We start from the raw sequence: 57,671 nt of genomic DNA on the forward strand, positions 1-57,671 counted from the left end.
GAAAGTCCTCGGCGCCCGATTGCCCCTGTAGGCCCTGCACCATGGATCCGGCATAGGCGGCGACAATATCAGGGGCTTCTGAATAGCTTTCATACGTGCGGCCCCAACGGTCATCGCGCGCCACGGCCAGTGTCGGCGCAAAGGTCCATTCCTGCCCGGTCGCACGCACTTCACGCGCAGTGACTTCGGCGATGCGACCGATAAGGTCAGGATCATTGGCGGCGCCAAGGCCGATATTATGGGGAAAGATAACCGCGCTTTGCAGATTATTATGGCCATGTACCGCATCGGTGCCCCAGATCAGCGGGATGCCGACACGGCCATCGCCTTTGTCAGTGGAGGCTTCCCAAAAGGCATCGGCAAGCGCCAGCCATTCTCTTGCATCGGCGACCTTGCCGCCACCGGGAGCGGAATTACCGCCGTTGAGGACAGAACCCAGATGGTATTTGCGCACATCCTCTGGTGTCACTGCAGAGATATCCGCCTGAATAATCTGGCCGACCTTCTCTTCCATCGTCATTTGCGCCAGAATTTCGCTAGCGCGATCTGTCACCGGATCGCTCATCATGCTGCAAGAGGTGAGCATAAGGATAGAAAGCGCGGCCAGAATATTGCGGACCATGATTATTCGCCTTTCTGTGCTGCGGGCGCTGTCGGCTGATAGACGCGGACATAATCAATCTCCATGCGCGCCGGCACCGCGTCGTCAGCAATGCCTTTCTGCCCGCCCCAGCTGCCGCCAATGGCGATGTTGAGCAGCAAATGCTGCGGCCGATCAAAGGGCCAGCGGCTGCGTTTGCTGCTTTCCTTTTTGAACAGGAATTTCGGTTTGTCATCGACACCGAACATCATGAAATCGCTGGTCCAGAGCAGCTGATATTTGTGCATGGCATCGCAGGCGCTTTCCAGCTCATGCTTGGAGGTCATCTGTGTGCCACGCGAGAAGTTGAAGGCAGTGGTATGGACGGAATGATGGATGACGCCGGGCTCAAACCCGACATGTTCCATAATATCGATCTCGCCGCCCTCGGGCCATTCAATGTCGGGATCGGAAGGCAGCATCCAGATGGCAGGCCATGTGCCAACACCGCAGGGCAGCTTGGCCCTGATTTCGAAAAAGCCATAGGTCCAGTCGCCCAGTCCTTGGGTGATGAGCCGTGCCGAGCTGAATTCCTGACCACCCCAATCAGGGAACAGCGCGGGGTCCAGCGCTTCTTTGCGCGCCTCGATGATTAGATTGCCCGATTCAATCCGGGCATTTTCGGCCCGGTTGGCCGAGTAATACTGCTTTTCGTTGTTGAACCAGCCCTGCTTGTTGCGGAACGTGTCATATTTCCACTTGGCCGGATCGGGCAGTCCGGGGGTGCTGAATTCGTCTGACCAGACCAGTGCATAGCCATTGGGAATATTGGTGGCGACGCTTTCGCCCGCCTGGTCTTGAGCGGGGGCCTGAGAGGCCGTTTCCGGCTGTGGCGATACAGCACTGTCTTGCGCCTGCGCGGAGGCCGTTAACACCAATGCCGTCAGAAATGATAAACTGGTAATGCGCACCAAATGCTCTCCCAAGGCCTAATATGCGTAGTGGACATGACTCCAATTGGCGGTTTGTCACGAGGCCCGGGCTCGTGGAAGAACCCGGGCCCCGCTCAGGGTCATTCCAGGGTCAGAAACAGGGCCTGACCCTAGAACTTCGCCCGGAACCGCGCGCCATAGGTGCGCGGGCGGGTGAAGAAGCGTGTGTTGTCAAACTGGGTGATGATGATCGCCGCTTCATGAATGGCGTTGGTAACATTATTGGCAAAGCCTTCGAGGCGATATTTGCCGGCATCATCAATCGACCAGCCAATGCCGAGGTCCATGGTCCAATAGCCGTCGATCCGGTCGAGCAAGCGGCCACTGGTCACTTCGGTGCCATTGCCGTCAGCATCGAATTCGATCGAGTTGAAGATGGTGTGATATTGCGAAGAGCGATAGCCCAGCGAAATCACATAATCGAGCTCACCCTGGGGCAGTTCAAACGCCTGTGACAGACGAGCATTGAACTGCCAGCGCGGTGTCCTTGGCAGGCGGCGGCCCTCAATCTCCCGGAACACGGCATTTTCCGGGTCGACATCCGCCTGGAAGCGGAAGTCCTGAATCGGCTCGGCATTTCCGATCTCGGCCTCCAGCCACAACAGGTTGAAGTCGAGCTTGATATTCTCCGGCAGGTCAAAGCCGCCGTCAAGCTGTGCGCCGTAGATGCGTGAATCTGCCGCATTGAAGCTGAAAGAGACAACCAGCGCCTGATTGGTGCCGCCCGGCAAATCGACTTCGACGCCGCCCAACTCTGCCGCCTGTGCGACCGAAAGCAGCGAGGTGAATACCTGATCGCTATAGTCGTTATAGAAGAGCGAAGCGTTGAGACGCACGCCGACATTACCGAGCGAAAACTCGTTCTTGGTGCCGAGCTCGTAAAGAATGACATTTTCGGTGCCATAGGTCGGTGCGACACCCAGATCACCCAGATTGTCGTTGAAACCGCCCGATTTATGGCCGCTGGCAATCAGCGCATAAACCAGATTATCCGGCGTGATGTCCCATTCACCGCGGATACGCCAATCGACAAATTCATCGTCAAAATTGCCGTCCTGGCGGAAAATCTGGCCACCAAATGGCACGGCAAAGGTGAAGTTGTCGGTATCGGCAAAGCCGTTACAGGTGAGGTTGTCGCCGGTGATGGTGTCGAGGCAGGGCGCATCGGTTGCGCCGGGGCCATTGGCGAAAATCTCGTCAACATTGTCGCGATCGCCAAATTGCTTGATGCCGTCAAAATAGAAATCGATGATTTCCTGGTTATTGATCGTGCCATCGCCATCAGTATCGGGATTGAAGATGGTCCGTTCGCGCGCAGCAAACTCAAATCCTTCAGTGCCGACGCGCACGCCCATACAGCAATTGAAATTGTCATCGCCAATGGCAAAGCCATAGCGCGCGGCAACACCCTGGCGTTGCTTGCTGTCATTGGTGTAGCGCAGACCGCCGGTTATCCGGAAGCGACCGTCAATCTCGTATGTCGCATCGCCATAAAAGGCAAAGGAATCGGTATCGACTGTAGTGTTGAACTCAAGCCCCGAGAAGAAAGGCGAACGGTCCCCGGTGGAGGCTAGGAACGAGAATTGATCCTCGCGGATATACAGGCCGCCGACGCTCCAGATAAAGTCGCCTTCGGTGTCGAAAATGCGCAGTTCATGGAAATGTGAGCGGGAATCGGTGATCGTGCGGAAACGCGAAAAGTCGTCCAGATTCTCGGCCAGTACGATGTTCGGATCAACCAGCGGCTGGCTGCCATCCGGATTGGCCGGTGCCAGCGCATCCTCGCGGAAGCTGAGCGAATCCAGAACCCCTGGGAAGAATGGGGTCAGCGGCGTGGTTGCTTCATAGTCATAATCAACATCGCGATAGCTGCCGGTATACTCGATTTTGAAGTCATCGGCATCATAGGTGATTTTGGTGCGGATGCCCCAATGGTCGGAGTCGAGCACCGGCGTAATGCCGCGCGCGATTACATCGCGGGGATTGTCGATCTCGTCGAGGCTGGAAAGGTTGCCATTCTCAATCTCACCCAGAGGCAGGGCAAAGTTGGAGCCGGTAAAGCCTGTGCCGTTCTCGCTGATATAGTCCCCAGCGATCAGAATCGACAGCCTGTCGGTTGGCTCCCAATATAGCTGGGCGCGGCCGGCATAATTGTCTTCAGCCTCGGCGACATCAATGCCGCGTACCGGGCCGACATTGTCATAATAGGAGTCATGCTCAAGATACATGCCGGAGAAGCGCACCGCCATATTGTCGGTGACCGGGATGTTGACCACGCCGCGCAGTGAGCGATGCTCATAATTGCCGGCTTCGAATTCCAGCGAGCCGTCAAAACTGCCCAGGCCAGGGCGGAAGGTGATCGCATTGATCGAGCCTGCAGTGGCGTTGCGGCCGCGCAATGTTCCCTGCGGTCCGGTGTTCACCTCGACCCGCTGAATATCGAAAAAGGCAGAACCAATGCCGCGCGGTCGGGGCAGGTTCACACCATCAAGATGGAATGCCGCTGCCGGGTCACCAAGCTCGGTGTTATTGCTGCTGCCAATGCCACGGATAAAGACTTCGACATTGCCTTGATTGTTGGCAATGGAAAGGCCGGGAACCTGCTCTTGCAGGTCGGTGACATTCTGCACCCCGATCTTGCGTAAGTCCTCGCCGCTGAAAACCGAAATGGTGCCGGCGAAATCCTGCAGCGATTGTTCGCGGCGTTCAGCAGTAACGACGACAATATCATCATCGTCCAATGGTGGCTCTGCCTGATCGCTGGCTTCTGCAGGAGTCGGTTGTGTGGTGTCCTGTGCCATCGCCAAAGCTGGCAGGCAAAGGGCTGTAGACGCGGCCAACATGGCGCGCGCAAAAAGTCGCGTATTCATCTGTTCCTCCCCTAGGCGTCCCACCGCCTTCGAGACTTTTGTGCTCGGAAAGAAGCTGTGCATTGTCCCATGCGTTCAGCGTCTCCGAGAGGCCAAAATCCGCCTGCATGTCCGGAAGTTGCAACCGGTTTGCAGTAAGCGGGCGTTTTTCTGCAGCGAGCGGTCACATAATGCCGGATCGATCGAGCCAGGCCATGGTTTTGCTGCGGAATCGACGGCTGACGGGGATCGCTCTGCCAGAAGAAAGGCACAGTTCTGACCCGCCCTGATCGCTCTTTTCCAGCCGCAGAACATAGGCCGCATTGGCGATATAGGAGCGGTGTACCTGGCAGAAGCCCGACGGAAGTTCCTGAGCAAAACTTTTGAGCGAGCCGCGCAACATCCGTTTCTGCCCGCCGACATAGAGCGCGATATATTCGCTTTCTGCGCGGGCATATTCGATATCGGTGAGCGCAATATAATCGGTCCCTTTACCTGAAGGGACCGCCACGCGTCCGTCTTGTCTGTCGGCATCGCTATCGCGTGATCGGGTGACGCGCTCTATGGCGCGGATCACTCTTTCGGCCGAGATCGGTTTGAGCAGATAGTCTGCTGCCTCGACATCAAAGGCCTGCACCGCAAAGCGGCTATAGGCGGTGGTGAAAATCACCTTTGGCCGCTCTGCGAAAGGCATTTCCTCAAGCGCTGAGACCACCGAAAAGCCGTCTCCGGCGGGCATGTTAATATCGAGAAACACAATATCCGGGCGCTCGGCCGCGATAGCTGCAACCGTTTCTTCGCCAGTCGCGGTCTGTGAGACGAGCTTGAGGCCGGGAACGTCAGCGGTAATCTCGTCAAAGATCGTTGCAAGAAGATCGCGGCTCAGCGCTTCATCATCGGCAATGGCAATGCGGATCGTCATGCCAGTCCGTTCTCAACCGGCAACCGCATCGTCACCATGGCACCGCGCGCAGCGGGATTGTTTTCAATGGTGAAGACATAATTGTCGCCATAGGCCGTGGCTAGGCGCGCGGCGATATTGCGCATGCCGATGCCGCCGCGGCGCTTGTCGCTATGCGCATCACCGCTCAGACCCGGGCCGGTGTCGGTAATGACCACGACGAGCTCACCGTCTTGTCGCTTCGCGGTGATGGTGATCTGGCATTGTGCATGCTGGCCCTCAACGCCATGGCGCACTGCATTTTCGATAACTGGTTGCAAAATCAACGCCGGGACTGGGACAGAGTGGCAATCGGGCTTAATGTCGATCACGGTCTCGAGCCGATCCTTGAACCGCATCTTCTCGACCGAGAGATAGCGGTTGATGGTCATGATCTCCTCTTCCAGCGGCACGAACAGCCTGTCCTCATCATCCAGTGTCAGCCGGAGAAAATCGCTGAACCGCTCAATCATCTCGCGCGCCTCGCTATTGCGCTTGGTGGCGACCAGCGCGTTGACCGAGTTCATGGTGTTGAAGATGAAATGCGGGTTGATCTGGTAGCGAAGCATTTGCAACTGCGCATCGCGCGACTGGCCCTCGGCGGTGACCCGGCGCAGATGCTCCTTTTGCGCCCGCGCCTGTTCTTCGGCCATCGCACTATAGGCCTGAACGATATAGTGCAGCGTCGTCCACAGCGCGAAAATCAGGATGGAAGCGAAATACCAGCCGCCAAATTCCTCCCATATCTTGGCATCGGGGAAAAATATCTGGAATGTCGTCATGCGCAGCACATTCCACAGGAAAGCAAGCGCCGCTACACAGAGCAGTTGCAAGGCAAAGCTCAGCGCAACCGGCAAACGCTGGACATGGCGCAGCGACCATTCGAGCGGCAGCACCAGCAACGCTCCGGATACTGCCTCAAGCAGGATCTGCACCACATGCAGCCATTCCGGCTCACCATACCATAGGGTCAGCGAGAGGAATGAGACGACGCAATAGAGCGCCCAGGCGAGCAATTGCAGCGCCCACCAGGGCAGCAAAACGCCGCGCGGTTGCGGCGCAATGGGGGACTGGGAACCGGTATTCATCACCGCCCTATAGCCAAAAACAGACCAAGGCCCAAAACCGGGGCGGCAGTTATTTCTCGATAATATAGAGTTACTTATAGATACATCAGGATATCCGTGCCGACAAAGCCGAGGGTCATGGCCACCACCAGCAACGCCCCGACGAGCTTGGGCGGAGCGGGTAGTGGAAGGTCAAAAGAGCGGCAGCCATAGCCGATGGCGAAACCGAGCAAGATACCTGTGAACGAAGCGGCCATCAGCGTTTTTCATCCAGGCTGGCCAATGGGTCATCTGTCTTGCTGATCCGGCGATCAGCGGCCAGATAGCCCAATGTCATGGCAAGAACGAGCATCGCGCCGATCAGCGCCGGTGGCGCCGGGAGCGGCACTCCGGTCAGCCGGGCAAGCGCGCCAATGGTGAGGGCCAAGAGCAGGGAAAGAGCTATCTTCATAACAGAAGGCCGTTCTGTGGTCGGAATGGTCCTCCCATCCTGTTTCTGAACTCAGGTACTGGCGGCATAAACACTTCCCAGGTCCGTCCCACGCACGCGCCGCATAAACCGGTAGACGGGCGCTGCCACCCTCAGGGCAAATGGACCCTTGGCGATTTCCCTGGCAAAGGCCGGACGCTGCAGCAGGCGTTGATAATAGGCAGCAAGGCGCGGATGATCGGCAATCGGATAGCCTGCCAGAACCAGCCGGTGAATATTGATAAACCAGGCAATGTCGACCAGCATCGGGTGATCGCCGAGCAGCCATTGCCGGTCTGCAAGATGCTGTTCCAGATCAACAAAGACCGCGCGGAATGCAGTCGCCGCATCTCGTGCTTCGCTGTCGCTGATGCCGTTCTCAGCAAAGGCACGCCACCACGCTACTTGTGCTTTGCGATGGTCATTGTCCGGCCCGTTGGCGAGATAGGCCTGCAGCTCCGGTTCGGTCTTGGCCATCATCTTTTTCGGCGCGAGAAACCCCATGGTGATTGCGCGCAATTGCGGATGTAGCGCTGCTTCGGTGTCGAGCAAGGCCTGTGCCTCGGCCTGTTCAGCTGCATTGGTGGGCAGCCAGCTCTGTTCGCTGGGATAGCGCTCTTCGAGATAGGCGAGGATGTCATTGCTCTCGATATGCACATCGCCATTATCGACCAGCACCGGGACAACACCGCGCGGATTAATGCCCAGAAACCAGGGCGTTGTATGCTCCAGCTTTTTCAGGTCCACCTCGCGCGATTGGTAAGGCAGGCCTTTCTCAGCAAGCAAAATGCGGATCTTTTGCGAGCAGCTACTCTGCGCATTGTTGAGCAGATGCAGGCCTTTCCAGCCCAGAACTTCTCGCGTGGTGATGGCGTCTGTGTCGAGTTTCATCGGAGTCTCTCCTTGTTCTACTGACAATTATTGCATCATGTTATATTTTTTCAAGATAAAAATTGACACACGTTATAAAAATAGCATAGTTGATTCCCATGACACGCAGAGAAGAAGCCAAAGCGTTCAATCGTGCCCGCATTCGCAGTGCGGCTGAGGACATTATCCGCAAACAGGGCATAGAGGCGCTGACCATGCGCCATCTCGCCGAGGAAGCAGGGGTCAGCCTGCGCACGCCCTATAATCTATTCGGCTCCAAGACAGATGTTCTGGTTGCGCTGCTCGAGGACGCGGAGTTCGATCCGATGCAGCTGGCCAGTGAAGCAGGCGACGCGCTGGCAACCGCGATGCTGCTCACCGCATTGGACAAGATTGAGGCGTTTTTTGAGCGTGATGAAGCCTTTTACCGCGACATTTACGGCGCAATCATGGCCTCGGATCATCAGGATGCGCGCACTGCCGGGGTCGAGCGGGTTATCGCCTCGGGCCGGATGATGGCAGCGCACGCGCTCGCCAATGGTGAGCTGACACCTGATACCGACGCCAGCGAACTCGGCCGCTATCTCGCGCTCGATCTGCTCGCCATGCTCGGAATGTGGGGCGGCGGCTTTTTCTCCAATCGCGCTTGTATGGCGCTGGTGCGCAGAAGCTGGTGCGGCGTTTTGCTCAACCACTGCACCGAGACGGCCAGACCGCCGCTGCAACAAGCCTATCACCAAACACTATCACGAGGAGAGTGATACCATGGCGCTCCAAAATCTGGGATATTCCGATCAGGAACTGGCCGAAGGGCCCTATGCCGAATTCTACAACCCCGAAATCGGGGCGATGCAGGAACAGGTCAAAGAAGCGTTACTGGCTAGAAATCAGGCGCATGAACTGTTCCCGCCGGTTGAAGAGGCAGCCAGCATGGTTGAACCCGGATATTGGCCGGTGGAAACCGGCTATACTCGCGCGCCGGACAGCGCGATCCGCGTCTTCTGCCTCACCAAAATGCCCCGCGTCACCCCGGCGATGTGGGACTGGTGGTTTGGTTGGCATGGCTGCGAGGCGCGGCGCTATAAGCTGTGGCACCCCAAGGCGCATATTGAGGCGAAATGGGCCGATGGCCGCGATGACGAGGCCTATATTGGCCGGACATCGCTGATTACCGAATATCTTGGCCCCAATATCGCCAAGGCAGGGATCAGCTTTTTGCCGCCTTCGGCCATGTGTTTTGACGAGAGACGGCTGGCGGCACAGGGTGAGGTCGTGGTCTGCGCCCGTGTTGGTATGCCGGGTTCACCGCTCAAGGCGGGCTGGCTGTTGCACCAGTTGCGCCCGGTTGAAGGCGGATCGGAGATGCGATCGCGCATGTGGATGGGCGGTGCCAATTCCGCCATTGGTGAAGACCCCGGTGCCTTGGCGCGCGGCGCGATACGGATGCTGCGCCCGGTAGCCAGCACACTGCTTCCCGATCCGGCGGAATTGCTGGTGCATAATGCCCAGGAAATGGCGCATCTCGCCGGGTTCCTGCCCGAACTCCATGCCCGTTTTGGCCCCGAAGCAAAAAGGCAAGCAGCATGAAAAGACCAAAGGGAAAAGGCCGCATCTGGAAGCGCGGCGAGCCGGGTTTTGACGCCGCCGTTCTCGGCACCAGTTTCAATGCCCGCGACAAAGGACATAGGCCGCAAATGCTGGTCGAGGCGAATAACGCTGCCGACGTGCAAATGGCGCTGGCCACCGCGCGCGAGAATGATTGGAAGGTCAGCATCGTCTCAGGCGGGCATAGCTGGGCGCAAAACCATTTGCGCGAAGGCGGAATGCTGCTCAGCATGGCGCGGATCAACCAGATTGAAATTGACGCCGAAGCACGTACTGCCAGGGTCGGCCCGGGATGTTGGGGTCTCGACCTTGACCGCGCTCTCAAGAAACACAAGCTGTTCTTTCCCATCGCCCATGCCCCCGATGTGGCGCTGGGCGGGTTCCTGCTGCAGGGCGGTTTTGGCTGGGGCAGTCGTGAGCTCGGTCTAGCCACGCAAAGTGTTATCGGGATGGATCTGGTGCTTGCTGACGGCCGGCAAATCCATGCCAGTGAAAGCGAAAATGCGGATATCTTCTGGGCCGCGCGCGGTTCTGGCCCCGGCTTCTTCGCCGTGGTCCTATGCTATCATCTGAAACTCCATCCCCGGCATAAGCATACTGCGCTCAAGATGCAGATATTCAAACGCAAGCACCTTGATGCGCTTTATCGCTGGGCTGACGAGATCGGCCCTGAGGTACCGCGCTCGGTCGAGTTTCAGATGGTGATCACGCCCAAGGCGGGCGGCATATTCGGACCCGGCATCGAGGTTGTCGCGCCCGTTCTTGCGAACAGCCGCAAAGAGGCAAAGGAGGCTTTGCGCTTTCTTGACGAGAGCCCGATCCGGCACCTTGCCAGCTTCACCACACCGCTTATCCCGATCAGCACCAGTCTCATGTCGATTGGCGCCAATATCACGCACTTCCCGCCCGATGTGCGCTGGTGCGCGGACAATATCTGGACGGAAGCGCCTATTGATGACCTGCTGCCCGGTTTGAACAACATCGCCGACACCATGCCACCCGCGCCGAGCCATAGTCTGTGGCTCAACTGGCAACCACCCAAAGAGCGCCCGGACATGGCGTTTGGGCTCGAGTCCAAGCATTATCTTGCGGTGTACGGCGAATGGAAGAATGCCGAGGACGATCACAAATATGAAGGCTGGGCGACCGAATGCATGGAGCAGATGCAGCAACATGCGCTTGGCATCCAATTGGCAGACGAAAATCTGGGCAACCGCCCCGCGCGCTTTACTCAAGATTCAAAGCTACAACGCCTTGATGCACTGCGTTCCAAATATGATCCTGATGGCCTGTTCCATCACTGGATGGGGCGGCATGACAAGGCTTCAGAAAATAGTAGCACGCCTGCCCCAGATACCAGCCTGAGCCATGCGTAAACTCCTGCTTGTCGCTCTGGCTTTGGGCGTCATTGCGCTTGGTTATCATGGCTTTGGTGAAATCCAGGAGAGTCGCGAAATCGGTCCGGCAAGGGACGCCGTGTTGGCCATGCAAACCGACACCAACGCGCCTGCATCGCAGACCGGACAAGTGACGCTGCCAGAAAGCCCGCCCAATATCGTCATCATTGTCGCCGATGATCTGGGATGGCGCGATGTCGGTTATAATTTCAGCGAGATACGCACCCCCAATATCGACCGCCTTGCTGCTGCAGGGCTGACGCTGAATCGCTTCTATGTGCATCCCTCTTGCAGCCCCACCAGGGCCGCATTGATGACCGGCAAATCGCCGATGCGGCTGGGCATTTTGAACCCGCTGTCAAAGAACAATCCCACCGGCCTGCCGATAGAAGAGCCGACCTTGGCGGACTATCTCAAAGCGGTTGGCTATCAAACGGCATTAACCGGCAAATGGCATTTGGGGCCGCGCAACCTTGCCTATCATCCCAATAATCGCGGCTTTGACCATTTTTACGGGCATCTCACCGGCGGTGTCGGCTATTATGACAAGGTGCATGGCGGCGGCTATGACTGGCAGCGCAATGGCAAGACGGTGCGCAATGGCCGTTATTCGACCCATTTGGTCGCTGATGAGGCGGTCCGTTTCATCAACGCCAGAGATTCAGAGGGTCCGTTTTTTCTCTATGCCGCGTTTGGCGCACCGCATCTGCCAAATGAGGCGCCAGAAGCCAGCATAGAATCCTATAAGAGCATCGCCGACACAAACCGGCGTATCCATGCGGCGATGGTGAGCGAGCTCGACAGTGCGATCGGGCGGATTCACGATGCGCTGATTGCCCAAGGCATAGAGCAGGAGACGCTGATCTGGTTTATGAGCGATAACGGCGGTCTCTACCCCTATAATCCGGCGCGATACCTGCCTGACCCGCTTTTCAGCTGGGCAGCAGCCAGCATGCTTGGTGTCGAAATGACGCCCGAATTTGCCAGCTTCTTGCGCACCAATCTGAACGATGGTGGTGCCGACAATCGCCCCTTTGCCAGTGGCAAGCAAAGCGTTCAGGAAGGCGGTGTGCGGGTGCCGTCGTTCATCTATTGGCCCGGCCAGATCGAAGCCGACGCGTATAATTTCATGGCTACGGTGCAGGATATTGTGCCGACCCTGCTGGAAATAACTGGCGGTTCCGCGATTGGCACCGCCTTTGATGGCCGCAGCCTGTGGCCCTCCTTGCAAAGCAATACCGCGCCAGCGCCCAAGGAATACATCGTTGCCACCCGGGTTTCGAGCGAAGCCGATGCGGTTTATCTTTATCCCTATAAGCTGATCGAGCAAGGCGGCGACCAGCGGCTTTATGATCTGGAAAACGATCCGCTCGAAACGACCGATATTGCGGCGCGAGAGCCGGATATTGTCGCTGACCTTTCCGACTATCTCGCCACATTTCCGCGCGGCAAGAATGTCGCTGTCCCTTTGCAGCAGGTTGTCAACGATCCTGATTTTTTCGGTGGTGAAGAAGACCGCAAACCCTGGGCCGAGCAGGCTTACGCGAGTGAATAGGCCCTAAGCCTCAACGAAAGGAGTTATCTTCGATGCGCTACTCATTGAAATCCGACTGGCTGTTCTATCTTTTCCTGCTGAGCTACGCCTATCTGATCATCAATATGACCGCGCGGCTGTGGTTTGGCGATGGCGTCAATATCTTTGCAAGCTATAGCGATGCGGCGCTTCCGGCCCAAGTGATTATCGACGCCAACAAGGTCTATTGGTCAAAAACCTGCTTTCTTTTCAGTATCTTGCTACTGATGGGGCTAAATGTTGATTTTCGCGCGGCGGCCGGGCTTGGAGGGGTCTTCTGGTCCAGCTCATTGATGATCATGTTTGGATTTAGTCAGACTTTGATTGGCGCATTTGCCATGGGATTGCTTCTGGTTGCGCTGCAATTATGGCGCGGACAGTTTTTCTCTGACCGGGCGCTTGATTCCTCTGCGGTCTCGCAAGAGTTACGCTAGGGACAGAGTGCATCAAATAGGTGGGTGAGGTGCCAAAATGAAACGCAAATTGCAGCTATCTGGTTTGATCGTCTTGTTAATCACCATCGGCATCTTCGCAGCATGGGCGACAGCGCCTGACCCCAAATATAACATCGCCAGCTTTGAAGACACACCGCTGCAACCGGCCATCGCACCGCTCGACAAGGCGATAACCCTGGCGCAATTCCATGACGAAGCCGATGTGACGCACACCATGCTGGTTACCGGGTTTGCCGGGGATACCGTCATCGGCATTGATCTTGTTGCCATGGGCGCGAAACCTGAAGATGATCCATTTGCCGCTCTCGCATCCCTGCCCCGCTTGCCACAAAGCGCTGCGGATATTGCCGATTTGCCGACAACAACAATGGTCATGTCGCGCCTGCTCCCCAGCGGCAGCAGCGGTGAGCGCCATATCGGCACCGGGACCAACTTCCCCGAACATGCCGAGGAAGCCAATAGCGGCTCGGTGTTCCAATTCCCGAAATTCGGCGCAGCGACCCCTGCGCGAACCGAAGTGCAGGCCAGGCCCGGCATATTGCTCGATTATGAAGTCGAACTGTGCATGCGCTTTGACCGCGACATTGCGTCGCTGGCCGATTTTGACGCGGCGGTGAAGAGCGTGTTTCTTTGCGGCGATTTCACCAACCGCAATGCGCTTGTCGAGCTTGCCGATCCAGACAATCTCGATTCCGGCTCCGGCTTCAGCGACGCGAAAAGCGGGCCGGATTTCTTTCCGACCGGGCCATTTTTGGTCATCCCCAAAGACTGGCGGAGCTTTGTCGCCGAACTGCGGATGACAACAATGGTCAATGACGAAGCTCGGCAGGACGCACGCGGCGGTGAGATGACCCTCGACTTCCGCCAGCTCGTCACCAAGGCGCTGGGCGACATGGCCGAGCCGCGCTTTCTCTATAAGGCGGATCGGGTCTATCTCGCCAATGACCGCAAGATCGCCAAGGACATGACCCTGATGTCGGGCACTGCAGAGGGCACGATCTTCACCCCGCCCAGCCGCGCCGACATAATCGAGGGCGTGCTGCGCTATGCCGCCAATGGCGGGCCGTTGTCAGAGCAAGGCCTGATAGACACCGCCAAGGCGCAGTTTATTGAAAATGAGCTGCAGTCCGGTCACTTTTTGCAAGCCGGAGACAGGGTGGAACATGGCTCAACCTATCTCGGTAGTATCGAGGTTACGGTTGCTGAGTAAGCCTTGCGAATCCGAGTCGCCTGCACTTATTTCGGTGACAGCACCATCAGCATCTGGCGGCCTTCAAGGCGCGGATAGGCTTCCACCTTGGCGTCTTCCTTGGTGTCTTCCTGCACCCGCTGCAGCAATTGCATGCCGAGCTGCTGATGCGACATTTCACGCCCGCGAAAGCGCAGCGTGACCTTGACCTTGTCGCCCTTTTCGATGAACTGATGCACCTTCTTCATCTTGACCATATAGTCATGGTCATCGATGTTGGGCCGCATCTTGATCTCTTTAATATCCTGTGTTTTCTGAGTCTTGCGCGCAGCATTGGCCTTTTTCTGCGCCTCATATTTGAACTTGCCGACATCCAGAAACTTGGCCACTGGCGGTTCGGCATTGGGGGAGACCTCGACCAGATCAAGACCAACCGCACGAGCACGATCAATCGCTTCCTCGGTATTCATGACGCCCAGATTTTCGCCCTTGTCATCGATGACACGTACATTGGGCGACTGAATAAAATCATTGAAACGGGGACCGTTTTTCGGGGGCGCGGACGGTCCGCGACGGGAATATGGCGGGCGTATGGGTCTATCTCCTTGTGAGTCTTTCTTGATTGCGCCTGTGTAGGGATTTCAGCGGCGCAAATAAAGGGGTGGTAACGAAAAGGCGCGGCATTGCGGCGTTTATGCCACTATCGCCGCGCCATTCTCTGTGTTCATCATTGCGCCAAGGGTGGTGCGTTATTCGCCCTTATGCTCTTCGGCATGCGCGCTATGGTCATGGTCATCGCCATGTTTGTGATCTTCATGGTCATGGTCGCCATGATCATGATCGGCGTGATCATGATCCGCATGGTCTCCATGGTCATGCCCGGCATGGTCGGAGGCTTTGATCTCTTCCAGCCCACGTTCCTTTAGCCAGTTGCGCATCCAGGCGATTTCTTCCTCCTGCGCCTTGATGATGTTGCGCGCCAATTCCTTGGCTTCCTCATCATCGCCATGTTCGAGCACGATATTCGCCATATCCACCGCGCCCTGATGATGCGGGATCATGCCCTGGATAAAGGCGGTGTCGGCGTCTTCGTCAATCACGCCCATACCGGCATGCATTCGTTCATTGGCCTCGGCATAAGCCTTTTGCGGAGCGTTGAGATTGGTGGTTTCAGGCGCACTCGCTTCAGCCGGCTCCTCTTCCAGAAACGGGCTTTTCTCTTCGGCACATCCACCTAAGGCGAGGCCCAAAGCTGAGGTCAGTGCCAATATGGCGATTATGCTAGCGTTTTTCATCGCTATTCGATGCTCCCTTTTTTAATGTATATTGAATAGGTCTAACCTGGCTCGGTCTAGCTGTCGCTGAGTTCCAAACGTTTCTCTATACGGTCTAACCGCGACTGGATGCTGCTGATAGCGCCATCTTGTGACAATTCGGTCTGCATAAAACCAGCCATATGCGCTTTCAGCCCACGCATATCCGCTTTGATATCAGTCACATCATCGCCAAGAGAGACCAGCTTGGTCTGCATTGCCTTGAGCGTCTCATATATAAGCTCATTGGTGACATTATCTGCCATGGTTCGCACAATCCTTTGCATTTGAGCTAGCTTCTCGAAGTACAAATATAGCAGCGGAAGCTGAAAAGGCCACTTTCCAGCTTATCGCAAATCCGGTGGTGTTACTTCCTCGAGCAGCATCGCAATCGCCTCGTCGAGCGAGACAAATTGCTGTTGCTTCTCGCCCAGCTTGCGCCAGGCGACGGTACCCTTCTCGGCTTCCTGCTTGCCGACAACCAACAGATTGGGCACTTTTTTGAGGCTATGCTCGCGCACCTTATAGTTGATCTTTTCGTTGCGCAGATCCGCCTCGGCGCGCAGGCCAGCGGCCTTGAGCTTAGTCAGCACCTCTTGCGCATAGTCATCGGCGTCCGAGACGATGGTAGCCACCACCGCCTGTCTCGGCGCGAGCCAGAGTGGCAGCTTGCCTGCATAATGCTCGATCAATATGCCGATAAACCGTTCCAGCGAACCGAACAGCGCGCGATGCAGCATCACCGGGCGATGGCGCTCGCCATCCTCGCCGATATAGCCGATATCGAACGCTTCGGGCAGGTTCATATCGACCTGCAGTGTGCCGCATTGCCAATCGCGGCCAATCGCATCGCGCAGCACAAACTCCAGCTTGGGCCCGTAAAACGCGCCTTCGCCTTCATTGATCGAGTATTCCAAGCCCATGGCATCAAGCGTATCGATCAGCGAGCCTTCCAGCACGTCCCAGACTTCGTCAGAGCCCATGCGGTTTTCCGGCCGTGTCGACAGCTTTATCCGCACATCGTCAAAGCCGAACTCGCGATAGATATCGAGCACCAGCTCTACCACAGCGCGGTTCTCATCATTGAGCTGATCGGGTGTGCAGAAGATATGCGCATCATCCTGGGTGAAATGGCGCACACGCATCAGGCCGTGCAGCGCACCGGACGGCTCGTAGCGATGCACCTTACCGAATTCGGCCATGCGCAGCGGCAGATCGCGATAGCTTTTCAGGCCATGCGCGAACAGCGATACGCCACCGGGGCAGTTCATCGGCTTCAGCGCAAAGACACGGCTGTCCTCGGTCTGCGTCGTGAACATATGCTCGTGATAGTTGAACCAGTGGCCCGATGTTTCCCAGAGGCTGCGGTCCATCACATCGGGGGTATTGACCTCGACATAACCGGCGCGCTCCTGACGGCGGCGCATATAGGTGAGCAGGTTCTGGAACATCTGCCAGCCATGCGGATGCCAGAAGACCGCGCCCGGACCGAATTCCTCGAAATGGAACAGGTCGAGCTCGCGGCCCAGCTTGCGATGGTCGCGCTTGGCCGCTTCTTCCAGCCGGTGCAGATGGGCATTCAACTGCTTTTTGTTGAGCCAGCCCGTGCCATAGATGCGCGTCAGCTGTGCGTTCTTCTGGTCGCCGCGCCAATAGGCTCCGGCGACGCGCATCAGCTTGAATGCCTGCGGGTCGAGCTTGCCCGTCGAGGCGAGATGCGGCCCGCGGCACATATCCAGCCACGCGCCCTCGCTGCCCGGTTCGCCCGACCAATAGACTGTCAGCTCTTCGTCTTCGGGCAGTTCCTTGGCCCACTCGGCCTTGAACGTCTCGCCTTCCTTTTCCCATTTGTCGATAAGCTGCTGACGACTCCATACCTCGCGCACCAAGGGCTTATCGGCTTTGATGATCTCGCGCATCTTTTCCTCAATCGCGGGCAGATCATCCAGACTGAAGGGCTCTCGCGAGGCCGGGGCCATCACGTCATAGTAAAAGCCATCCTCTGTCGCCGGGCCGAAAGTAATCTGCGTGCCGGGCCATAGGGCCTGTACCGCCTCGGCGAGCACATGGGCATAGTCATGCCGCACTAGCTCAAGCGCGTCTTCTTCATCGCGATTGGTGATGAGCGCGAGGTCGGTATCATTATCCAGCGGGCGCATAATATCGCGCACCTCGCCATCAATCCGCGCCGCCATCGCCGCTTTGGCGAGGCCGGGGCCGATATCCGCGGCGATCTCAGCCGGAGTGGTACCCGATGCGACTTCACGTGCAGAACCATCGGGCAGTGTGATCTTGATCATCTTTGTCATCGCGTCTCATCCATCATTTAGCCGCGCATTGGCATAAATAACGCGGCGATTAAAGCTGGCGTCGCGAAGTTTTTGACGATTTTTCGATGAAGCCGACGCCCCGCCTCATCCAAACCGGAGGCGGGTGTGTCTCGATTATGGCTAGTTAACGCCAGCCACAGACCATCCGCCCCCGAACGTCGGGGTGGTAGTAGTGGTCGTGGTGGTCAGTGCGTTGGCCATCAGGTCGATATAATGATTCGATGTTGCGAAGTCACTAACAAACGCGTGCCTATAGTCTATTTTTTAGACTTATCTTGCATCGTGCGGTTTTAGCTGGCAGCAATGGTGCATGGCTGACTCTCATGAAAACGCAGGCAAGGCCTGCATCATAATCGGCGCGGGTGATGATACCGGCAGCGCCATTGCCCGGGCCTTTGCCACCAAGGGATATACCATATGCGTGTCGCGGCGTCCGCGTCATGCCGAGGCGCTGGATACACTGGTGAGTAGTATCGAGGCCGAAGGTGGCAAGGCAGTGGCCTGCCCAGTGGATGCCCGTGATGAAGAGGCGATGGAAGCCTTGTTTGCGCAGATAGAGCGCGATGTCGGGCCGATTGAGGTCGCGGTGTTCAATATCGGAGCCAATGTGAACTTCCCGGTGCGCGAGACGACGGGCCGGGTCTATCGCAAAGTCTGGGAAATGGCAGCCTTTGCCGGTTTCCTCACAGGGCGCGAGGCGGCGAAGCATATGGTGCCGCGCGGCACGGGCACGATCCTGTTCACCGGTGCCACCGCCAGCGTGCGCGGCGGCAAGGGCTATAGCGCCTTTGCCGGGGCCAAATTTGCACTGCGGGCGCTGGCGCAGGCAATGGCACGCGAATTGGGGCCGGAAGGCATCCATGTCGCGCATATCATAGTCGATGGCGCGATTGACTCGAACTTCATTCGGCAGAATGTCCCCGATGTTGATGCGAAGCGCGCGGAGGATGCGATCCTCTCGCCCGATGCCATTGCCGCCAATTATGTCATGCTGCACGAACAACCGCGCAGCGCCTGGACGCATGAGCTTGATTTACGACCCTGGAAGGAAAACTGGTGATGCCCAAGACTGTTGAATTTCTCTTCGATTTTGCCAGCCCCAATGGCTATCTGGTGCACCGCGCTTTGCCGGCGATCACCGCGGATACTGGCATAGAGTTCGAATATTCTCTGGCGCTGCTCGGGGGCATTTTTAAGCTGACCGGGAATCAGGCGCCGATGGTGGCCTTTGGCAATATCCCCAAAAAGCTCGCCTATGAGCAGCTGGAAATTCAGCGGTTCGTCAAGAAATACGCCATCGATCAGTTCCAGTTTAACCCGAACTTCCCTATCAACACCGTGCTGCTGATGCGCGGGGCGCTGCTCGCGGAGAAAGAGGGGCGCCTGACCGAGTATATCGAGACCGGCCTGCAGCATATGTGGGAGCGCGGCACCCATATGGGTGACAAAGAAGCCTTTGCCGCTGCTATGACCGAAGAGGGTTTTGACGGCGACGCGCTGGTCGCTGCCTATGACGATGCCGCGATCAAGCAGGACCTGATGGAGCGCACGCAAAAAGCCGTAGATCGCGGCGCCTTTGGCATCCCGACCTTCTTTGTCGGCGATGAGATGTTTTTTGGCAAAGAACGGCTAGGCCAGGTCGTAGAGGCAGCACTGGCGGAGTGAGCTTACGAGCGGGGCAGGTAGTGCTGATGCAGAGACCTGCACCGCTCAATTAGAGGATTACGCCAGCGCGATATGGCGCTTCATATGATGATCGATATTGCCGAACTCGGAATCGAAGATCGTCAGCCGTTTGAAATAGGCGCCAATCGCCAGCTCATCGGTCATGCCCATGCCGCCATGGATCTGGATCGCCTCCTGGCCGATATGATGCGCCGCCTGTCCAACGCGGACCTTGGCGGCGGAGACCGCCAGCTTGCGCTCGCGCTCCTCGGCATCGAGCTTCAGCGTCGCGAGATAGGTCATCGACACGGACTGCTCATATTCGGTGTACATATCGACCATGCGGTGTTGCAGCACCTGAAAGCTGGCTATCGGAACGCCGAATTGCTTGCGCTGCTTGGCATAGTCGAGCGTCATCGCATGCGCGACTTTCATCACGCCGCAAGCCTCGGCACATTGCGCCGCAATCGCTTCATCGGTGACCCGTTCGATCAGCGGCAGCGCGCCGCCTTCCTCACCGATCAGTGCATCCGCCGGGACCGAGACATTCTCGAAATAGACCTCTGAGGCATGGCGGCCATCGACTGTGGGATAATCGCGCGTCACCACGCCCTTGGCGGATTTGTCGACGACGAATACCGAGACCCCATCCGTCTCGCGCTGCCCACCTGAGGTGCGCGCGGTGACGATCAGATGGCTTGCCCAGGGCGCGCCGATAACCACCGCCTTATGGCCATTGAGCACATAGCCGTCACCGTCCTTCTTCGCGGTGGTGGTGAGATCAGCATAGTCATAGCGGCCGCGCGGCTCGGCATAGGCGAAGGCGTAGGTGCGGCTGCCATCGACAATGCCGCCAATATGCTCTTCCTTCTGCGCCGCGCTGCCAGCGTGCTTGAGGAAGCCGCCGGCACAGACAACCGTCGGCACAAAAGGTTCGACCACCAGCCCTTTGCCAAACTCTTCCATCACCACCATGGCATCAACCGCGCCGCCGCCAAAGCCGCCATCTTCTTCGGCAAAGGGCATGCCGAGAATGCCGAGCTCCGCCAGTTGCGCCCATATTTCGGGGCGCCATCCGGCCTCGCTGTCGACCACGCCGCGGCGCGTGTCCCAGTCATATTGCTCGCGTACCATGCGCGTCAGGCCGTCGCGCACCATCGTCTGTTCTTCGGTAAAGTTGAAGTCCACTTGGCGTTCCTCTCTCGTGTCCTTGGGTTTCTTAAAGGCCCAGGATCATCTTGCTTATGATGTTGCGCTGAATCTCGTTCGATCCGCCATAGATCGATGTTTTGCGCATGTTGAAATAGGTCGATGCGGCATGTTGCGCATAGTCCGGGCCGACCGGATACTGGTTCGATCCGGCATCGGCGATGCTGCCATATAGCGGCGTGCCATAGCTGCCGACTGCCTCCAGCGTAAGCTCGGTCAGCCGCTGCTGGATCTCGGTGCCCTTGATCTTGAGGATCGAGCTTTCCGGCCCCGGCCCCTTGCCCGCCTGTTCCCCGGCCAGCGTGCGCAATTCGGTGATTTCCAGCGCCGCCAGATCAATCTCCAGCTGGCTGACCTTGCGGGCAAAATCAAAGTCGCTCATCAGCGGCTCGCCATCGAGCAGCTCTGCCCCGGCAATTTCACGCAGCTTTTCCACCCCGCGCTTGGAGCGCGCCACGCCCGCAATCCCGCTGCGCTCATGCGCCAGTAGGAATTTTGCATAGGTCCAGCCCATATTTTCCTGGCCGACCAGATTTTCCACCGGCACACGCACATCGGTGAGCCAGGTCTCATTGACCTCATAACCGCCATCGATCAGCTTGATCGGACGCACTTCCACGCCCGGCGTGTTCATATCGACCAGGATGAAGCTGATGCCTTCCTGCGGCTTGGCAGCATCGGGATCGGTGCGGCACAGGAAAAAGCCCCAATCGGCATATTGCGCCAGCGTCGTCCAGGTCTTCTGGCCGTTAATCACATAATGGTCGCCATCGCGGACCGCGGTGGTCTTGAGCGAGGCAAGATCGGAGCCTGCACCCGGCTCGGAATAGCCCTGACACCACCACACATCGCCCGAACGGATACCCGGCAGATGCTGTGCTTTCTGCTCGTCATTGCCAAAGCTGTAGATCACCGGACCGACCATGGAGACGCCAAAGGGCAGCGGCATCAGCGCATTGACGCGGGCATTTTCCTCCGACCAGATATAGCGCTGTGTCGGCGTCCAGCCGGTGCCGCCATATTCTGTCGGCCATGCCGGAACCGACCAGCCCTTTTCGCCCAGCACCTTATGCCAAGCGAGAAAATCCTCACGCGGCAGATCCTCGCGCATCCCGGCATCGGCGAGATGCTTGGGATAGCTGGCTTCAATAAAGGCGCGCACTTCCTGACGAAAGGCAATCTCTTCGGGCGTGAACTCAAGATTCATGGCATCGCTCTCTTATGATGATTGTTTTGCGGCAGTATCTAACAGTTGTGAGGCGCTGCGCAAAGCTGAAAAACCGCGCATTTGGCGGGGAAGGGGGTGTTGTGCGGTGGGGCGAGGCGGCGGGCTAAGCATTCCCTAGCGTCGGTTTCGGGATGTGGAGAAATGCAAAACAATGGCGCGCGTACCAGCCCCTCATCCTTTAGGGGAGGGGCAGCGAGACTTAGCGCCGAAGCTTCAGCGAAGGCGGTTAGTCGCAGCGGGGTGGGGCTATCCGCTTGTGTCCAGGTAAAAGCTATGTTTCGGACGGCCCCCGGTCATTTGTCCGAAAAGGTTCGATTGCGGGCAGGCTGTGAGAGAGTATGCACCAGTTGGAGGCACTCCTGAGGATCAGGCCATAATCTGTGCCATAGGCTCCTAAGGGTAACACTACTCGCTAATCGTTGGATAATAGCAGTGGTGCAAATGTGAGGTTATTGCAGGTGCCATCCATTGTACCGTATTCATCAGACGGTGAGTGTCGGCACCACCACCCACTTTGGCTATGACGGTCTGGACCTGACTGGAGAATATGCCCAGTCGAACAGTCTGTTACGCCGGCTCGGCATTGAGATGGTGGCCCGTATCATCTCATAGCTTCGCTTACGCCTTGCGTTCCATGGTTATGGTATAAAAACACAGGCACCGGCAACAGCTTCACCATGGCGTTTATCCAACCCGGGCAATCGACGCCTTATCTCACAAATAGCATTGTCGAGATCACGGATGCAGAGATAGTAAAGGTCGAGCGCGTTGCCTATCAAAGTTTAGCGGATGGCCGTACATTTAATTATGATTACTCCCAGTTTCTCCCTCCTGTATCACCTGGTAGCAATCGTACTCCGCTACCCGTGCAGACAGGGGCAAGCTATACGGATAATAACGGACATCGCGTGACTTTCGAATATGGCGTGTTCCCAGATCCATATAGTTTCTACCAGGGACCAGGAGTGGTTCTGGGCGGCACAACACCGCCTTCGCCGGTGAACTGGGGGGATGTGAACTATCAGGTAACGCCGGGCCCAGTGTTGATCCGAGATCAGCTAAATCGTGAATGGAAACTGGACTATTGCGACCCGCTGGTCGAAGCCAACCTTCCTTCCGGTCTGGTTCATCGATGCTCGGTAATGCCCAATCCGGTATCATCAGAAGACCCTGAAGGACGCGTCTCTGAATATCGCTACAGCGGTACGACCAGAAATATCATTGAGACGCGGACAAAAGCCAAGCCCGGCTCAGGTGAGGCCGATATTGTTACCAGTTCTGGATACAGCAACTGCCTTAATCCCAAATTTTGCGCCAAGCCAATTCGCACGACCGAAGCGAAACGGCAATGTGACGGATTATGAGTATGCGTCATCGCATGGTGGTGTGACACGGGTTCGTGGTCCTGCGGTTGGTGGTGTGCGTCCTGAGACGCGGTATAGCTATGGGCAATATTATGCCTGGACGCGTGCTGGCTCGGGCAGCAGCTTTGTGCGGGCGGCAACGCCTGTCTGGCTGTTATCGAGCGAGCGGACCTGTATCAGCAGCGCGATGACCTCTTCTGGCTGTGCTGGCGGTGCAGCCGATCAGGTGGTGACCAATTACCAATATGAAGCAGGCAATGCCTCGCGAGGCAGCAATTTGCTGTTGCTGGGAACGGCGGTGACAGCGCGCAATGCCTCTGGCCAGACCGAGACGCTGCGCACCTGTTATGCCTATGACGATCAGGGCAGGCGTATCAGCGAGACCTCGCCGCGCGCCAATCTGTCGAGCTGTCCATCATGAGGGGGCGTATGATGTGCAGGTCAGGGATTCAGGGGGCTGTGATGAGCAAGGGTCTGATGCACCGGAATAGCCTGTTACAACTTCTGGCCGCGCTTCTGCTCCTGGTACTGCCATCTGTGGCATCGGCACAGTCCTATACCAGCCATGTGCGCTATGATGATCTGGGCCGCGAGGTGGGGACGATCTCGCCTGATCCGGATAGCGGTGGCACCCTGCCGCGCCTGGCAACGCGCACGACCTATGATGGGCGTGGCAATGTGATCCGGGTGGAGACAGGCACCATTACCAGCGTCCCTGCCGCAAATGTGCTGCCTGCCGCATGGTCTGGCTTTACCATGCATAATCAGGTCGATACGCAATATGACATCATGAACCGCAAGACCCGCGAGACAATGCGTGGCTCTAACAATGCAGTCTATGGTGTTACCGATTACAGCTATGACAATGTCGGCCGACTGGAATGCACCGCGGTCAGAATGCGTTTTACCAGCCTGCCGAGCAATGCCTGTACGCCAAGCGCCGGTGGCGTGGATGGCCCGGACCGGATTACCCGCCATATCTATGATGCCGCCGGCCAGTTGCTGCAGCTGCGCAAAGCTGTTGGTACGCCGCTGGAACAGGCCTATGCCACCTACGACTATACCGGCAATGGTTTGCAGCGCACGATTATTGACGCCAATGGTAACAGAGCCCGTTTGGAATATGATGGTTTTGATCGACTAAAGCGTTGGCGCTTTCCCGGCAAGGCAAAGCCGTTAAACTATAATGATGCAACGCCCACTACCGCCTTTAACAGCGCCGGTGCAGTGTCGCCCGGCGACTATGAACAATATGGTTATGACGTCCATGGCAATCGTACCAGCATGCGCAAACGCGATGGTCGGGTGATCACCTATCAATATGACACGCTAAACCGGATGATCGCAAAGATCATCCCCAATGGTTCTGGTCTGGCCGCCACCCATACCCGCAATGTCTATTATGGCTATGACCTAAGAGGCCTGCAGACCTATGCGCGGTTCGACAGCCATGGCGGCGGTGATGGCATCCAGACCAGCTATGATGGCTTTGGCCGGGTTGCCAGTTCAAACAACACCATGGGCGGGTGGAACAAGACGCTCTCCTACCAATATGACAGCAACAGCAACCGCACCCGAATTACCCATCCTGACGGTACCTACTTTAACACCAGCTATGATCAGCTGGACCGGCAATTTGATGTCCGCGAAAACGGCAGTGCGCGGATAAGTGCATATCGCTATCATGTCAGAGGCCAGTTCGCATACAATTATCGGCACAGCGGTCTCTATGACTATTACAATTATGATGCCGCTGGTCGTGCTAGTAGGCTGCGTTTCTTTAAGCCAGGCGGCACCGACTATGTCGACTTCACTTTCGGCTTTAATCCCGCAGGCCAGATCAAGAGCCGCACGACCAGCAATGACAACTATGCCAATACAGCGCATTATGATGTCGACCGCAATTATGCTGTGAACGGTCTCAACCAATACACCTCAGCCGGCACTGCCAGCTTCACCCATGATGCGAATGGCAATCTTACTGCTGATGGCTCTGTAAGTTTTACCTATGATGTCGAGAACCGCCTGGTGCAGGCCATGGGCGCAAAACAGGCGACGCTGACCTATGACCCGATGGGGCGGTTATGGCAGGTCGATGGTACGGCGGCAGGCGGCACCATCACCCGCTTCCTCTATGACGGCGATGCGCTGGTGTCGGAATATGACAGCCTGGGCAATGTAATCGAACGCTATGTCCATGGCGTGGGCGCTGATGTCCCGACCCAATGGTATGAAGGCAGTGCGGTCAATAGCAGCACCCGGCGCCATCTGTTCGCCAACTGGCAAGGCTCGATCGCGCTGATCAGTGATGCCACAGGCAATACCGTCAACATCAACGCCTATGATGCTTATGGCATTGCCAATGAGACCAATATCGGCCGGTTCCAATATACCGGCCAGATCGCCATCCCCGAGCTTGGGCTCTATCATTACAAGGCAAGGGTCTACTCCCCCACGCTCGGCAGGTTCCTGCAAACCGATCCCATCGGATATGAGGATCAGGTGAACCTCTATGCTTATGTCGGCAATGATCCGGTTAATATGGTCGATCCTATGGGTATGTATGAATGTAACAATCGCAAAGACTGCTCCACAGCAAGACGCGGGGTCGAAGAGATTACACAGGCTAGAGACAATATGCGCACTCAGGCACGACGGGCGGGAAGGAATCTGAAGCGAAAAATGGCTTTTGATAAGGCTGCGGATCAAATGGATACTGTGTTGGAAACATTGGGTACAGAAAATGACGGCAATCGTCTGACAATAAGAACAGGTTCTTTGCCAAAGAATAATTTTGGAAATTTCAACCCCAATGATAACAGTATTACAATAGATACAACACAGGCCATATCAAGTAACAAGAGCTCGGGTATAGGACACACGCTTGCCCATGAGGCTAGTCATGCTAGAGATCATAGGCTAGGTTCGGGTCAAAATTGGTGGCGTCGAGAGGCTAGAGCTCTTGCTATTGGTATCCATGTAGACATTGGCAATCAAACCCGAAGTCATCTTTATCGGCCTGGGTTACGCGGCAAGGGTATTAGAAATAACATAAGAGAGAACCTGAGAAAAAGATGTCAAGGAAGAATGGGAGGTATGACAAATTGTTCAGCGCTTTCTCGAAGATATGTTCCCTAGTATTCGTCCTACCACTTTGTTTTTTCGCCGTATCTTGTGCCATCGGCGATGAGCAGGAAAATTTGCTTCTTGAATCATGTTGGTACCCAGAAGATGGCAAAGCACAATATCTAACCGCCATTGTCCTTATACACGAGATAGATAGTGCTTATTATGGCAGGGCATATTCATTATTCTGCGCAAACGACATAGATAATCCAGCATACTTTCAAGGCCAATTAAACTTGCCTTTAGAGAAAGATAAGATGCGCTATAAAAGTCAAACTATATCTCCTGGAACATTGTCTCATGGGATTGAGCTTAACTCTCTAAAGTATATTGTTATTGTTGAAGGGCATGGCGATGTCTTAAATTCTGAATACTATGGTATAGAAGCTCACACACTGGATTTTCAAGATGTTGAGAATGTTGAGTTTGTACAACATAATTATGAAGAATTATGGAATATGAAAGAGAAGGATTTCAGAGACATATTGAATAGTATTTGGAGAGAATAAAATGGTTGCGGTGACAGCTTACTAAATCCCTAAATGGGGCCGTGCTTTACAATCCCGCAGGCCAGATCAAGAGCCGCACGACCAGCAATGATAACTATGCGAACACAGCGTATTATGATGTCGACCGCAATTATGCGATGAATGGTCTCAACCAATACACCGCCGCCAGCCTATCGAGTATCACCCATGATGCCAATGGCAATCTGACCGCTGATGGCAGTGTGACCTTTATCTAGATGCAAGAGAACCGCTTGGTCAAAGCCATGTGCGCGAAGCAGGGGCAGCTTTAATCTTCACAAACACCCTTGCTGTGGCCGATAAATATCTACCGTTTGATAGATTGCCTGTTCATTAGCCAGCACCCGCACTATCCATCGTTGAGGCATCTGCTCAACCGCCAATTACGGTGACAGTTTACTGAATCCCTAATTAGGCACCTTCAGATTACAGGTTAGGCACCTTCAGATTACAGGCAATTAAAGTGGCCAGATCAAGAGCCGCACGCTGGACAATGACAGCTATGCCAACACCGCGCATTATGATGTCAACCGCAGCTATCAGGCAAACGGTCTTAATCAATACACCTCAGCCGGCGCTGCCAGCATCACCCATGATGCGAATGGCAATCTTACTGCTGATGGCTCTGTAAGTTTTACCTATGATGTCGAGAACCGCCTGGTGCAGGCCATGGGCGCAAAACAGGCGACGCTGACCTATGACCCGATGGGGCGGTTATGGCAGGTCGATGGTACGGCGGCAGGCGGCACCATCACCCGCTTCCTCTATGACGGCGATGCGCTGGTGTCGGAATATGACAGCCTGGGCAATGTAATCGAACGCTATGTCCATGGCGTGGGCGCTGATGTCCCGACCCAATGGTATGAAGGCAGTGCGGTCAATAGCAGCACCCGGCGCCATCTGTTCGCCAACTGGCAAGGCTCGATCGCGCTGATCAGTGATGCCACAGGCAATACCGTCAACATCAACGCCTATGATGCTTATGGCATTGCCAATGAGACCAATATCGGCCGGTTCCAATATACCGGCCAGATCGCCATCCCCGAGCTTGGGCTCTATCATTACAAGGCAAGGGTCTACTCCCCCACGCTCGGCAGGTTCCTGCAAACCGATCCTATCGGATATGAGGATCAGGTTAATCTGTACGCTTATGTCGGCAATGACCCGGTTAATCTGGTGGATCCTACTGGGATGTGGGGTTGGCTGGTGAAATTTGTCAAAGACGGCGTTAAGAAGATCGCCAAAGTGTCAAAGGAAGATGCAGTTAAAGCGCGAAGAAGTGGTCAGAATGTTCAGGCCAGATCGAGGCAAGAGGCTCGCCAAATAGAACGTCAAGTCAGTGATGATCCTAGCAAGCTGAAACGACACAAAGGCCATGATTTAAGGGACAGCGATGGCAATCCAACTGGTCAGCAAGGTCGGCCGCACTACCAAACTGAGGGGCAGCGGGGTCACACATTTTGGTCGGCAACTGGAGCGCTGGCATTCCTCGAGCAGGCTCTTGATGTGATTGACCAGCTAACGAATCCCTTTTACGTAACTGAAATGGGCGATGGCACTTGCCCTGCAAGCGGTTGTGGCCAGCCAATGTCGCCATCGGAGGCCTCACCAGGGCCCGCAACAGATATTGGTGCTGAGCAAAGAAGCAACAGCGATCGTCCGATAAGCGGCGCTGCGGTTGTGGTGTGCCGAGCACGGGCGAGTCGAATCGATACAGGATGCTAGCCTCCGGCCTTGGGGGCTGTTCGAAAGCGGAATAGGATCGAATGAAATGAGCGTGTATGAGATTATGTTTGAGGGGATTTTCGCTCAAGATTGGTTGCGACCGAATGGAAGGTTTGCTGGAATCGAAGGATTTTATGCGCTTCGCCAGATCGCAGCTAAATCCGTGGGCGAAGCTGTAGAAAAAGGGGCGGAAGCTATTCGCATGGAATTAGCTTCTGAGGACAATGCCCTGGCTGCGAATTTGGAGCGACTAATTCCAAGCGAATCAAGAATGCTCGATAACTTTGACAGACCGCCTGCATCTGGATTTACCTTTTTCTGATTTTCAGAATTACAAGAATTGGATGATTTACTGAATTCCGAAATATTTCGCGCTACGTACAATCCGTCCAGCCCATCGAGCTTCATCCATGATGCGAATGGCAATCTGACCTCTGATGGCAGTGTGACCTTTATCTAGATGCAAGAGAACCGCCTGGTACGGGCCATGGGCGCGAAACAGGCAACGCTGACCTATGATCCGATGGGGCGGTTATGGCAGGTTGATGGCACGGCGGCAGGCGGCAGCATTACCCGCTTCTTATATGATGGCGATGCGCTGGTGGCGGAATATGATGCTCTGGGTAATCTTACCGATCGCTATGTCCATGGTGTCGATGCCGATGTCCCCACCCAATGGTATGAAGGCAGCACGGTCAATAGCAGCACCCGGCATCATCTGTTCGCCAACTGGCAAGGCTCAATCGCGCCTTTGCGGGCATATGCCCTTCCCAGTGTCTAAAGAATAGAAGGGAGCGCCACGGATAGAATCCATCCGCGCGGCGCTGATGTAATCCGCTAGCTCCTCGGCCTTCAGCAGGCAATAGACTGAGGTCTCCGATAGGAAGTACCGGTTCTTAAGAGTAAGCTCAGCGAGGCACTCCTTCAGATCACGAGACTTACAGCGCAGACCCTCAACCTCGTACGTAATCGCAAAACGGGTAGTGTCATAAGCAAGCCCAAGCTTACTGGCTTCCATGAACTCCTTGGGCCAGGTGTAATGCCGGTTCTGTATCATCCCTTCTCGGCATGAACCTTGACTTACTGTTCTTTGAGTATTTGATTCTTAAGTCTTAACTGCAATCTGTGTCTTGGGTGCGGACCGGCGATGATTCATAATGATCATTGTCGGATGTACAGCCAGCAGCTGCAAAGAGTATCATTTTTTGGCAATGCAGGCCTTGCTGCAAGGCCAGATACCATGGCCACCGGCGATGAAGTCCGCCTCCTCATCGGTGATCTGGTATTTGCGTCCGATCCTGAAAAGGATGGAACCCATATCCATGTTCCTTTCATCAAGGAAGTATTCTACGCTCCAGCGCCAATTTGGGTTTGTTCGCGCAGAGTCTTCCGTTTTCTTCTTGGTCATCGCATCATTCCTTTTCAAAAACAGGCTGGACCCTGGGCGACATCCTGACAAACTCACGCTTGCGTCTTCCCTGATAGTCCAGCAGCTGGAATTCCTTCCCCATATCCTGATCATGAAACGCCAAAAGCTCACAGTGGCGATATGGATTGATATAGATATTTGCGCTGCGGATCTCATCCATCCCATTGGCCACCAGTGTCTGTACGATACAGTCCACGGCGTCCAGAAACTCATGCGCGCTATAAGCGCCGCTCATCCGAATTCGCATTGATTACCTCCTAAGCCGACCTTCAAAAAGCCGGGTCGTGGTAACACCCGCGACTGAGTCCGAGCGCGCTGCCGTCTTTGGGCAGAGCCTTGGACATGCACGACAGCGACCCGGCCAGAATGCTCTGGCCAAGGCTCAGTCGTGCATCAGGGTTACCACGCCCCGTGCCGCGTTTTCGATGCGGCAGGGTTATGTTGCATAGATGAAAGCCGATGTCATCTCCCCACGCAAAACAAGCAACGAGAAGCTGAGACAAAACTGTATTCACACTCCTGCGTGCTATCCGAGCAAGCATTGTCTCCTATGAGTCAAATCAGTTATATCAATAAATGGCAGCGGACCTGCACAACCGCGGGATGAAATGGTCCCAGTTCTAACCACAAACCCTACTCGCCAAGCGTGGCTTGGTTAGTCCTTGCGCGATGATGAATCTTGATTGCGCTGAAGCCCGTCGCAGTGCGACGGGTCCAAAGAAGAAGCCGGGCTAGCGCGCAGCCCTCAAACTATGGCCATTAAGGGCCGGTGTGTGGACTGTCTCCATTTAGCTTATTTTGTACATTAAGCAGACGATCTCGCAGCATCTCTGTGCCATTTGGACGCCTCAACCAATCACTTTAGATTATAGGGCCTAGAACTCCCCTGCAACGCCTGCCCTTACTGCGGTAGAATTGCCGCCTGCATAGCTGACGCCCGCGGTGATTGCGAAGGGCGTTTCGCTGTCGAGGCGATGCATCAGACCGAGTGAGAAACCGACCTCACCGCGATAGACGGCGAAGTTGCTGGCATAGCTTGTGCGCCCGGCCTCGCTGGGGAAATGCGGGTTGGCTTGGGCTGCAATCGCAGCGATGCCGCGTTGGGCGTCCCTGTCGACAGTGTTGGCGAGATCAAAGGCGGCGACCATCTGTCCTTCGAGTGTGGCCACACGCCCATCGAGCTGGCTCAGAGATGCAAGGTTTAGACTGCTGGTCCCGAGATTGCCCAGCGCATCGGTTGTCACCAGGCTGACAGCGCCTTGTTGGGCCGCATTGCTCGCATCTGAGGTGATGCCCGCGAAGCGATAAGTGGCGACCTCTGATCCCAGTGCTATGAGGTTAGGCTGGTTGGCAATCGCGCCGGTGCCGATGGCAACCGCGCCATCGGCTGTCGCCATGGCACCATTGCCCAGCGCCACTGCACCATTGCCGGTGGCAACATTGACATTGCCAAGCGCAACCGCACCTGTGCCGGTGGCTATATTCCCCGCGCCGAGGGCCACGGCTCCGGTACCGATTGCACTATTGGGATTGCCTATAGCGACGGCGCCATCACCGCTTGCCATATTGCTATAACCGATGGATACCGACTGGCCATTGCTGGCTTCGGCCATCGACCCAATAGCCACCGAACGGTCACCCGATGCCGTGCTTTGCGGGCCAATGGCAACTGCGTCGCTACCGGTTGCGACGGAGCCGTCTGCGGTGGAGTTCACCGCGAAATATTCCAGCTCCTCGCTGTTGGTCTCGGCGAGGGTCAGCGCGGCATCGGCTTCCATCTGCGCTTGCAGCGCTGTTGTGCGCGCATCATCGGCATCGTTCTGCGCATCCAATGCTCGCTCAAAGGCGGCATCCGCCTGTGCCAAGGCTTCCACGCTATTTTCTCCAGCCATAGCTGCTGCTACAGCCGCTTCACGCGCTTCTATGCGTGCCTGATCGGCAACGTCCTGTGCTGTCGCTGCATTGGTGAAAGCCTCATCCGCACGCGCCTGGGCTGCAGCGGCATTAGTGATCGCGGTATCCGCTGTGCCCTGTGCTGTGGCTGCGTTTATGCTTGCCGTATCCGCTGTGTTCTGAGCAGTCGCGGCATTGGCGATTGCTTGGTCTGCAGTATCCTGTGCTGCGGCAGCACTCGCTGAATTAGCTGCGATTTCGCCATTCTGCAAAGCGTTTTCACTTAGTGCTTGGTCTGCAGAAGCTTGAGCCGCTGCAGCATCTGCAATTGCAGTATCCGCTGTATCCTGCGCAGCAGCTGCGCTGACAGCGTTAGTCGCGATCAATCCATCTTGTGTTACATTTTCGGCTAAGGCCTGATCAGCTGACGATTGGGCCCTCGCAGCGTTAGCAAGAGCCGTATCTGCTGTCCCCTGAGCCGTCGCGGCATTGGCCAGCGCCTGATCCGCCGTGTCCTGCGCTGCCGCCGCATTTGTGATGGCTGTATCAGCAGTGTCCTGCGCCGTAGCTGCACTAGCCGTATTGGCGGCAATCAAGCTATCCTGCGTCGCATTTTCGCTAAGAGCCTGGTCTGCCGATGATTGCGCCGCCGCTGCATTGGTAAGCGCCTGTGTCGCATCGTTCTGGGCGGCATCTGCCATTGCTTGGGCGCTAGCAGCATCAGTGAGCGCTTGGCTGGCATCGTTCTGGGCCATATCTGCTGCTGCCTGTGCAGCATCAGCGCTGGACTGTGCCGTCGCCGCATTGGCCAGCGCCTGATCCGCCGTGCCCTGCGCTGCCGCCGCATTCATGATGGCTGTATCAGCAGTGTCCTGCGCCGTAGCTGCACTAGCCGTATTGGCGGCAATCAAGCCGTCCTGTGTTGCATTTTCATTCAGAGCTTGATCTGCCGATGATTGCGCCGCCGCTGCATTGGTAAGCGCCTGTGTGGCGTCATTCTGGGCCGAGGCCGCATCCGACAAAGCCTGTGTCGCATCCGCCTGTGCAGCACTGGCAGCAGTGCTTACTGTGTTAAGCTGCGCCAGATTGACGGCGTCATTATCCTGTGTTCCCGCAGCGACATTGACGATCTGCCGCTCACTGCCGACGGCGCCAACCGAGACGCTATTGTCACGGTCCGCAACCGAGCCTGCACCGAGTGCGACCGCATTGGTGACATTCATGGCCACACTGGCGCCATTGCCCAGGGCAACACCATTGGTTGCGCCCATATTGACAAGCGCGCCCTGGCCGATAGCTATTCCGTCAGTACCCAAAGAAACGGCTGCCGTTCCTGTAGAGTTCACATCAAAATATTCTAGTTCCTCTGCATTGGCGTCGGCGCTGGCCTGTGCCGCATCAGCGCTATCCTGCGCATCCGAAGCATCAGACAAAGCCTGATCCGCGTCCGTTTGTGCATCATTGGCGGCGGTCTGTGCTGTTGCCGCATCGGCAAGTGCCTGAGTTGCATCGGTCTGGGCGTTATCTGCTGCGGTTTGCGCGGTCGCCGCATCCGCCAGTGCCTGTGTCGCGTCACCCTGCGCCGCTGCAGTAGCCATGGATACGGTGTTGACTTGTCCTACGGTTGCCACGTCTGTGTCCGCCGTGCCGTCGGCGACATTGACAATACGGCGTTCCGAACCACTGGCCCCCATGGATACCGTATCCGCCTGATCAGCTAGCGAGCCAGCGCCGATAGCCACTGCATTCACTGCGGTTGCTGATGCCCCTTTACCGAAGGCCAGGCTGTTTTGCGCACTTGTGTCAATAAAGGCGCTCTCGCCTATCGCCACACCATCGGCAGCCAATGCTCTGGCGTCATCGCCAATGGCAATGCCGTTATCACCCTCGACCACGCTGTCATCACCAATAGCAATCGAATCATCCGCAATGGCGGAAGCCTGGGCGCCCAACGCTACGGCATCTTCTCCCGATGCCAGACTTTCCGAACCCAAGGCCACGGCAAAATCGCCTTCTACTAGCGCATTGAAACCAATCGCAACGCCATCAACATTGGCAGCCGTTGCAAAAGTGCCGATGGCAACCGAGTCGAGCCCAACCGCGGAGGCACCATCTCCCGTAGCAATCGAACTGTCACCCAAAGCGACAGCATCCGCCCCAAGCGCTATGGCAAAGTCACCTATGGCCTGCGCACCGATCTCGATATCGGGATCAGAAGGAAAGTCGACGTCATTACCATCGCTGCCAATCGCAATCGCACCTTCCCCGCCAGCGATCACGGTGCGTCCAACCGCAATTGCACGCTCATTGCCTGCAAAAGAACCAGCGCCTAATCCGACGCCGTCAGTAACGGCCACTGAGCCCGACCCCAAGGCCGTGGCGTCCGCACCAACGGCTTCTGCCGCATTGCCGATCGCGGTTGCGTCACTCTCGGTCGCTTCCGCGCTATAGCCGATCGCGGTCGCGCTGCCGCCCGTGGCTTCTGCCAACCCGCCCAGTGCAACGGTTTGGGACTGGGTCGCCTCGGCCCTTTCGCCGATGGCAACTGCCACTGCTCCTCCAGCGACCGCCTTCTGACCAATGGAGATAGCGTCCGCACCCGTCGCGCTCGCCGCCGTGCCGGTGGAGTTGACCACGACATAGTCGCTACTGGTAAAGGTCGCGCCACTGATGGCGGTATTGAGTTGCCCCAAATTGACAGCATCCGTTGCGGCAGTTCCGTCCGCTACATTGACGATGCGGCGCTCATTGCCTGCAGAGCCGACCGACACGGTATTCGCTTCGTTCGCTATAGAACTGCTTCCGATAGCTAAAGCGTTCTCGGCCGTGGCGGCAGCGTCGGCACCGAAGGCCGCTGCACCTTCGGCATTGGCAAGCGCGCCATTGCCGTCGTCGTCCAGATCGCCACCAATAGCGATGGCTGTAAAGCCGCTGACATCAACACCTTGGCCTATGGCGATGCTGTCTGTCTCGCTTGCAGCTGCACCATCACCAATGGCGATGGCCGCACGATCACTAGCACTCGCACCTTCCCCAATAGCGACAGTGGAGGTGTCCGTCGCCGCGCTGGATTCACCGATTGCGACAGCCTCAAAGCCCGATGAAACTGCACCAACACCAATCGCCAGGGCATTCGTGTTTGTTGCCTGCGCACCCGAGCCGATACCGATTGCGGCTATGTTATTAATCTGCACATCATGGCCAATCGCAATCGCACGCCCTCTTGTCGCTGAAGCCCCTGTTCCGTCGTCATCCAGATCGCCGCCAATGGCTATTGATCCCAGATTGGTGGCCTCTGCATCGGAACCTATTGCCACACTGTCATTATCGCTCGCAACGCTACCCACGCCGATGGCAATGGCATCCGTTCCGCCTGCGCTTGCTGCGGCACCGGTGGAGTTGGCGACGAAATAATCGCTGCTGGCAAAGGTCGCGGCACTGACGGCAGTGTTGAGCTGACCCACAGTGGCGGCGTCGGTGTCTGCTGTGCCAGCGGTGACGTTGACAATGCGGCGTTCGCTGCCGGACGCACCCACCGAAACCGTATTCGCCTGATCGGCAACGGAATTTGCTCCCAAGGCGACCGCGTTCTGAGCCGAAGCGTTTGCAAATCCCCCCAGTGCGATAGCCCCGTTTTGGCTCGCTGCGCTGGAGCGGCCTAAGGAGAGCGCATCAGTTCCAGAGGCGTTGGCCTGTCGACCGAGCGATACTGCGCCAATTGCGGTCGCCTGCGCATCTGTCCCGACCGCGACCGCTGCTGTTGCTGTTGCATCGCTGTTCTGGCCAATGGCCACCGCTTCGTTAGCGCTGGAAATCGCGATCCGCCCCAATGCGGTGCCAAAGGCTCCGGCTTGCGCGCCCGCCCCAATCGCAGTGGCATCTTCACCTGTGGCCTGGGAATCGCCGCCAACAGCGGTTGCGTTGATTCCCGAGGCGAGAGCACCTTGGGTGCCGCCATCAACGCCATCGCTGCCAATGGCGATGGCATTCTCGCCAGTGGCATCGCTGTTTGTGCCTATCGAGATAGTTGCAGAGTTGCTGGCCGTGCTCTGCACGCCAAGCGCAATCGCATTTGACCCGCTCGCGCTGGCATCGCCGCCCACAGCGGTCGCCCCATCGCCCGAGGCCGTCGTGCCGGTTCCGTCTTCGTTAAAGTCACCGCCGATGGCGACGGATGCAAAGCCGCTGGCGCTGGAGATGGTGCCAATGGCAATCGAGTAAAGATCGTTGGCATTGGCAAAAGAGCCAACCGCAACCGCCTCAAAACCGGATGCAGCCGCGTTGCTGCCAATGGCCGTTGTACCGTTGTCAGTGGCCTGAGCGTTATTCCCGATTGCCGTGGCGCTGTTGCCGCCTGTCGCCGACGCGCCGGGACCGCAAGCGAGATTACTCGCATCGCCATCATCATCCGCTCCACCATCGGTGTCGACCCCGGCGGTCGCAGTGCCATCGCCATTTGTGTCCAGCAAACATGTCTCGGCTTTCGCCTCTGGTGCCAGTGCGCTGTTAACACTGACAACGCCAAAAACTATGGCGGTTGAAAGCAAATATCTGGTCTTCATCGTGGCGCCCCTTCCTCATTACTCTCATTTGTCAATTGTCTTTGGGCTATCGATGAAGGCCGACACTGACAATGCGTGCAGGCGGTGCGGCGGGCAGATTGAGACGCTCGATAAACAGAATTGAGACGCACGGGAAAATACCCTAGAATTGGTCGTATTTCGTTTACATGAGGAACAATGCAGAGACCTGTATTTGCATGAAAAAATGTTGGAAAAGGCATCGCGGTGATCAGCGATAGCGACCATCCCAACCCTGGCCTGATAATAAAAAGATGACAGAAAAAGCCGATACCCTCCAGCATATACGCATCGATTCGACCGACATGTCAGAGCCGCAAATGCTCGCGCTGTTTCAGGGCTTTATGCCGCCTGAGTTCTCGGTTTCTGCCTTGCCGACAACAGGGCGACAGCGGAAAGCGCTTTCCGGTGGGGGGGAGACTTGGGTGCTCGATAGCCTATCCGCTTCGATAGATTATAATATCAATTGTCGTCTGCAGCACCGCTGTACGGACGAAATGGCAAAAATCGCTCGCTTACGGGTTATCACAACAGGCAGTGTTCATGGTGTGGTTGAGGGCGAAACAATATCGCTGCGCCCCGGTGACGTTATGGTCGAGGCCAGCAATATCTCCTTTCTGCTCGATCTGGAGGATTTTGGCTGTCAGGTCATCGGAGTTTCTGTGGCGCTATTGGGGCATGATCTGGTCACAGACCTGACCCATCACAAAATACCAGCAGACGCTCCCGAAGCGGTGATGATAGCTGCCAGTATGGCGGCATTTTTTGGCGGGTTAAAGTCTGCGGATGGCGAGCAGGCCGAACATATGGGCCAGCTATTGGCCGCGATACTAAAGCGGCAGCTTGAAATGCTGCAAAAGGAAAGACAGCATGAAGCCGACCGCACACGCGGCCAGCAAATGCGAATGCTGCGCTATATTGAGGAGAATTTGGCGGATCATGCCCTCAGCATCACCGACCTAACCGAGCAATTCCCGCTCTCGCGCGCCGTAATCTATCGTATGTTTGAAGAATATGGCGGTGTCAGCCACTATGTCTCCAGACGCCGCCTGTTCCGCGCACTCAGCTATCTTGTATTTGACAGCTTTGAGCGACCTATAGGCGAGATCGCGCAAGCGGTAGGCTTTGCCAACAAAGCACATTTCTCAAGCAGCTTCAAAAAGCAGTTCGGCGTATCGCCAAGTCAGGCAAGGGATGATTTTAGCTTCGACCGCGCAAATGCGCTAGAGCCATCACAAAAGCCCAAGGAATCCGGATTATTGCTCCGCGAATTGCTTAATCGGTCGCAGAATATCTGAGTGGAAACGAATTGCCAATATCTGTTTCTGACCGAACGGAAGCTTAGGACCGATCTTTGCGCGAAAAGCTCAATGGCGGCGAAACCGTCTCGGTCCTGGTCCGCCAGTTCAGTATCTCGCGTCAGATGAGCACGTGTGTGAACGTTGGTTTCGTTCCATCTCGTTGATGCAGTTTGGAGCCCAGCGCGTTATGCGGGTATCTATTGGAATTGAAGCGGGATTACAAAAGAAGCACGCTACCCTATGTTGAATACGGCCGCAAAACAACAGATGCACCGCCTCCCCCAGCCCCGGACGGAACGCCATGGCGCACCCGAAGCTATGATGCCAAGGTCGAGTTTTTACTGGATAGCCAGGTCCTGAGCGTCTGAGCCGCGATGGTTTGTAAGTGATCTTGATGGCCTGAGAGATCGCCCGATGGGCGAGATATTATATCTTCTCGCTCATGACCCTATCGAAAGGCTGTACCAGGTGGACCGCCCACCCCCGTGTCTGACCAACAGTCGCTTATCAACCAATGAGCGGAAGGTTGCTTTCAATGTGTTGGGACTGGCGCCATATTCTCTCACCATATCGCGGTTGGCAACCCGGCCATGCTGGCGGGCATAATCGAGGATCAGGACAGCCAGCTCAGGCAGGTCCGCCAAGGCACGCTCCTCGCGCTCGACCTTCATAGAGAGGCGGCGCTTTTGCTGCTGCAGGGCGCGCATGAAGAACAGCAACCAGGGCTGCCAATCGGGTTCATCGCTGCGGATTGTGGTCTGCGTCTGGCGCAAGGCCAGATAATAGCCTTCCTTGCTGTTCTCTATCACACTCTCAAGCGACGAATAGGGAACATATGCATAGCCTGCTTGCAACAGCAGCAAGGTTGTCAGGATGCGGCTCAGGCGGCCATTGCCGTCTTGGAACGGGTGTATCTCCAGGAAAACCACGACGAAAATGGCGACAATCAATAGCGGATGAAGGCGTTTAAGCGAGCGCATATCATTGAGCCACTGGACGAGCTCGGCCATGCGCTGCGGGGTGTCGAATGGACTGGCGGTCTCAAAAACCACCCCGACCATCTTGCCGCTCTCATCAAAAGCACCGACATCATTGGGTACAGTTTTATATGCGCCTCTGTGACGCTCATCCTTGCTGCTATGGCGCAGCAAGTCGCGGTGCAGCTGTTTGATATGGTTTTCTGTGATGGGGATATCCTCCCATGCCTGGAAAACCGTTTCCATCACCTCTGCATAGCTCACCACTTCCTGCACATCGCGACTATCGAACCGCTTAATGTCCAGCCTGGAGAGCAGCTGTTCAATCTCGCGATCGGTCAGCTTGCTGCCTTCAATGCGGGTTGATGATCCTATGCTCTCGATAGTTGCGACATGCCGCAAAGCTTGTAAGCGCTCAGGGGCCAGAGTCCCCAAAGCGCGCCATGCGCCCTTAAACTCGTCAATCTCCGAAAGAAGAGCGAGCAATTCGGGGGTGATCTTTATGGTGTCGGTGTTAAGCATACCCGTATATATACCGGATTAGACCGGAATAAATACCGGAATAAATACCGGTTTATACCGGATTATGATTGATGCACCATCGCGGACCTAGGTGCATGATCATACCTGCTCGATGCTGAAGTGCAGTGCTTTCTTGCTGGAGCGAATATCACTTGTGGGAAATTATAGCATGTCCTCCTCATCCCGGGCGGAGGCCATATAGAATTGTCGTTGCCGTTTTTTGGCGACCTCAACGATTTCGTCTAACTTGGTCGGGAAATGTTTTTGTGCCAGCATCTCAAGCACGATCTGGCAATATTCGGTCACGAGGCCGTTGCGCGCGATATTCTCGCAATAGCCTCTTTGCTCTGCGGCAATGCCATGCTCGATATAGTCGCAAGTGACTTCTGTCAGTGACTTGCCACTGGCCTCCGCCTTAAATCTTAGCCATTCCAGCATCTCATTATCGACGCGGATGTTCAGTTTTGGTTTGCGTTGTACCACATTTTACTCCCTCAATCCGGGCTAGTTGACGCAGAGAAAAGTCGCCGTAGCGGTATACTCAGATCAGCGCCCAGTCCGTTATATGTAGTACATTGTCACACATGAATCATTCCTTTTATCTCAAGACTTTAGCGCGATTGTGAGACAAATGTCTCACCTGTGGTACAAATGTGCCTGCCGTAAAGCATTGAATTTATGTGCCTTTCTTGCCCGGTTGCCGCGTAGGGTGTGCACTTTACCGAGGGACTAATTTTACTAGCGATTACAAGGGGCGTCCGAGCCTTGTTACATATTGCTGGAGAGCGTTGAAAGATTCCAAAATAAAACCCGTTAAGCTGCTTATGCAGCCGTGGTTTCCCTACCGATTTGCCTATGGTAGGACTCTGCGCAACCAACACAGCCAGACTAATCGGCCGTGGTTTCCCTACCGATTTGCCTATGGTAGGACCGTGCGGCAGAAAAGAAGCCGCATGACGATGCCGTGGTTTCCCTACCGATTTGCCTATGGTAGGACTAAAGCAAATTCACATTGACCCGCAGCCATGCCGTGGTTTCCCTACCGATTTGCCTATGGTAGGACCTGATGCGCTTTCGGCCGCACACTCTGTTCGCCGTGGTTTCCCTACCGATTTGCCTATGGTAGGACTCTTCGGCAGTGTGCTTCACCAAGCATGTTGCCGTGGTTTCCCTACCGATTTGCCTATGGTAGGACAAATCCTATGAAACCCGCCGCCTAGAGTATGCCGTGGTTTCCCTACCGATTTGCCTATGGTAGGACTTTTCACATCGTTGGCATCAGGGCAGCGGCGCCGTGGTTTCCCTACCGATTTGCCTATGGTAGGACATTGTCGGCGATAGAGCGATCTTGGTTAAAGCCGTGGTTTCCCTACCGATTTGCCTATGGTAGGACCGCCGCCACTGGGGCAGGCGCTGGCGCTGTGCCGTGGTTTCCCTACCGATTTGCCTATGGTAGGACTTTTCGGGAGGTCTATAAACTGGCCTCAGGGCCGTGGTTTCCCTACCGATTTGCCTATGGTAGGACCCCCATTTCTGCGCCTGCCGAGGCACTTTGGCCGTGGTTTCCCTACCGATTTGCCTATGGTAGGACGTTTGCTGTAATCGCCCGATGCAGCGAGTTGCCGTGGTTTCCCTACCGATTTGCCTATGGTAGGACGCACATATTTCTCGTACCCCCTTTGTGACTGCCGTGGTTTCCCTACCGATTTGCCTATGGTAGGACCGCCGCCACTGGGGCAGGCGCTGGCGCTATGCCGTGGTTTCCCTACCGATTTGCCTATGGTAGGACCAGGAAGGCGGCTATCCATGCAATACACGAGCCGTGGTTTCCCTACCGATTTGCCTATGGTAGGACTGTGCCGCCAATAGGCACGTCCTGCATTTGGCCGTGGTTTCCCTACCGATTTGCCTATGGTAGGACGCTGGGGGCGAACGATCAAGCGCTGATTAGGCCGTGGTTTCCCTACCGATTTGCCTATGGTAGGACTCAAGATAAATTGACATCGCACAAAGAAGCTGCCGTGGTTTCCCTACCGATTTGCCTATGGTAGGACAGCTTTTGCGCAAGCGATTGTGATTGCTGTGAATTTCGGAGTTTTTTGATTCCGGAATTCACAGCAAAACCATCTGAGAAGCACCTTCCGACTCTGTTTTTGGCGCGGTTCCAAGCATGAGTTCCATTCTCGCATATTGCTTATCGGTCACTTGCAGTGTGCGTATACTGCCTTCACTGGGCAAGTTTGCGCGCACTCTGCGAATATGTTTGTCGACAGCATCCTGCCCTCGGCAAACCCGCGCGTAAACCGATAGTTGCAACATAATAAAACCGTCTTTTTTGAGGAACTGTCGGAACCGATTGGCGCGCCGCCTTTGCGGCTTGGTTCGGGTCGGCAGATCGAAGAACACCATCAACCACATATAGCGTACCTCCGCAGCCTCCACCTTCAGTCGTGCCTTGCCAAGGGTAGGAACGGAACCTGCAATAGCCCGGCATCGCGGCCATTGATGGCTCGCACCAGGCTGGCGATCATGGCTTCTGTTGCCGCCAATACAGTCAGGCGTTCTTCTCCCAAAAAGACTGATTCATTCAGGATAGCAGCCATATGACGGCGATCCGTAACATCCAGCTCCTGCCCCTCTCTGTCGGTGCTGCGCTTGCGTGCATAGCGGTCAACACAGGGGCGAAAAGGCTCGATACAATCATCCACCAGGTTGAAGGCATTGGTGCGCGAGCGATGATGAATTCCGAATGCAGGCAGCAGCCCTGAGGCGGCACAAGCCCGAGCCAGAGCTGCACGAACAACGGCATAGCCATAGTTGAGCAGGCCATTTCTGCGATCCTGATCGTGCCGGCGAAAGCCTTCAAACAGTCTGGGCCAATAGGCACGTGCGGCCTGTGCTTCCATATTGGCCGGATCACCAGATCCTACCCGTGCGACCATGGAGGACAAAGCTTCGGCATGGTCATCGCCGATATCCCGCAAGACCGCAGCCTGATTTTCTATCTTCGCCCGGACCAACCTCTGCCAGAGCCGCTTTTGCAACGGCAGCGTCATCGCAATCTGGTCATGCGCCATGGCGGCCTGTGCATGATGCTGATGGAAAGAAAGCAACATACCGGCAGGGTGATGACGGCTGTCCGGCACGATCAGCGCCACACCTGACTCTGCCAAGGCGCTTAGCAGGGAACAGGTGAGCGATAGCTGCACGGTGTCGAGAATGATCCAGACGATATCCTCGACCGGAAAGCTGAGCTCCTCTTCCCCTTCAGGGGCAACCACTATTTGGCTATTTCTATAATTCAGCCGGGCGGGATTGGAGATGTGCAGGCCACGCCATGCCATGTACGAACCTCCGATGCTATTTCAGACCTGATGCCAAAACGATTTACTTCATATTTCTTGATAGATAGTAAAGTTTTCAAGCCTATGGCGTCCATGGAGTTGCCTAAATTGTCTTTTCGAGAATTGGAATTGTTGGGATTGAACAGAGATATTGCGCCTGTTCCTCTATGTAAGCCCTGAAAATACCCTTCCAAAATGCTTCCGTCGCGTTTCGTCACCTCGACATAGGTGCGAGGGTATAGGCTGAAGAGAAAACCAAAACTGTCATCTATGACTTGCCAGTCTCTCTCATCTTTATAGGCGATAACAGCGCGGTTAGGTGGCTCTGGCCATTGTTGCTGATTCATAATCTGATGCGGGTAGATGGGAACGGCGTAAAAGGCTTTCCTGCCACGCTTATCCAGCCTGCAAAAGATATCCACTCGAACCATATCGCCTCTGTCTGCCGTGCCGCCACGCACAGCAACGGACGGCTTGATCTTGGTCCGTAACCTCAACTTGCGTATCACATCGCCACTAGGCGATTTTGGGAGCTCATCCAGTGACTTCCCGTCTGCAAACCACTGTTCAACCGCGCTAATAATGGCTGCGTTGCGTTCCGGATCTTTGATCCTTGCGACATCACTTTGCTTCATATCGGTTACGGACTTACGTTCGAAAACGATATCCACACCGTCACGTTGTTTGACCTGGCGCACGGTTGCCGCATGACCCTCCCCTCTGGCGCGGCGGCGTTCGGGGCGGGCGACAAAGATACCGTTATACGCATGCTCAACCTCGCGACGAAAGCTGTGTGGGTCACCCCATGGCGGAGGTATCTGCCGCAGCGGGCGCGCAAGTCCCCTGCCCTCCCATTGCTGATAGGAACGGGTAAGCCACTGTATCTGTGCTTCGGTACAGGCGGCCACTATCAGTGCATCAAGCGCGTGGTGACGCGCATCATCAACCCTCCTGCCATCGATCTTTTTGAGCGACTCAACGCCCCAGGCATGACGCAATGCCGCCGTGAGGGCCCCGGGACGGGTCAGAACGCGCCGTTTCCCGTCCTTGTCCTGGCGCTCTACCTGCGGGTAGAACAGCTTCACCGCTTCGGCGAGAAGCCTGGCGGCATAGCGTGTATCATTGAGGTTCCGAGAGCGGAATCGTTCGGCCACCTCATCAGCATTTTCCAGCGTATAGTTGCGTTTCTTATATCCGCCATAATTGGGGTTGGATTCGATCCGCTCGACAAATTGCGTCCAGCCTTTCTCGTCTTGTGCGCGCATAATCCACTCATAGGGCGTATCGCTGCCCTTGTCCTGATTGGTTTTGGCCATGCACAGGGTCTTGTTGTTGAAACTGTCATCGCCAAAACGTGACCAGGGAAGGATGTGATCCACCTGAAAACTGTTGTCCTGCGCGGCAATCGACTTGGGAGGAATGGCTTGATCGGTATAGGGGCAGCGACCGCATTGTTCTTTCCACAAACGATAACGGAGCAATGTGTCGCTGCGCACATCCTCCACATCTATGCCAAGTTGGGCCGCCGCCTCAGCCCGTTCGCGCTTGCGCTGCGCGGTTGTTCGTTCGATGTTGCGGCTGATCTTGTTGCGCTCTTCCAGGCTCTTTCCAACATCCCGGGCCATCTCGATATGGATGGCGTCGGGCAGTCCCCAGCGATTACGCATCGCCCAAAGCTGCTTGAGACTCTCGGTCAGCGCTTTGCGCGCCACTGGGTTAGCGATTTCTGAGCCCATCTCCTTTACCAGGCGGTTGAACCTTGCCTTGTTGGTCACCTGCTCCCTGCCCGACCAGCGAGAAGCTGCATGGTCCCAGCCTTCAGCAGCACAAGCCTTATCATAGCGCAGGCCCTCCTCCAGATGCGGGATAAGTTTGCGTGCAGCCATGGCCGAGATATGCCCCGCCCCTTTGAAACGGGCGAAGGTGGGCAACGCCTCCAAAAGTGCATCAACGGCCCCTGCCGGGAGGTCCAGGACCTTCAGTTCGCATGATATTTTGCACTCTGTTTCAAAGAAGCTCAGTATATGGACGATCTGGTCAAGCTTTTCCGGCGTTGCGCTTAATGTACTCCATAGCCGCTCGCCCAGAGCCTCGCGCAGCTTCTTTGTGCCCGGCATCGCCTCGCCCTTGCGAGCAACGATGTCTTTATCTTCGTTTTCCGGCTTTATCGTCGTAAAAGACGCATCATCGGCCAGACCAATCGCTTTGCGCACAGCCTTGACGGAGAGCTTTGCAGTCTTGCCCATATCCGCGGTTATCAGCTGCAATTCCTCTGGTGTCAGCGAGCGGTTCACCTCACCATCGCTGATCCGCAGATTGACCAGCCTGGTCAGCAGGCGAAATCTTTCAAAAGAAGGAGAATAACGGGCCGCGCGCTTCTCGGAGGGCAAAAACAGGCAGGACCCGACCAGCTTTTCGCTGTCTTGAAACCGCCTTTGGTAAAAGGCCTCTGCTACAAATGCCTCCTCCAATGCTTCGCTCGCCAGCGCATTGCCCAATCGGCGCTGTGAGGCAAAAATCTGCTGCACTTCATGGGCAAGGTCATCGCGACTTTGGGTACGATCATAAAGGCCCTCACGATTGCGTTTGCGTTGGACATAGTCGGGATCACGGGCAAACAGTTCTCCTACAGTACGGTAGCGGCCCAGTTTTTCCTTCGTTATCTCAAGAGCCTGCAGCATCTTCTTATCATCATCGGGTTGATTGCTACCGCGCTCCTTGGCCGAGGATTTGAAACCCCGCCGCTTGGCGATGTGGCCAAGAGCAATCGCCAGTTCTTTGGGAGCTAGCGGTTTGTCCAGTGCCTTGGCACGAACCTCCCAAGGGTCAATATTGCAGTCTCTCAGAACCTCCGGTTCGTCAGTCGTTAGTAGACGGTGCTGCTTGAACAGTTTCCGTATCTCCGACATGCGTTTAGCCTTGCGGCGGATCACGCGTCGCAACAGACGATTACCTCGTCTGATCTGATTAGTCGGCGTGCGCTCCTTTTTGGTCTCGGGCGCGTCAAATATCCAGCTACCTAGAGCGATGATTTCGCCAGGCGCCTCGTCAATAACCGGCTTGCGCAATACAGCCCACCCGCAAGACGCGATACCAATATCAATCCCGAATACAAGGTCCGACAAGAAAACCTCCATTTGCAAGAATGCTCTTGACCATAGTGGATCAATATCGCAATAAAGCAACAGGCAAATCGGTAGGGAAATCACGGTAACAGTTTGGCCTGACTGAGAAGGATGCCTTTTGGCCTTTGATCTCCTTGAGAGAAATTCCTTAAACAGGTCCACTGATATCGGTTTTCATATCACCTTTAAGCCCCGCTACTATGATTGTAGTGGGGCTTAACTGTCTCTGTCTTACATGCTATAACGACTGTTTAGTAAGAAGGGGCGGTTAAAATCGATTCATACGAAATTCGTCATAAACTGGCTGAGATTGACAAGAGACGGCGCGAGATGGCCGCTGGGCGGAAGGCCATGGAAGAGCGGTTGGATCAGGTATTGGCAGCAGCAGAGCAAAGGGCATCCCAGCGCCCCCATTTTGATCGGTATCTTTGGTTATATGGGCCGATTGCAATCATGACTGTCTTGGCATTGGGCATGTATGCCGGGACATTGCTACCCTGACAGTGTAGAACGCGCATCACCGCACATCAGCCTCAAAAGGAGAAAACCAGGCAGCCATAATCCAGATAAGCCAATCGAGCATTTCCTTGGCACGCAAAACAATGCTCTCAGCCTTGAAGAAAAGCAGAAAATCATCATCGGCTCATTGTGGTTGAAATGTGTTTACACAAGCGAGCGTGAAGCACGAGACCTGATGAGGGATATCACCTTCTTCGTGAAAGACCCGGAAGAACGCAAGATCATGCAACCGGTTTTGGATGCCTTTGAGAAAGTAAGCATCTTTGATGAACATATCTGGCGTGATTGAACCATCTTTCTCCATAGATTCATATAAACATCAGTGCGTTAAGACGTTAATATCTAGGTTAGACAGTTAAGAGCGGGATGAGTGCGCTAAACTCCCTATGAAACCACGAGTCGCCAAAATCTTGCTGTTCCTGAAAGGTCGGTGATCTGTTCCTGAAGGGTCGTTGACGCGTTCCTGATGGATCGTTGATGTGTTCCCAATATGTCGTTGGGCGACGATATGGAGTTCCCATTGTGTCGAAACCTCAAACTACGCCAAGTTGATGGTTGCCAAATTGAATCACTTTCCAATGGCTTGCGGCGAAAGAGGTTCAATGTGCGTTTCGTTAGTCGATCTGGCCGATCTCGGTTCTACCTATGTGGCGACGATCACGACATATTGGGAACGCCCCTCCCCTGCCCCGTGGCTGTATATGCCATACAGGCGGTGTGATTTCCCGATCTATCCTCTCGCAATTACAGGCTATGGCGGTTGCGGGCATGGTGGCGCTTGACCCAACCGATAAAGGCTTTTTGCCAGTTGGCCGGAACCCTGCTTGTATCTGCATTGACCCAGGCTTCAAACTCGGCATGCAGTGTGTAAAGGTCCCAGCCTGGGCATTCACGACGAAGCAAATCGCGAGTGTCCTCGGTAATGATCCCTCTGGTATCGTCATAGCGCAGTCCCGCGCCGACATTCCGCAGTAGCGCGCGGGTATCAACGAAGGAGGCGCTGTCGGCATCATTGGTGGTCTGCTTGGCTCCCCTGCCCTGCCCGCAATTGCCAGGGCTTACATGCTTTTGCTTCTGCGGAGCGTGTTCGGAATGTTTCCTCGAGGAAACATTGGCTCCTTTGGCTTTCACAGACTCCGCGGTCGTTGTCGTGCCCTTCATAGTGATGGTGCTATCTGCAGCGGCAGTAGCGCTATTTTCCCGTCGCATGCGGATAAGAGGTTCGCCCTCCCCTGCCCTGTTTTCGACCAATAGCTGGTAGCCGGGAATAGCGTTTTTGTCGGCGAGCTTGAGTATCTCGAATTTGAAGCGGCGATATTGCCCCTCTGCTCCTGACTTCTCAAACAGTGTCGGCATAGAGATGGCAAAGCCCTTCTCCCCTGCCCCGCCTGCGTGTTCACGGGCCACCTTATAGAGCCAGCGCTCGCGCCCACCGGTAATGTCAAAATAGGCGCGGTCAATGGCGAGCACCCCACCCTTCATCAAGACGCCTTCATAGAACCAGTTCGACAGCTCCAGCGTCATGCCGCGGCTGCGTTCGGTGCGTTCATCGACCAGTTGCGTCCAGCCATCAAGCCAGCTGAATGTGGCTTCGCGACGATTCTCGGCACGGATATTGGTCTTGATGGTTGTCGATACAAGGCGGTCAAGTGCCTGTCCCAAAAGTTCATAGGCACGGCCCGTGGTCGGGCGGCCAATGGCACGCAGCAGATCATAGGGCATGATGTGGAGCTTGCGCGGAATATCATTGGTGCCACGTCGTGCCATATCCGCCAGCATGGAAGCGCAATAGATGAGAACATCTGCGTCCCATATCGTTGCCATGCCGTAATCAGGATTGGCTGACACATGGACCCAGAGCTTGCCATCCGGGCTGGTGTAGTCAATTGGCTTGGTCCGGCGTGTTTTTGCCAGCGAGAAAAAGGGGCGCTCCATCATTTCGCGCTGATCACGGAAATTGAGGTCAGCAATATAGGGCAGGAACAGGTCAAACTGTTCATTCACCGACTGGCGCTTGGCGCGGCTCATGGGCTTGGCTTTCTGGTGATGGGGCAGGGCGGTGAACCGATGTTTCCTGCAGGAAACATTTTGCCCGAAGCCGGGAAACCGGGCTTCCGTGCCGTTAGAAGGGCAGGGTGAGCCATGCTAGCCAATATCACGCCCCTGTTTCTTGAGTAGGGCCAATGCCTCTTTGAAACTGCGGGCCAGTTCGGCTTCGCTTGCCCCTGATCCTGCATGCAGGCGAATGGTCACGCCCTGTCGATTGGCGCTCTGGATGCTGAGGGCTAGGCGGCCCATTTTGCTCGCAAAGCTCACCGGCTCAAAGGCCGGGGCAGGGGAGAGCGCGCTATCGCTTTTATGCAACATAGCAATAATCGCCGCGGCGTCTGGCAGGGGCTCATCCTGGTCTCGCATCTCTTTGAGTGTCGCCTTTACTGTAGCGATATTGTTTCGGACCAACGGGCCGGTTTTAGCATCATCTAAGGCCTGCGCCAGCTTATAGGCCGGGTTGAGCGCTAGGCCCTGCCAGTCGGGAAAGCAGGTAAGCAGATCATCGGGCAGGGTGGCGACTTTTAACATCTTGGAGAGCCAGCCCTTGGAAATCTTCAGCCGTTCGGCCATGCGCGTTTGATGATTGCCATAATGCGCGGTCAGTGCATGGGCGTAATTGCGTGCACGCTCAATATCCGAGACATCTTTGCGCGCGCGGTTTTCAATATCGGCGAGGCGGAACGCAGCCTCATCATCAAGATCGGCCACTTGTGCCAAGAGCTTCATATCGGGATAGCTGTTGGCGCGTAGCCAGCTGATGGCGAAATGGCGGCGGGTGCCAGCGATCAGCTCATAGTCATGGCCCTTTTTGCGTGCTGCCTTGTCATCGACCCTGCGCACCACCACCGGCACTTTCTGCCCGCCCTCGGCGATGATCGAGTCAATCAGATCGTGGCAATTGTCGGCATTGATCTGCGCCTGGATTCGAGCATTGCCGGACCAGATGCGGACCTTTGCAGGGTCAAGCAATAGCTGGGTTACCTGTTTGACCTCGCCCGACGCAATGCGTGCCAGAGCGCTTTCGCGGCCCAACAGGCTGGTGCTGGCGCGGCGGCTTGATGTGTTAGCACTGTCTGCGCGCTGAGTCGGAGTAGGGGGAGCGCTTGTCGATGCGCCGTCCTTGGTTGCTGCAGTTTCTGCATCGGCACCTTCCTCGACCTCATCGGCCAAAAGGCTAGCCAGATAATCGCTTTGTTTGCGTGCCATCAGGCTGCTCCTTTCCAATTTGCAGCGAATATAACCCAGAACGCTATAAGAACGTCGTGTTGTAGGAAAGAGCCGTGATTTGCCATCATAGCGCCTCCATGCGTTCGGCAAGCCGGGCGGGTTGGTCCATATGCTGGCTCAGGATGGCGATGATCAATGCGCGATCATCCTGGGGCCGTATGAAATACAGTTTGTGCATCTTGCATCGCAGAACAAATATTGGGCCATCTTGCCCCGCAATCCCTTTTACCGCTTTGACTAAAGGTGTGCCATCGGCGCATTGCCGCATTCCATCGATTAGTGCATGACCATAGCGGCGTGCTTGCTCCACACCCCATTGCCGCCGGGAATAGCGGATAATGGTCTCATAATCGGCGAGGGCCAATGGATGCAAGGTGAAGCGGGTCAAACAGGGTCATCCTCGTCCAATATCCGTTCCATGACCTCTTCCAGATCGACGGTGACTGCATTGCCCGTCAGCGCCTCCCTGGCGCGGCGTTGCATTTCGGCGGCAAAAGCATCCCACTGCTTGCGCTGTTCCGGCGACATATCATCAGGGTCCATGTCTTCCAGCCTGCCCAGAGCGAATTCCCCCAGCGGGCGATTATCGACCCAGGGTTCATCGCCCCATTGCGCTCCATCGGGCACTGCGCCGGGAAAGGGTTGTTTGACCGTCTTGTCAGATTGGGCAGCCCTGGCCTGTTGCGGCTCGGGAAACAGCCGTTCCAGTGCATATTGCCGGATCGTCTTGCCTTCCAGCGCTGCCATGGCCTTGAGCGCTTTATGTTGGTTCTCGCTGATGTCGATGGTCAGTCTGCTCATACAAGCCTCCTTGATGCAGCCCTATTTCCGGGCGAAGTTTCCTGCAGGAAACATACCATCATTCCCACATTTTCGCAAATGTGGGAATGATGGCGCTCTTGGATGCCCCTGATTGCAGGCATAGTAATCATGATTGGCGTCTTAGGGGCCATTGATCACCTCTTCGGCGCTGGCAGGGGAGGCGACACCCCAGCTGCGCCGCACCAGTGCTTCTATTTGCGCCATGGTCTCGTTGAGATTGGTCTTGCAGCGCTTATGGGTTTTGGCGGTGCCAATCGGTTGATGGAGCTCATAAACCGTCATCATGCGGAGCGCAGCATGGCTGATTTCCGCGCTTTCCAGTATCGCCACCGGGAGCAGGGCAGGGCCGAAGGTCTGCTCCATAATCTGTCGCACCATGGCGTGGCTCGGGTCGTTACTGTCAAATTTGCTGCAGATCAGCCGGACAAAATCATAATGCACCTCAATGCCCGCCTGGGTTAGCTGCGCCGCCACCTGTTCCATCATCGAGAGAAATTGGACCGTAGAGCAGAAATCCGGCGTGGTTGCGGCTAGCGGCACTAATAGCGCATTGGCCGCCTGCATCACCGCGAGGCTGATAGTGCCGAGGGCAGGGGGGGGATCAAGCAGAACAATATCATAATTACTCGCCAGATCGGCAAGTCCCGCTTTGAGCTTGCGGAAGCGCGTCGCCAGTACCGAACCGCCATCGGCACCGGCGGCAGCAAGTTCATATTCAACGTCGAACAGTTCAAGGTTGGACGGGATGAGGTCGACATTGGGCCAGGGCGTTTTCTGCACCGCATAGAACAGATCATGCTCGGTCGGATCGATAGAGAGATAGGGATAGAGCGTTTGTTCGCGCCGAATGTTGAAATGCGGATTAAAGCCAAACAGCGTCGTCGTTGTTGCCTGGCTATCGCAATCGACCACGAGCACACGATAGCCCTGCACCGCGAAATAATGCGCCAAATGAGTAGTGACGGTAGACTTGCCGACACCACCCTTGAAGTTCTGCACCGCGATAATCGCCGGAACGTCAAGCGGAGCGCGAGCAGGGGAGGCGCCCAACACTTCGCGCATATTGAGCAGCGCCTCAATCGAGTAGCCGGGGCGACGGCCATTTTCTGTTGGTAGGGGAGGGGGGAGGCGCCCATCTTCCTCTGCCATGCGGATGCGATTGGTCGAACAACCAAGCAGCGAAGCGGCCTCGGCAATGCCGTAACGCACTGCCAGCGCCTTTCGCGATTCCGGTAAAAACGCCTGCCGCCGCAAGCGCTCAATCATCTTCTCTCCAGCCTGCGCCATCTCGGCGATGCGTTCTACTTCAGAAGAGATAGATTTTGAATGCATTCCCGAGCCTCATGGGATAGTTGAATGTTTCTTTTCCCATAGTGCACATTTTTGCTTCAGTCCAGGCCTTGCAGAGCATTGATCAGGGCCTGGTGTCTGGCAGAAGGTCGCTCCTTCTGTCTATCCATTCAGCGCAAAAGAACCTGGTACCGGTCATTCAGAAAGCGGTGAAGAACCAAAACAGCCGTTTGCAAGCATGGGCACAGCTTATTCCAGCACGGACCCGACCACAGCGCAAACCAATGTGCTCGCCGAAATATTCGATCTATAGATTGCTGAACGACGATCCCAAATTTTTCCCTCTCTCCGATGATGCTGGAAAGTCATGCGGTGATTTCGGTTCCATACCTAAGGGTGAGGAAGTGGCTTGGCTTTCCCCATCGGGGAAAGCGGAAAATATTTTGGTGCATTAGGGACCATCTCTCCCGGCCCTCAAGAGACTGATGAAAGTTTGCAGCAAGGAGAGCGATTTGAGGGTAACGGGCAGTAAAATAAGTCCCTTGGGAGAGAGCACACCGAACGCGGCAACCGGGGGCAAAAATGGATTAATATCAATGACTTGCGGCGGGCACATTGGTGACACATGTGACACATTTGTACCGCAAGCGCGCTAACTCCCTAATATGTATAGACATATACATGTGTGACAATGTACTACATACGGAAAATATAGGTCGATGATTTGCGTATACCCATGAGGCGATTTTTTTGAGTCCATCAGCCCTGTTCAAAGAGTTGCGTGTGGCGGAGCGAAAACCAATCTTCTTCTTGGGTCAGACCCCTGGTACAGTTTTGTCGCAGCTTCTCGTTGTTTGTTTTGCGTGGGGAGATGACATCGGCTTTCATCTATGCAACATAACCCTGCCGCATCGAAAACGCGGCGCGGGGCGTGGTAACCCTGATGCACGACTGAGCCTTGGCCAGAGCATTCTGGCCGGGTCGCTGTCGTGCATGTCCAAGGCTCTGCCCAAAGACGGCAGCGCGCTCGGACTCAGTCGCGGGTGTTACCACGGCCCGGCTTTTTGAAGGTCGGCTTAGGAGGTAATAAATGCGAATTCGGATGAGCGGCGCTTATAGCGCGCATGAGTTTCTGGACGCTATGGACTGTATCGTACAGACACTGGTCGCAAATGGGATGGACGAGATCCGTAACCCTAACATTTATATCAATCCATATCGTAACTGCGAGCTTTTGACGTTTCATGATCAGGATATGGGCAAGGAATTCAAGCTGTTAGAGTATCAGGGAAGAAGCAAGCGTGAGTTTGTCAGGATGTCGCCCAGGGTCCAGCCTGTTTTTGAAAAGGAATAATGTGATGACCGAGAAAAAGACCGGGGACTCTGCGCGTACAAACCCAGATCGGCGCTGGAGCGTAGAATATTGCCTTGATGAAAGGAATATGGACATGGGTTCCGTCCTTTTCAGGATCGGGCGCAAATACCAGATCACCGCTGAGGAGGCGGACTTCATCGCCGGTGGCCATGGTATCTGGCCTTGCAGCAAGGCCTGCATTGCCAAAAAATGATACTCTTTGCAGCTGCTGGCTGTACATCCGACAATGATCATTATGAATCATCGCCGGTCCGCACCCAAGACACAGATTGCAGTTAAGACTTAAGAATCAAATACTCAAAGAACAGTAAGTCAAGGTTCATGCCGAGAAGGGATGATACAGAACCGGCATTACACCTGGCCCAAGGAGTTCATGGAAGCCAGTAAGCTTGGGCTTGCTTATGACACTACCCGTTTTGCGATTACGTACGAGGTTGAGGGTCTGCGCTGTAAGTCTCGTGATCTGAAGGAGTGCCTCGCTGAGCTTACTCTTAAGAACCGGTACTTCCTATCGGAGACCTCAGTCTATTGCCTGCTGAAGGCCGAGGAGCTAGCGGATTACATCAGCGCCGCGCGGATGGATTCTATCCGTGGCGCTCCCTTCTATTCTTTAGACACTGGGAAGGGCATATGCCCGCAAAGGCGCGATTGAGCCTTGCCAGTTGGCGAACAGATGATGCCGGGTGCTGCTATTGACCGTGCTGCCTTCATACCATTGGGTGGGGACATCGGCATCGACACCATGGACATAGCGATCGGTAAGATTACCCAGAGCATCATATTCCGCCACCAGCGCATCGCCATCATATAAGAAGCGGGTAATGCTGCCGCCTGCCGCCGTGCCATCAACCTGCCATAACCGCCCCATCGGATCATAGGTCAGCGTTGCCTGTTTCGCGCCCATGGCCCGTACCAGGCGGTTCTCTTGCATCTAGATAAAGGTCACACTGCCATCAGAGGTCAGATTGCCATTCGCATCATGGATGAAGCTGGCAGCGCCGGCTGAGGTGTATTGGTTAAGACCGTTCACCTGATAGGCGCGATTCACATCATAATGTGCTGTGTTGGCATAGCTGTCATTGTCCAGCGTGCGGCTCTTGATCTGGCCACTTCAATTGTCTGTGATCTGAAGGCACCTAATTAGGGATTCAGTAAACTGTTGTCTAATTGATAACATATATCTGCCTTGTTTGCTTGCCTGCTAGCCGATGGTTGTCTTCGAGATATGCTGCTGGCTTTGACCATGGGTTTGCAGGCATTCTCATGATCGCGGTCAGGCGTTTAGAGTTGGTGTCTCCATGTCACCGGCGAAGTCATCACATAGTGATGCTTCCACAGTTTTTCCGAGATCACCGGTTTCGTGGCATATCATATGGTCATAGTGTCATTGCCCGCTGGCCGGATCGGCCCAGCTAAACTGTGTGTCTTTCTGCCACAGCAGATGCAGCAGTATGGCCAGTTTGCGTGCGAGCGCCACTCTGGCATGTTTCAGGCCCCTGGTCTGGGCCAGGGCTTTGCCCCAGTGCTGCAGGGCGCAGGGGCGCTTCTGAGCATCGGATCACCGGCCTTGGAGATACGCCCTTTATGATCGCGCTCGCCCGACTGGCTGCGGCGCGGCACCAGTCCGGCATAAGCGGCCACGCTCGCGCTGCGGGTAAAGCGCTCAGGGTCTTCTATGCTGGTGATAAAGGTCAACGCCGTTATCGGCCCGACGCCGGGGACACTCATCAGCCGACCCGCCACCGGGTCAGCAGCGGCCCTGGCATCAAGCAGTCTGGCATTGCGCGATAGCTGCGCCTCAAGCGCTTCGATCATCTCGGCCAGCGGCATAAACACCACACGCAGATCAGGGCGCTGGCCAAACAGTGTTTGCAACCGTTCGCGCCGCTTGCCCGGGGTTGTCACCCGGCCCAGCCTCAGGCCAAACAGCTTGAGCATCCCGCGCAGTTGGTTGGCAAGAGCATTGCGGCTGCTCACCAGCTGGCCCCTGATCTTCAGCGCCGCCCGGTCGATATGGCTGCCTTCTTGCTTGATATGCACCTGTTTGAACCATCCGGTGCGCGCCAGATGCGCCAGCGCTTCAGCATCATGCACATCCGATTTATTGACCCGCGCCGACAACGCTCCCTTGGCATGACGTGCACAGATACACAGCACCGGCACATCACGCTCTTTCAGCCCATGATATAAAAACACCGCCAAGGGGCCGGTCTCCAATACCACACGCGCGACACCGCCAGCATGGCGCTCCAGCCACTTGGCCAGAACATCCGGATCACTCGCCACCACATCACGGCGGACAATCTCGCCATCATCTCGCACCACACAGATATGTGTCGCCTTGTCAGATACGTCCAAACCTGCATACATCGTCATCGGTCATCCTCCTTGCTTGAAGCATGCAAAATGCATGACTTCGTTCCTACAAGGAGGATGACTACAGCAATTACGCCATGTCACCGAAAAGACCGAATTGCCTCGGCACCATCTCACCCCCGATACTGACCAAGCCACCCATGTCCTACAAGCGCCATCGCTGCTATTCTGGTTTCGGCTCTTTCTATCCGTTGATCTCCCGCGACTATTTTCCCCATTTACGGGCAAATGTGTCACCTTGCCTGTATCGGCACAAGCCGTTGCTCTAAGTCATTGAGTTAAGGCAGGAAAATAGCGTCGCTATGCCCAATCCTTACGAAAATCACAGGGTGACACCCTGTCACTTGTGTCACCTTTGGTTGGAATATCTCCGCGCCTCTGTGTCTCCGCGTGAGACTATTTCCCGCCCGATTGCGGGCAAGGTTTGTTCAAAGGGCATTGCGCAAGTGGCGAACCCCCACCCCGCTGCGACTAAGCGCCTTACGGCGCTAAGTCTCGCTGCCCCTCCCCTAAAGGTGGAGGGGGTAGGTATATTGCACGACCCCTTCGCGTTCTTGAAAATCTTCGCGTCCTTCGCGAGAAACTCTTTTAATAGGGCGGCGCTTCCAACATTGTTGGGCATCTCCAACAGAGGCACGGTTTTCTGCGCTTCATAGGTGTGAACTTTGTGAACTTAGTACAGCCCGCCTGACACTTCCCGACAATCGTCCCGCGCCACCCCCGGCTTGCAAAACCAGCGCCCGCGCCATATCGCGCTCGCCATGACCAATATTCCCGACCTCGCCCATATCGCCCGTGCCGATGGCACCAAGATCGCCTATCGCCATCGCACCGGTGCTGCCGATAAGCCGACGCTCGTATTCCTCCCCGGCTATATGTCAGACATGGAAGGCGGCAAGGCTGTGGCGATTGATGCCTGGGCCGCAGAGCATGGCATTGGCTGTCTGCGGCTGGACTATGGCGGCTGCGGCGTCAGTGAGGGTGACTTTGAAACACAGACGCTGATTGACTGGCGCGATGATGTGCTGATGTTGATCGACCGGCTGGTCGAAGGGCCGGTGATGGTGATCGGTTCGTCCATGGGCGGCTGGCTGATGCTGTTGGTGGTGCTGTCGCGGCCGAGCCGGGTGACCGGTATGCTCGGCATTGCCGCCGCGCCTGATTTCACCATGTGGGGCTTTACCCAGGAGCAGAAGATGACGATCCTGCGCGAAGGCAAGCTTGTCGAGACCAGCGACTATGGCCCCGAGCCCTATATTACCAGCAAGGCCTTTTGGCAGTCGGGCGAGGCGAACCGGCTGCTGGACCGGCCGATAGATATTGGCTGTGCGGCGCGGTTTGTCCATGGACAGGCGGACCCGGATGTGCCTTGGCAATATAGTCTGGAGACGGCCAAGCAGCTGCGTTCAGCCGATGTGCAGACGATATTTGTCAAGGACGGCGATCATCGCCTGTCCCGGCCACAGGATATCCGTCTGATCCTGACCATCTTGGAAGAGCTGGTTTCGGGGCCGGTGGAACCGAATTAACTGCGCTTTCCCAGTAGAGGTGCTTCACTTGCGTTATGTGCTGCCCATTGCCCTAGTTGCTACCGCCTTGCCGACCTCCCCGGCGCATGCGCAGCTTATGGGGCCTCCTGATCCGCGCGAGGCGCAGTTTAACCAGTGTCTCGATCTGGTGATTGAGGATCCGGCGCGCGGCGTTGCCAATGCGCGCGAATGGCTGGCCAATGGCGGCAGCTATTTTGCCTTGCATTGCCTCGCCTTTGCCTTTTCCAAGCAACAGCGCTGGCAAAGTGCCGCGGACAGCTTTGCCCAAGCGGCGCAGGATGCCGAGGCGGCCAAGGATGAGCGCTCGGCTAACTTATGGGTGCAGGCGGCCAATGCGGCGCTCGCCGATGGTCAGCCCTCGACCAGCATCGCCTTTCTCGACAGCGCGCTGATCAGCGGCATATTGGAAGGGCAGGCGCTGGGGCTGGCACATCTCGATCGGGCGCGGGCGCTGGTGGCGCTGGGTGAACTGGAGAAGGCGCGCGCGGAATTTGTGCTGGTGCAGAAACATGTGCCACAGGACCCGCTGGGCTGGCTGCTGTCGGCGACATTGGAGCGGCGGCTCGACAATCTGGAGCGGGCGCGGGCGGACATCAATGTCGCCCTGTCACTTGGGCCGGAAGACCCGGATATCCTGGTGGAGGCGGGCATTATCTCGGCGCTGCTGGGCAATGTCGAGGAGGCGCGGGTCAAATGGCAGCAGGTAGTGACCATCGACGCCCCCGGCCCGGCGCGCGTTTCGGCACAGGAATATCTGCGCCAGCTTGCCGAGATGGAGGCGGGCGAGGCGCCGGCTGCGGATCAGGCGGTCAGCCA

The 57,671-nt window shown here is 56.0% G+C and carries 51 protein-coding genes and 1 CRISPR repeat array (2 of these 52 running past the window's edge); of the genes, 21 read left to right on the forward strand and 30 right to left on the reverse strand.

Annotated elements, in window-relative coordinates; all coding sequences use genetic code 11:
* The 8 genes from RB602_RS02090 to RB602_RS02125 form a co-directional block, all read right to left on the reverse strand.
* Positions 1-622 carry the start of a glycoside hydrolase family 3 protein gene (locus RB602_RS02090; protein ID WP_317082521.1) on the reverse strand. The gene continues 1,814 nt to the left of window position 1, outside the view, so only the first 622 of its 2,436 coding nucleotides appear in the window; it begins with the start codon at positions 620-622; the stop codon falls past the left edge of the window.
* A 2-nt stretch (positions 623-624) separates the two neighbouring features.
* Positions 625-1,515, reverse strand: coding sequence for a glycoside hydrolase family 16 protein (locus RB602_RS02095; protein WP_317082522.1), 891 nt, complete (start codon positions 1,513-1,515; stop codon positions 625-627).
* A 167-nt stretch (positions 1,516-1,682) separates the two neighbouring features.
* Entirely contained in the window at positions 1,683-4,442 is a 2,760-nt protein-coding gene (locus RB602_RS02100; RefSeq protein WP_317082524.1) for a TonB-dependent receptor, read from the reverse strand.
* Between the two features lie 163 nt (positions 4,443-4,605).
* Positions 4,606-5,343, reverse strand: coding sequence for a LytR/AlgR family response regulator transcription factor (locus tag RB602_RS02105; RefSeq protein WP_317082525.1), 738 nt, complete (start codon positions 5,341-5,343; stop codon positions 4,606-4,608).
* A complete protein-coding gene (locus tag RB602_RS02110; protein WP_317082527.1) occupies positions 5,340-6,449 on the reverse strand; it encodes a sensor histidine kinase in 1,110 nt (369 codons plus the stop codon). The genes RB602_RS02105 and RB602_RS02110 overlap by 4 nt, the downstream gene beginning before the upstream one ends.
* 74 nt (positions 6,450-6,523) lie before the next feature.
* Entirely contained in the window at positions 6,524-6,685 is a 162-nt protein-coding gene (locus tag RB602_RS02115; RefSeq protein ID WP_317082529.1) for a DUF1427 family protein, read from the reverse strand.
* The gene (locus RB602_RS02120) at positions 6,685-6,879 is read right to left on the reverse strand and encodes a DUF1427 family protein (protein WP_317082531.1); all 195 of its coding nucleotides are present in this window, start codon (positions 6,877-6,879) and stop codon (positions 6,685-6,687) included. Before RB602_RS02120 ends, RB602_RS02115 begins: the two co-directional genes overlap by 1 nt.
* 51 nt (positions 6,880-6,930) lie before the next feature.
* The gene (locus RB602_RS02125) at positions 6,931-7,788 is read right to left on the reverse strand and encodes a glutathione S-transferase family protein (protein WP_317082533.1); all 858 of its coding nucleotides are present in this window, start codon (positions 7,786-7,788) and stop codon (positions 6,931-6,933) included.
* Positions 7,789-7,886: 98 nt separating this feature from the next.
* Between RB602_RS02125 and RB602_RS02130 the strand changes: the two genes are divergently transcribed.
* Genes RB602_RS02130 through RB602_RS02155 form a run of 6 tightly spaced genes read left to right on the forward strand, consistent with a single transcriptional unit; the run spans position 7,887 to position 14,007 of the window.
* Positions 7,887-8,528: a TetR/AcrR family transcriptional regulator gene (locus RB602_RS02130; RefSeq protein WP_317082535.1), complete on the forward strand. Its 642-nt coding sequence runs from the start codon at positions 7,887-7,889 to the stop codon at positions 8,526-8,528.
* Between the two features lie 4 nt (positions 8,529-8,532).
* A complete protein-coding gene (locus tag RB602_RS02135; protein WP_317082537.1) occupies positions 8,533-9,354 on the forward strand; it encodes a DAPG hydrolase family protein in 822 nt (273 codons plus the stop codon).
* Positions 9,351-10,748, forward strand: coding sequence for an FAD-binding oxidoreductase (locus tag RB602_RS02140; RefSeq protein WP_317082539.1), 1,398 nt, complete (start codon positions 9,351-9,353; stop codon positions 10,746-10,748). Before RB602_RS02135 ends, RB602_RS02140 begins: the two co-directional genes overlap by 4 nt.
* The gene (locus RB602_RS02145; protein WP_317082541.1) at positions 10,741-12,324 is read left to right on the forward strand and encodes an arylsulfatase B; all 1,584 of its coding nucleotides are present in this window, start codon (positions 10,741-10,743) and stop codon (positions 12,322-12,324) included. Before RB602_RS02140 ends, RB602_RS02145 begins: the two co-directional genes overlap by 8 nt.
* Before the next feature lie 32 nt (positions 12,325-12,356).
* Complete coding sequence (locus RB602_RS02150; RefSeq protein ID WP_317082543.1) at positions 12,357-12,776, forward strand: hypothetical protein; 420 nt, start codon at positions 12,357-12,359, stop codon at positions 12,774-12,776.
* Positions 12,777-12,813: 37 nt separating this feature from the next.
* Positions 12,814-14,007, forward strand: a complete 1,194-nt coding sequence (locus RB602_RS02155; protein WP_317082545.1) for a fumarylacetoacetate hydrolase family protein — start codon at positions 12,814-12,816, stop codon at positions 14,005-14,007.
* A 26-nt stretch (positions 14,008-14,033) separates the two neighbouring features.
* Here the strand turns inward: RB602_RS02155 and infC are convergent, their stop codons facing one another.
* From infC to thrS, 4 genes are all read right to left on the reverse strand, one after another.
* Positions 14,034-14,579: a translation initiation factor IF-3 gene (gene infC / locus RB602_RS02160; protein WP_317084625.1), complete on the reverse strand. Its 546-nt coding sequence runs from the start codon at positions 14,577-14,579 to the stop codon at positions 14,034-14,036.
* 156 nt (positions 14,580-14,735) lie between these two features.
* Complete coding sequence (gene copM, locus RB602_RS02165; protein WP_317082547.1) at positions 14,736-15,281, reverse strand: CopM family metallochaperone; 546 nt, start codon at positions 15,279-15,281, stop codon at positions 14,736-14,738.
* 56 nt (positions 15,282-15,337) lie between these two features.
* Entirely contained in the window at positions 15,338-15,565 is a 228-nt protein-coding gene (locus tag RB602_RS02170; RefSeq protein WP_317082548.1) for a hypothetical protein, read from the reverse strand.
* 81 nt (positions 15,566-15,646) lie between these two features.
* The gene (gene thrS / locus RB602_RS02175) at positions 15,647-17,608 is read right to left on the reverse strand and encodes a threonine--tRNA ligase (RefSeq protein WP_317082550.1); all 1,962 of its coding nucleotides are present in this window, start codon (positions 17,606-17,608) and stop codon (positions 15,647-15,649) included.
* Positions 17,609-17,939: 331 nt separating this feature from the next.
* On the opposite strand from thrS, the gene RB602_RS02180 reads away from it, so the two are divergent.
* On the forward strand, positions 17,940-18,689 hold the full coding sequence (locus RB602_RS02180; protein WP_317082552.1) for an SDR family oxidoreductase: 750 nt from the start codon (positions 17,940-17,942) through the stop codon (positions 18,687-18,689).
* Positions 18,689-19,294, forward strand: a complete 606-nt coding sequence (locus tag RB602_RS02185; protein ID WP_317082554.1) for a 2-hydroxychromene-2-carboxylate isomerase — start codon at positions 18,689-18,691, stop codon at positions 19,292-19,294. Before RB602_RS02180 ends, RB602_RS02185 begins: the two co-directional genes overlap by 1 nt.
* Before the next feature lie 57 nt (positions 19,295-19,351).
* Here the strand turns inward: RB602_RS02185 and RB602_RS02190 are convergent, their stop codons facing one another.
* Positions 19,352-20,482, reverse strand: a complete 1,131-nt coding sequence (locus RB602_RS02190) for an acyl-CoA dehydrogenase family protein (RefSeq protein WP_317082556.1) — start codon at positions 20,480-20,482, stop codon at positions 19,352-19,354.
* 31 nt (positions 20,483-20,513) lie between these two features.
* Positions 20,514-21,710, reverse strand: coding sequence for an acyl-CoA dehydrogenase family protein (locus RB602_RS02195; protein WP_317082558.1), 1,197 nt, complete (start codon positions 21,708-21,710; stop codon positions 20,514-20,516).
* A 489-nt stretch (positions 21,711-22,199) separates the two neighbouring features.
* Here RB602_RS02195 and RB602_RS02200 point away from each other — a divergent pair, with 489 nt between their 5' ends.
* From RB602_RS02200 to RB602_RS02240, 9 genes are all read left to right on the forward strand, one after another.
* Positions 22,200-22,343: a hypothetical protein gene (locus RB602_RS02200; RefSeq protein ID WP_317082560.1), complete on the forward strand. Its 144-nt coding sequence runs from the start codon at positions 22,200-22,202 to the stop codon at positions 22,341-22,343.
* A 65-nt stretch (positions 22,344-22,408) separates the two neighbouring features.
* On the forward strand, positions 22,409-23,095 hold the full coding sequence (locus RB602_RS02205) for a hypothetical protein (protein WP_317082562.1): 687 nt from the start codon (positions 22,409-22,411) through the stop codon (positions 23,093-23,095).
* Positions 23,082-23,516 (forward strand): hypothetical protein, encoded by a 435-nt coding sequence (locus tag RB602_RS02210; RefSeq protein WP_317082564.1) that lies wholly within the window; start codon positions 23,082-23,084, stop codon positions 23,514-23,516. The genes RB602_RS02205 and RB602_RS02210 overlap by 14 nt, the downstream gene beginning before the upstream one ends.
* Positions 23,517-23,557: 41 nt before the next feature.
* A complete protein-coding gene (locus RB602_RS02215) occupies positions 23,558-26,233 on the forward strand; it encodes an RHS repeat-associated core domain-containing protein (RefSeq protein WP_317082566.1) in 2,676 nt (891 codons plus the stop codon).
* Between the two features lie 62 nt (positions 26,234-26,295).
* A complete protein-coding gene (locus RB602_RS02220; RefSeq protein ID WP_317082567.1) occupies positions 26,296-26,730 on the forward strand; it encodes a hypothetical protein in 435 nt (144 codons plus the stop codon).
* A gap of 41 nt (positions 26,731-26,771) precedes the next feature.
* Complete coding sequence (locus tag RB602_RS02225) at positions 26,772-26,966, forward strand: hypothetical protein (RefSeq protein WP_317082569.1); 195 nt, start codon at positions 26,772-26,774, stop codon at positions 26,964-26,966.
* A gap of 268 nt (positions 26,967-27,234) precedes the next feature.
* Positions 27,235-28,473 carry an RHS repeat-associated core domain-containing protein gene (locus RB602_RS02230; protein ID WP_488663493.1) on the forward strand — a complete coding sequence of 413 codons (1,239 nt, stop codon included), beginning with the start codon at positions 27,235-27,237 and terminating at the stop codon, positions 28,471-28,473.
* A gap of 46 nt (positions 28,474-28,519) precedes the next feature.
* Positions 28,520-28,795, forward strand: a complete 276-nt coding sequence (locus RB602_RS02235) for a hypothetical protein (RefSeq protein ID WP_317082573.1) — start codon at positions 28,520-28,522, stop codon at positions 28,793-28,795.
* Positions 28,796-28,933: 138 nt separating this feature from the next.
* Positions 28,934-29,254 carry a hypothetical protein gene (locus RB602_RS02240; protein WP_317082574.1) on the forward strand — a complete coding sequence of 107 codons (321 nt, stop codon included), beginning with the start codon at positions 28,934-28,936 and terminating at the stop codon, positions 29,252-29,254.
* A 417-nt stretch (positions 29,255-29,671) separates the two neighbouring features.
* Here RB602_RS02240 and RB602_RS02245 read toward each other — a convergent pair whose 3' ends face one another.
* The 3 genes from RB602_RS02245 to RB602_RS02255 all read right to left on the reverse strand — a co-directional run bounded on the left by RB602_RS02245 (position 29,672) and on the right by RB602_RS02255 (position 36,357).
* Positions 29,672-29,881, reverse strand: a complete 210-nt coding sequence (locus RB602_RS02245; protein ID WP_317082576.1) for a hypothetical protein — start codon at positions 29,879-29,881, stop codon at positions 29,672-29,674.
* Positions 29,882-29,885: 4 nt separating this feature from the next.
* Entirely contained in the window at positions 29,886-30,137 is a 252-nt protein-coding gene (locus tag RB602_RS02250) for a hypothetical protein (RefSeq protein WP_317080278.1), read from the reverse strand.
* Positions 30,138-30,777: 640 nt separating this feature from the next.
* Positions 30,778-36,357 (reverse strand): beta strand repeat-containing protein, encoded by a 5,580-nt coding sequence (locus tag RB602_RS02255; RefSeq protein ID WP_317082578.1) that lies wholly within the window; start codon positions 36,355-36,357, stop codon positions 30,778-30,780.
* 272 nt (positions 36,358-36,629) lie between these two features.
* Here RB602_RS02255 and RB602_RS02260 point away from each other — a divergent pair, with 272 nt between their 5' ends.
* Positions 36,630-37,673: a helix-turn-helix transcriptional regulator gene (locus RB602_RS02260; protein ID WP_317082580.1), complete on the forward strand. Its 1,044-nt coding sequence runs from the start codon at positions 36,630-36,632 to the stop codon at positions 37,671-37,673.
* Positions 37,674-38,116: 443 nt separating this feature from the next.
* On the opposite strand, the gene RB602_RS02265 is transcribed toward RB602_RS02260, so the two are convergent.
* The 5 genes from RB602_RS02265 to cas9 all read right to left on the reverse strand — a co-directional run bounded on the left by RB602_RS02265 (position 38,117) and on the right by cas9 (position 45,644).
* Positions 38,117-39,175, reverse strand: a complete 1,059-nt coding sequence (locus tag RB602_RS02265; RefSeq protein ID WP_317082582.1) for a Fic family protein — start codon at positions 39,173-39,175, stop codon at positions 38,117-38,119.
* 162 nt (positions 39,176-39,337) lie between these two features.
* Entirely contained in the window at positions 39,338-39,658 is a 321-nt protein-coding gene (locus RB602_RS02270; RefSeq protein WP_317082583.1) for a hypothetical protein, read from the reverse strand.
* Positions 39,659-40,004: 346 nt separating this feature from the next.
* Positions 40,005-41,229: a CRISPR direct-repeat array (repeat unit 36 nt; unit sequence GCCGTGGTTTCCCTACCGATTTGCCTATGGTAGGAC).
* Between the two features lie 58 nt (positions 41,230-41,287).
* Positions 41,288-41,593 (reverse strand): CRISPR-associated endonuclease Cas2, encoded by a 306-nt coding sequence (gene cas2, locus RB602_RS02275; RefSeq protein ID WP_317082584.1) that lies wholly within the window; start codon positions 41,591-41,593, stop codon positions 41,288-41,290.
* A 26-nt stretch (positions 41,594-41,619) separates the two neighbouring features.
* Positions 41,620-42,519 carry a type II CRISPR-associated endonuclease Cas1 gene (cas1, locus tag RB602_RS02280; RefSeq protein ID WP_317082586.1) on the reverse strand — a complete coding sequence of 300 codons (900 nt, stop codon included), beginning with the start codon at positions 42,517-42,519 and terminating at the stop codon, positions 41,620-41,622.
* Positions 42,477-45,644 carry a type II CRISPR RNA-guided endonuclease Cas9 gene (cas9, locus tag RB602_RS02285; protein ID WP_317082588.1) on the reverse strand — a complete coding sequence of 1,056 codons (3,168 nt, stop codon included), beginning with the start codon at positions 45,642-45,644 and terminating at the stop codon, positions 42,477-42,479. The genes cas1 and cas9 overlap by 43 nt, the downstream gene beginning before the upstream one ends.
* Positions 45,645-46,122: 478 nt before the next feature.
* Here cas9 and RB602_RS02290 point away from each other — a divergent pair, with 478 nt between their 5' ends.
* Positions 46,123-46,452: a hypothetical protein gene (locus tag RB602_RS02290; RefSeq protein WP_317082589.1), complete on the forward strand. Its 330-nt coding sequence runs from the start codon at positions 46,123-46,125 to the stop codon at positions 46,450-46,452.
* Positions 46,453-46,907: 455 nt separating this feature from the next.
* Here the strand turns inward: RB602_RS02290 and RB602_RS02295 are convergent, their stop codons facing one another.
* The 8 genes from RB602_RS02295 to RB602_RS02330 form a co-directional block, all read right to left on the reverse strand.
* Positions 46,908-48,191, reverse strand: coding sequence for a replication initiator protein A (locus tag RB602_RS02295; RefSeq protein WP_317082590.1), 1,284 nt, complete (start codon positions 48,189-48,191; stop codon positions 46,908-46,910).
* Positions 48,192-48,308: 117 nt separating this feature from the next.
* Positions 48,309-49,421: a ParB/RepB/Spo0J family partition protein gene (locus RB602_RS02300; protein WP_317082592.1), complete on the reverse strand. Its 1,113-nt coding sequence runs from the start codon at positions 49,419-49,421 to the stop codon at positions 48,309-48,311.
* Between the two features lie 85 nt (positions 49,422-49,506).
* The gene (locus tag RB602_RS02305) at positions 49,507-49,830 is read right to left on the reverse strand and encodes a type II toxin-antitoxin system RelE/ParE family toxin (protein ID WP_317082594.1); all 324 of its coding nucleotides are present in this window, start codon (positions 49,828-49,830) and stop codon (positions 49,507-49,509) included.
* Positions 49,827-50,243, reverse strand: coding sequence for a hypothetical protein (locus RB602_RS15375; protein WP_406568384.1), 417 nt, complete (start codon positions 50,241-50,243; stop codon positions 49,827-49,829). Before RB602_RS15375 ends, RB602_RS02305 begins: the two co-directional genes overlap by 4 nt.
* Before the next feature lie 141 nt (positions 50,244-50,384).
* On the reverse strand, positions 50,385-51,596 hold the full coding sequence (locus RB602_RS02315; RefSeq protein WP_406568385.1) for an AAA family ATPase: 1,212 nt from the start codon (positions 51,594-51,596) through the stop codon (positions 50,385-50,387).
* Positions 51,597-52,864: 1,268 nt separating this feature from the next.
* On the reverse strand, positions 52,865-53,173 hold the full coding sequence (locus tag RB602_RS02320) for a hypothetical protein (RefSeq protein ID WP_317082596.1): 309 nt from the start codon (positions 53,171-53,173) through the stop codon (positions 52,865-52,867).
* 366 nt (positions 53,174-53,539) lie between these two features.
* On the reverse strand, positions 53,540-53,860 hold the full coding sequence (locus RB602_RS02325) for a hypothetical protein (RefSeq protein WP_317082574.1): 321 nt from the start codon (positions 53,858-53,860) through the stop codon (positions 53,540-53,542).
* A gap of 557 nt (positions 53,861-54,417) precedes the next feature.
* Entirely contained in the window at positions 54,418-55,305 is an 888-nt protein-coding gene (locus RB602_RS02330) for an IS110 family RNA-guided transposase (RefSeq protein ID WP_317081135.1), read from the reverse strand.
* Between the two features lie 761 nt (positions 55,306-56,066).
* Here RB602_RS02330 and RB602_RS02335 point away from each other — a divergent pair.
* Positions 56,067-56,834 (forward strand): alpha/beta fold hydrolase, encoded by a 768-nt coding sequence (locus RB602_RS02335; protein ID WP_317082598.1) that lies wholly within the window; start codon positions 56,067-56,069, stop codon positions 56,832-56,834.
* Between the two features lie 37 nt (positions 56,835-56,871).
* Positions 56,872-57,671: the 5' portion of a tetratricopeptide repeat protein gene (locus tag RB602_RS02340; protein WP_406568399.1), read on the forward strand. The gene runs 49 nt beyond the window's last position; the window shows 800 of its 849 coding nt (coding positions 1-800); it begins with the start codon at positions 56,872-56,874; its stop codon lies off the right edge, out of view.

It is taken from the genome of Parasphingorhabdus sp. SCSIO 66989, assembly GCF_032852305.1.
In the GTDB taxonomy this organism is placed as follows: Bacteria; Pseudomonadota; Alphaproteobacteria; order Sphingomonadales; family Sphingomonadaceae; genus Alterisphingorhabdus; species Alterisphingorhabdus coralli.

Coding starts and splice junctions, on each gene's coding strand:
- RB602_RS02240 (WP_317082574.1), top strand. CDS start 28,934: ATGCAAGAGAACCGCCTGGTACGGGCCATGGGCGCGAAACAGGCAACG.
- RB602_RS02295 (WP_317082590.1), bottom strand. CDS start 48,191: ATGAGCCGCGCCAAGCGCCAGTCGGTGAATGAACAGTTTGACCTGTTC.
- RB602_RS02330 (WP_317081135.1), bottom strand. CDS start 55,305: ATGACGATGTATGCAGGTTTGGACGTATCTGACAAGGCGACACATATC.
- RB602_RS02110 (WP_317082527.1), bottom strand. CDS start 6,449: ATGAATACCGGTTCCCAGTCCCCCATTGCGCCGCAACCGCGCGGCGTT.
- RB602_RS02215 (WP_317082566.1), top strand. CDS start 23,558: ATGAGCAAGGGTCTGATGCACCGGAATAGCCTGTTACAACTTCTGGCC.
- RB602_RS02315 (WP_406568385.1), bottom strand. CDS start 51,596: ATGCATTCAAAATCTATCTCTTCTGAAGTAGAACGCATCGCCGAGATG.
- cas2 (WP_317082584.1), bottom strand. CDS start 41,593: ATGTGGTTGATGGTGTTCTTCGATCTGCCGACCCGAACCAAGCCGCAA.
- RB602_RS02100 (WP_317082524.1), bottom strand. CDS start 4,442: ATGAATACGCGACTTTTTGCGCGCGCCATGTTGGCCGCGTCTACAGCC.
- RB602_RS02145 (WP_317082541.1), top strand. CDS start 10,741: ATGCGTAAACTCCTGCTTGTCGCTCTGGCTTTGGGCGTCATTGCGCTT.
- thrS (WP_317082550.1), bottom strand. CDS start 17,608: ATGACAAAGATGATCAAGATCACACTGCCCGATGGTTCTGCACGTGAA.
- RB602_RS02135 (WP_317082537.1), top strand. CDS start 8,533: ATGGCGCTCCAAAATCTGGGATATTCCGATCAGGAACTGGCCGAAGGG.
- cas1 (WP_317082586.1), bottom strand. CDS start 42,519: ATGGCATGGCGTGGCCTGCACATCTCCAATCCCGCCCGGCTGAATTAT.
- RB602_RS02180 (WP_317082552.1), top strand. CDS start 17,940: ATGGCTGACTCTCATGAAAACGCAGGCAAGGCCTGCATCATAATCGGC.
- RB602_RS02320 (WP_317082596.1), bottom strand. CDS start 53,173: ATGATTCATAATGATCATTGTCGGATGTACAGCCAGCAGCTGCAAAGA.
- copM (WP_317082547.1), bottom strand. CDS start 15,281: ATGAAAAACGCTAGCATAATCGCCATATTGGCACTGACCTCAGCTTTG.
- RB602_RS02120 (WP_317082531.1), bottom strand. CDS start 6,879: ATGAAGATAGCTCTTTCCCTGCTCTTGGCCCTCACCATTGGCGCGCTT.
- RB602_RS02325 (WP_317082574.1), bottom strand. CDS start 53,860: ATGCAAGAGAACCGCCTGGTACGGGCCATGGGCGCGAAACAGGCAACG.
- RB602_RS02170 (WP_317082548.1), bottom strand. CDS start 15,565: ATGGCAGATAATGTCACCAATGAGCTTATATATGAGACGCTCAAGGCA.
- RB602_RS02235 (WP_317082573.1), top strand. CDS start 28,520: ATGAGCGTGTATGAGATTATGTTTGAGGGGATTTTCGCTCAAGATTGG.
- RB602_RS02245 (WP_317082576.1), bottom strand. CDS start 29,881: ATGACCAAGAAGAAAACGGAAGACTCTGCGCGAACAAACCCAAATTGG.
- RB602_RS02155 (WP_317082545.1), top strand. CDS start 12,814: ATGAAACGCAAATTGCAGCTATCTGGTTTGATCGTCTTGTTAATCACC.
- RB602_RS02185 (WP_317082554.1), top strand. CDS start 18,689: ATGCCCAAGACTGTTGAATTTCTCTTCGATTTTGCCAGCCCCAATGGC.
- RB602_RS02290 (WP_317082589.1), top strand. CDS start 46,123: ATGCCGGGACATTGCTACCCTGACAGTGTAGAACGCGCATCACCGCAC.
- RB602_RS02265 (WP_317082582.1), bottom strand. CDS start 39,175: ATGCTTAACACCGACACCATAAAGATCACCCCCGAATTGCTCGCTCTT.
- RB602_RS02300 (WP_317082592.1), bottom strand. CDS start 49,421: ATGGCACGCAAACAAAGCGATTATCTGGCTAGCCTTTTGGCCGATGAG.
- RB602_RS15375 (WP_406568384.1), bottom strand. CDS start 50,243: ATGAGCAGACTGACCATCGACATCAGCGAGAACCAACATAAAGCGCTC.
- RB602_RS02205 (WP_317082562.1), top strand. CDS start 22,409: ATGGCGTTTATCCAACCCGGGCAATCGACGCCTTATCTCACAAATAGC.
- RB602_RS02195 (WP_317082558.1), bottom strand. CDS start 21,710: ATGAATCTTGAGTTCACGCCCGAAGAGATTGCCTTTCGTCAGGAAGTG.
- RB602_RS02105 (WP_317082525.1), bottom strand. CDS start 5,343: ATGACGATCCGCATTGCCATTGCCGATGATGAAGCGCTGAGCCGCGAT.
- RB602_RS02150 (WP_317082543.1), top strand. CDS start 12,357: ATGCGCTACTCATTGAAATCCGACTGGCTGTTCTATCTTTTCCTGCTG.
- RB602_RS02335 (WP_317082598.1), top strand. CDS start 56,067: ATGACCAATATTCCCGACCTCGCCCATATCGCCCGTGCCGATGGCACC.
- RB602_RS02140 (WP_317082539.1), top strand. CDS start 9,351: ATGAAAAGACCAAAGGGAAAAGGCCGCATCTGGAAGCGCGGCGAGCCG.
- RB602_RS02255 (WP_317082578.1), bottom strand. CDS start 36,357: ATGAAGACCAGATATTTGCTTTCAACCGCCATAGTTTTTGGCGTTGTC.
- RB602_RS02260 (WP_317082580.1), top strand. CDS start 36,630: ATGACAGAAAAAGCCGATACCCTCCAGCATATACGCATCGATTCGACC.
- RB602_RS02115 (WP_317082529.1), bottom strand. CDS start 6,685: ATGGCCGCTTCGTTCACAGGTATCTTGCTCGGTTTCGCCATCGGCTAT.
- RB602_RS02250 (WP_317080278.1), bottom strand. CDS start 30,137: ATGAGCGGCGCTTATAGCGCGCATGAGTTTCTGGACGCCGTGGACTGT.
- RB602_RS02130 (WP_317082535.1), top strand. CDS start 7,887: ATGACACGCAGAGAAGAAGCCAAAGCGTTCAATCGTGCCCGCATTCGC.
- RB602_RS02125 (WP_317082533.1), bottom strand. CDS start 7,788: ATGAAACTCGACACAGACGCCATCACCACGCGAGAAGTTCTGGGCTGG.